The 57,671-nt window shown below is 60.2% G+C and carries 53 protein-coding genes (2 of these 53 running past the window's edge); 11 read left to right on the top strand and 42 right to left on the bottom strand.

The features are described 5' to 3' along the window. The 3 genes in view from ACP7E0_RS18245 to ACP7E0_RS18235 are tightly spaced (at most 11 nt apart) and all read right to left on the bottom strand, a layout consistent with a single transcriptional unit that may run on beyond the window. On the bottom strand, positions 1-501 hold the beginning of the coding sequence (locus tag ACP7E0_RS18245; protein WP_426126597.1) for a sarcosine oxidase subunit alpha family protein. It extends 2,457 nt beyond the left edge of the window; the window shows 501 of its 2,958 coding nt (coding positions 1-501); the start codon lies at positions 499-501; its stop codon lies beyond the left edge, outside the window. After that, positions 498-776: a sarcosine oxidase subunit delta gene (locus tag ACP7E0_RS18240; RefSeq protein WP_426126595.1), complete on the bottom strand. Its 279-nt coding sequence runs from the start codon at positions 774-776 to the stop codon at positions 498-500. Before ACP7E0_RS18240 ends, ACP7E0_RS18245 begins: the two co-directional genes overlap by 4 nt. A gap of 11 nt (positions 777-787) precedes the next feature. Continuing rightward, the gene (locus ACP7E0_RS18235) at positions 788-2,038 is read right to left on the bottom strand and encodes a sarcosine oxidase subunit beta family protein (protein WP_426126594.1); all 1,251 of its coding nucleotides are present in this window, start codon (positions 2,036-2,038) and stop codon (positions 788-790) included. Between the two features lie 295 nt (positions 2,039-2,333). On the opposite strand from ACP7E0_RS18235, the gene cysQ reads away from it, so the two are divergent. From cysQ to ACP7E0_RS18220, 3 genes are all read left to right on the top strand, one after another. Then, entirely contained in the window at positions 2,334-3,110 is a 777-nt protein-coding gene (gene cysQ / locus ACP7E0_RS18230; protein WP_426126688.1) for a 3'(2'),5'-bisphosphate nucleotidase CysQ, read from the top strand. A gap of 65 nt (positions 3,111-3,175) precedes the next feature. Next, positions 3,176-5,107: a glycosyl transferase gene (locus tag ACP7E0_RS18225; RefSeq protein ID WP_426126592.1), complete on the top strand. Its 1,932-nt coding sequence runs from the start codon at positions 3,176-3,178 to the stop codon at positions 5,105-5,107. Positions 5,108-5,265: 158 nt separating this feature from the next. Continuing rightward, complete coding sequence (locus ACP7E0_RS18220) at positions 5,266-6,297, top strand: DUF2793 domain-containing protein (protein ID WP_426126590.1); 1,032 nt, start codon at positions 5,266-5,268, stop codon at positions 6,295-6,297. A 242-nt stretch (positions 6,298-6,539) separates the two neighbouring features. On the opposite strand, the gene ACP7E0_RS18215 is transcribed toward ACP7E0_RS18220, so the two are convergent. From ACP7E0_RS18215 to ACP7E0_RS18195, 5 genes are all read right to left on the bottom strand, one after another. Then, entirely contained in the window at positions 6,540-9,644 is a 3,105-nt protein-coding gene (locus ACP7E0_RS18215; RefSeq protein WP_426126588.1) for an efflux RND transporter permease subunit, read from the bottom strand. Further along, entirely contained in the window at positions 9,641-10,720 is a 1,080-nt protein-coding gene (locus tag ACP7E0_RS18210; protein ID WP_426126586.1) for an efflux RND transporter periplasmic adaptor subunit, read from the bottom strand. Before ACP7E0_RS18210 ends, ACP7E0_RS18215 begins: the two co-directional genes overlap by 4 nt. After that, the gene (locus ACP7E0_RS18205) at positions 10,717-11,814 is read right to left on the bottom strand and encodes an efflux RND transporter periplasmic adaptor subunit (protein WP_426126585.1); all 1,098 of its coding nucleotides are present in this window, start codon (positions 11,812-11,814) and stop codon (positions 10,717-10,719) included. Before ACP7E0_RS18205 ends, ACP7E0_RS18210 begins: the two co-directional genes overlap by 4 nt. 254 nt (positions 11,815-12,068) lie before the next feature. Next, on the bottom strand, positions 12,069-12,452 hold the full coding sequence (locus ACP7E0_RS18200) for a response regulator (RefSeq protein WP_426126583.1): 384 nt from the start codon (positions 12,450-12,452) through the stop codon (positions 12,069-12,071). A gap of 135 nt (positions 12,453-12,587) precedes the next feature. Next, entirely contained in the window at positions 12,588-13,343 is a 756-nt protein-coding gene (locus ACP7E0_RS18195; RefSeq protein WP_426126581.1) for a Crp/Fnr family transcriptional regulator, read from the bottom strand. Positions 13,344-13,535: 192 nt separating this feature from the next. Here ACP7E0_RS18195 and ACP7E0_RS18190 point away from each other — a divergent pair, with 192 nt between their 5' ends. Both ACP7E0_RS18190 and ACP7E0_RS18185 read left to right on the top strand, forming a co-directional pair. Further along, entirely contained in the window at positions 13,536-14,402 is an 867-nt protein-coding gene (locus ACP7E0_RS18190; RefSeq protein ID WP_426126580.1) for an SDR family NAD(P)-dependent oxidoreductase, read from the top strand. Positions 14,403-14,522: 120 nt separating this feature from the next. Next, positions 14,523-16,079: a VOC family protein gene (locus ACP7E0_RS18185; protein ID WP_426126578.1), complete on the top strand. Its 1,557-nt coding sequence runs from the start codon at positions 14,523-14,525 to the stop codon at positions 16,077-16,079. Between the two features lie 280 nt (positions 16,080-16,359). Here ACP7E0_RS18185 and ACP7E0_RS18180 read toward each other — a convergent pair whose 3' ends face one another. From ACP7E0_RS18180 to speB, 12 genes are all read right to left on the bottom strand, one after another. Next, the gene (locus ACP7E0_RS18180; protein ID WP_426126576.1) at positions 16,360-16,917 is read right to left on the bottom strand and encodes an NADPH-dependent FMN reductase; all 558 of its coding nucleotides are present in this window, start codon (positions 16,915-16,917) and stop codon (positions 16,360-16,362) included. A gap of 100 nt (positions 16,918-17,017) precedes the next feature. Continuing rightward, a complete protein-coding gene (locus tag ACP7E0_RS18175; RefSeq protein WP_426126574.1) occupies positions 17,018-17,971 on the bottom strand; it encodes a ring-cleaving dioxygenase in 954 nt (317 codons plus the stop codon). Positions 17,972-18,076: 105 nt separating this feature from the next. Further along, positions 18,077-18,580, bottom strand: coding sequence for a DUF3833 family protein (locus tag ACP7E0_RS18170; protein WP_426126572.1), 504 nt, complete (start codon positions 18,578-18,580; stop codon positions 18,077-18,079). A gap of 93 nt (positions 18,581-18,673) precedes the next feature. Then, complete coding sequence (locus ACP7E0_RS18165; RefSeq protein WP_426126571.1) at positions 18,674-19,456, bottom strand: carbon-nitrogen hydrolase family protein; 783 nt, start codon at positions 19,454-19,456, stop codon at positions 18,674-18,676. Then, positions 19,453-20,253 (bottom strand): ABC transporter permease, encoded by an 801-nt coding sequence (locus tag ACP7E0_RS18160; RefSeq protein WP_426126569.1) that lies wholly within the window; start codon positions 20,251-20,253, stop codon positions 19,453-19,455. Before ACP7E0_RS18160 ends, ACP7E0_RS18165 begins: the two co-directional genes overlap by 4 nt. After that, on the bottom strand, positions 20,250-21,104 hold the full coding sequence (locus ACP7E0_RS18155; RefSeq protein WP_426126568.1) for an ABC transporter permease: 855 nt from the start codon (positions 21,102-21,104) through the stop codon (positions 20,250-20,252). The genes ACP7E0_RS18160 and ACP7E0_RS18155 overlap by 4 nt, the downstream gene beginning before the upstream one ends. Further along, positions 21,101-22,138, bottom strand: coding sequence for an ABC transporter ATP-binding protein (locus ACP7E0_RS18150; protein ID WP_426126567.1), 1,038 nt, complete (start codon positions 22,136-22,138; stop codon positions 21,101-21,103). Before ACP7E0_RS18150 ends, ACP7E0_RS18155 begins: the two co-directional genes overlap by 4 nt. Positions 22,139-22,342: 204 nt before the next feature. After that, entirely contained in the window at positions 22,343-23,431 is a 1,089-nt protein-coding gene (locus ACP7E0_RS18145) for an ABC transporter substrate-binding protein (RefSeq protein WP_426126565.1), read from the bottom strand. A gap of 93 nt (positions 23,432-23,524) precedes the next feature. Beyond that, the gene (locus ACP7E0_RS18140) at positions 23,525-24,172 is read right to left on the bottom strand and encodes an amino acid ABC transporter permease (RefSeq protein ID WP_426126564.1); all 648 of its coding nucleotides are present in this window, start codon (positions 24,170-24,172) and stop codon (positions 23,525-23,527) included. Continuing rightward, positions 24,169-24,837, bottom strand: a complete 669-nt coding sequence (locus tag ACP7E0_RS18135) for an amino acid ABC transporter permease (protein ID WP_426126563.1) — start codon at positions 24,835-24,837, stop codon at positions 24,169-24,171. Before ACP7E0_RS18135 ends, ACP7E0_RS18140 begins: the two co-directional genes overlap by 4 nt. 4 nt (positions 24,838-24,841) lie before the next feature. Next, positions 24,842-25,648, bottom strand: a complete 807-nt coding sequence (locus ACP7E0_RS18130; protein WP_426126561.1) for a transporter substrate-binding domain-containing protein — start codon at positions 25,646-25,648, stop codon at positions 24,842-24,844. 219 nt (positions 25,649-25,867) lie between these two features. Continuing rightward, positions 25,868-26,929, bottom strand: coding sequence for an agmatinase (speB, locus tag ACP7E0_RS18125; protein WP_426126559.1), 1,062 nt, complete (start codon positions 26,927-26,929; stop codon positions 25,868-25,870). Between the two features lie 256 nt (positions 26,930-27,185). Here speB and ACP7E0_RS18120 point away from each other — a divergent pair, with 256 nt between their 5' ends. After that, on the top strand, positions 27,186-28,232 hold the full coding sequence (locus tag ACP7E0_RS18120) for a LysR substrate-binding domain-containing protein (RefSeq protein WP_426126557.1): 1,047 nt from the start codon (positions 27,186-27,188) through the stop codon (positions 28,230-28,232). Positions 28,233-28,281: 49 nt separating this feature from the next. Next, positions 28,282-29,460 carry an aminotransferase gene (locus ACP7E0_RS18115; RefSeq protein WP_426126555.1) on the top strand — a complete coding sequence of 393 codons (1,179 nt, stop codon included), beginning with the start codon at positions 28,282-28,284 and terminating at the stop codon, positions 29,458-29,460. Positions 29,461-29,472: 12 nt separating this feature from the next. Here ACP7E0_RS18115 and ACP7E0_RS18110 read toward each other — a convergent pair whose 3' ends face one another. From ACP7E0_RS18110 to ACP7E0_RS18080, 7 genes are all read right to left on the bottom strand, one after another. Then, positions 29,473-30,378, bottom strand: coding sequence for a DMT family transporter (locus ACP7E0_RS18110; RefSeq protein ID WP_426126553.1), 906 nt, complete (start codon positions 30,376-30,378; stop codon positions 29,473-29,475). Positions 30,379-30,725: 347 nt separating this feature from the next. After that, on the bottom strand, positions 30,726-32,159 hold the full coding sequence (locus tag ACP7E0_RS18105; protein ID WP_426126551.1) for an aldehyde dehydrogenase family protein: 1,434 nt from the start codon (positions 32,157-32,159) through the stop codon (positions 30,726-30,728). A gap of 17 nt (positions 32,160-32,176) precedes the next feature. After that, a complete protein-coding gene (locus ACP7E0_RS18100) occupies positions 32,177-32,911 on the bottom strand; it encodes an MBL fold metallo-hydrolase (RefSeq protein WP_426126549.1) in 735 nt (244 codons plus the stop codon). 144 nt (positions 32,912-33,055) lie between these two features. Beyond that, positions 33,056-34,147 (bottom strand): ABC transporter ATP-binding protein, encoded by a 1,092-nt coding sequence (locus ACP7E0_RS18095; protein ID WP_426126547.1) that lies wholly within the window; start codon positions 34,145-34,147, stop codon positions 33,056-33,058. Then, positions 34,144-34,932, bottom strand: a complete 789-nt coding sequence (locus tag ACP7E0_RS18090; RefSeq protein WP_426126545.1) for an ABC transporter permease — start codon at positions 34,930-34,932, stop codon at positions 34,144-34,146. The genes ACP7E0_RS18095 and ACP7E0_RS18090 overlap by 4 nt, the downstream gene beginning before the upstream one ends. Position 34,933: 1 nt before the next feature. After that, a complete protein-coding gene (locus ACP7E0_RS18085; protein WP_426126543.1) occupies positions 34,934-35,797 on the bottom strand; it encodes an ABC transporter permease in 864 nt (287 codons plus the stop codon). A 266-nt stretch (positions 35,798-36,063) separates the two neighbouring features. Further along, on the bottom strand, positions 36,064-37,158 hold the full coding sequence (locus ACP7E0_RS18080) for a polyamine ABC transporter substrate-binding protein (protein WP_426126541.1): 1,095 nt from the start codon (positions 37,156-37,158) through the stop codon (positions 36,064-36,066). 116 nt (positions 37,159-37,274) lie between these two features. Between ACP7E0_RS18080 and ACP7E0_RS18075 the strand changes: the two genes are divergently transcribed. Both ACP7E0_RS18075 and ACP7E0_RS18070 read left to right on the top strand, forming a co-directional pair. Then, positions 37,275-37,901, top strand: a complete 627-nt coding sequence (locus ACP7E0_RS18075) for a TetR/AcrR family transcriptional regulator (RefSeq protein ID WP_426126539.1) — start codon at positions 37,275-37,277, stop codon at positions 37,899-37,901. Between the two features lie 18 nt (positions 37,902-37,919). Continuing rightward, positions 37,920-38,309, top strand: coding sequence for a YybH family protein (locus ACP7E0_RS18070; RefSeq protein ID WP_426126537.1), 390 nt, complete (start codon positions 37,920-37,922; stop codon positions 38,307-38,309). A gap of 64 nt (positions 38,310-38,373) precedes the next feature. Here the strand turns inward: ACP7E0_RS18070 and ACP7E0_RS18065 are convergent, their stop codons facing one another. Further along, positions 38,374-38,523 (bottom strand): hypothetical protein, encoded by a 150-nt coding sequence (locus ACP7E0_RS18065; protein ID WP_426126535.1) that lies wholly within the window; start codon positions 38,521-38,523, stop codon positions 38,374-38,376. Between the two features lie 173 nt (positions 38,524-38,696). Next, complete coding sequence (locus tag ACP7E0_RS18060) at positions 38,697-39,614, bottom strand: transglutaminase-like domain-containing protein (protein ID WP_426126533.1); 918 nt, start codon at positions 39,612-39,614, stop codon at positions 38,697-38,699. A gap of 395 nt (positions 39,615-40,009) precedes the next feature. Here ACP7E0_RS18060 and ACP7E0_RS18055 point away from each other — a divergent pair, with 395 nt between their 5' ends. Then, positions 40,010-41,926 carry a sensor histidine kinase gene (locus tag ACP7E0_RS18055; RefSeq protein ID WP_426126531.1) on the top strand — a complete coding sequence of 639 codons (1,917 nt, stop codon included), beginning with the start codon at positions 40,010-40,012 and terminating at the stop codon, positions 41,924-41,926. A 19-nt stretch (positions 41,927-41,945) separates the two neighbouring features. On the opposite strand, the gene ACP7E0_RS18050 is transcribed toward ACP7E0_RS18055, so the two are convergent. From ACP7E0_RS18050 to ACP7E0_RS18005, 10 genes are all read right to left on the bottom strand, one after another. Beyond that, complete coding sequence (locus ACP7E0_RS18050; protein ID WP_426126529.1) at positions 41,946-42,344, bottom strand: response regulator; 399 nt, start codon at positions 42,342-42,344, stop codon at positions 41,946-41,948. Between the two features lie 336 nt (positions 42,345-42,680). After that, positions 42,681-43,949, bottom strand: a complete 1,269-nt coding sequence (locus ACP7E0_RS18045) for a glycerate kinase type-2 family protein (RefSeq protein WP_426126527.1) — start codon at positions 43,947-43,949, stop codon at positions 42,681-42,683. Positions 43,950-43,955: 6 nt separating this feature from the next. After that, positions 43,956-44,270 (bottom strand): Dabb family protein, encoded by a 315-nt coding sequence (locus ACP7E0_RS18040; RefSeq protein WP_426126525.1) that lies wholly within the window; start codon positions 44,268-44,270, stop codon positions 43,956-43,958. Positions 44,271-44,279: 9 nt separating this feature from the next. Further along, the gene (locus ACP7E0_RS18035) at positions 44,280-45,935 is read right to left on the bottom strand and encodes a GMC family oxidoreductase (RefSeq protein ID WP_426126524.1); all 1,656 of its coding nucleotides are present in this window, start codon (positions 45,933-45,935) and stop codon (positions 44,280-44,282) included. A gap of 148 nt (positions 45,936-46,083) precedes the next feature. Next, complete coding sequence (locus ACP7E0_RS18030) at positions 46,084-46,857, bottom strand: 3-ketoacyl-ACP reductase (RefSeq protein WP_426126523.1); 774 nt, start codon at positions 46,855-46,857, stop codon at positions 46,084-46,086. Next, the gene (locus tag ACP7E0_RS18025; protein ID WP_426126521.1) at positions 46,854-48,362 is read right to left on the bottom strand and encodes a GMC oxidoreductase; all 1,509 of its coding nucleotides are present in this window, start codon (positions 48,360-48,362) and stop codon (positions 46,854-46,856) included. Before ACP7E0_RS18025 ends, ACP7E0_RS18030 begins: the two co-directional genes overlap by 4 nt. A gap of 8 nt (positions 48,363-48,370) precedes the next feature. Next, complete coding sequence (locus ACP7E0_RS18020; protein ID WP_426126519.1) at positions 48,371-49,483, bottom strand: ABC transporter ATP-binding protein; 1,113 nt, start codon at positions 49,481-49,483, stop codon at positions 48,371-48,373. A gap of 5 nt (positions 49,484-49,488) precedes the next feature. After that, positions 49,489-50,433 (bottom strand): carbohydrate ABC transporter permease, encoded by a 945-nt coding sequence (locus tag ACP7E0_RS18015; protein WP_426126518.1) that lies wholly within the window; start codon positions 50,431-50,433, stop codon positions 49,489-49,491. Beyond that, positions 50,430-51,383, bottom strand: coding sequence for a carbohydrate ABC transporter permease (locus tag ACP7E0_RS18010; protein WP_426126516.1), 954 nt, complete (start codon positions 51,381-51,383; stop codon positions 50,430-50,432). The genes ACP7E0_RS18015 and ACP7E0_RS18010 overlap by 4 nt, the downstream gene beginning before the upstream one ends. 87 nt (positions 51,384-51,470) lie before the next feature. After that, positions 51,471-52,733: an ABC transporter substrate-binding protein gene (locus ACP7E0_RS18005; protein ID WP_426126514.1), complete on the bottom strand. Its 1,263-nt coding sequence runs from the start codon at positions 52,731-52,733 to the stop codon at positions 51,471-51,473. A 333-nt stretch (positions 52,734-53,066) separates the two neighbouring features. Here ACP7E0_RS18005 and ACP7E0_RS18000 point away from each other — a divergent pair, with 333 nt between their 5' ends. After that, entirely contained in the window at positions 53,067-54,113 is a 1,047-nt protein-coding gene (locus ACP7E0_RS18000; protein WP_426126512.1) for a LacI family transcriptional regulator, read from the top strand. A 285-nt stretch (positions 54,114-54,398) separates the two neighbouring features. On the opposite strand, the gene ACP7E0_RS17995 is transcribed toward ACP7E0_RS18000, so the two are convergent. The 3 genes in view from ACP7E0_RS17995 to ACP7E0_RS17985 are tightly spaced (each overlapping or abutting the next) and all read right to left on the bottom strand, a layout consistent with a single transcriptional unit that may run on beyond the window. Next, the gene (locus ACP7E0_RS17995; protein WP_426126511.1) at positions 54,399-55,910 is read right to left on the bottom strand and encodes an aldehyde dehydrogenase family protein; all 1,512 of its coding nucleotides are present in this window, start codon (positions 55,908-55,910) and stop codon (positions 54,399-54,401) included. Then, positions 55,910-56,689, bottom strand: coding sequence for an enoyl-CoA hydratase/isomerase family protein (locus ACP7E0_RS17990; protein ID WP_426126510.1), 780 nt, complete (start codon positions 56,687-56,689; stop codon positions 55,910-55,912). Before ACP7E0_RS17990 ends, ACP7E0_RS17995 begins: the two co-directional genes overlap by 1 nt. Next, positions 56,682-57,671 carry the 3' portion of an acyl CoA:acetate/3-ketoacid CoA transferase gene (locus tag ACP7E0_RS17985; protein ID WP_426126508.1) on the bottom strand. 624 nt of this gene lie beyond the right edge of the window, so only the last 990 of its 1,614 coding nucleotides appear in the window; its start codon lies off the right edge, out of view; it ends in the stop codon at positions 56,682-56,684. Before ACP7E0_RS17985 ends, ACP7E0_RS17990 begins: the two co-directional genes overlap by 8 nt.

Genomic DNA, 57,671 nt, shown 5'->3' with positions numbered 1-57,671 from the left:
CGCCCAGCATTTTTCATAGGATTGCGGATCTCTCTCCAGGACCGCGCGCCCAAGCCCTGCCGCCTTGCGGATGATCGGCTCGTAAACCTTCTCCCAGAAGGCCGCCGGCCACATGAACGTCTTGTAGTAGAAACCGGCACCGAGGAACGGCGACAACACGCCGTTTATCGCGCCAAAATCATGTTTCAGCGACGGAAAACGGTTCTGGCTGCGGGCATCGAGCCCGGAATAGAGTTCGGCGACAGTCGCCTTGGTGTTCGGGTCGCTGCTGGCGCCGTTGCCGATGGTCACCAACGCATTCGGCTCCGAAGGTCCGGCTGTGACGATGCCGCGCGGCCGGTGATATTTGAAGCTGCGGCCGACCAGAAGCTGATCACTGGCAAGCAGCGCAGAGGCGAGTGTATCACCGGCAATTCCCGTCAGATTCCGGCCATCGAACCGGAAATCGAGCGGCGCGTTGCGATCGACCAGACCGCCGGAGACGAGGCGATGGGCTGTCATCGGCCAGCCTCCCGCGCATCAGACGCCGCATCCGTGACGGAAAACACCTCGTGGGTGAATGTATCGCGCTCGACCACCAGCCAGCGCCTACAGCCGGCCACGTGCTGCCAGTGTTCGCGGTAGCGTCCGCGCGGGTTGCTGCGGATATGGACGTATTCGTGCCAGGCTTCGTCCGAGGCTTCCGGATCGGGGCGGACCAGCGACGCGTCGCCACGGATCGAAAACTCTTCCTTCGGCCGGATGCCGCAATGCGGGCAGTGAATGAGGCTCACCATACTTTCAGGTCTCAATGCAGGTTGGGCTGGGGGCCAGCGCCTTGTTCGTCGATGGGATAGCCGCGCTCGAAGCGGTCGAGGCGCAGGAAACGGGCGACCGGGTGGGTTTCGTTCTTTGCGATCAGATGCGCAAAACAAAAGCCGGAGGCCGGCGTTGCCTTGAAGCCGCCGTAGCACCAGCCGCAGTTCAGGTAGAGATTGTCGATCGGTGTGTGGCTGATGATCGGCGAGCCGTCCATGCTCATGTCCATCACCCCGCCCCAGGAGCGCAGCACGCGCACGCGCGACAGGCCGGGGATCATCGTCACGCCCTCTTCCATGACATGCTCGACCGTCGCCAGATTGCCGCGCTGGGCATAGGAATTATAGCCGTCGATCTCGGCCCCGAAGACCAGGCCGCCCTTGTCCGACTGGGAGATGTAAAAATGCCCTGCGCCATAGGTGATGACATGATCGATGGCCGGCTTCAGCCCCTCGGTGACGAAGGCCTGCAGCACATGGCTTTCGATCGGCAGCTTCAGGTCCGCCATCTGCCCGACGCGCGAGGTATTGCCGGCCGCCGCAAGCCCAAGCTTGCCGCAGCCGATGGAACCCCTGGATGTCTCGACGCCGGTCACCACGCCGTTTTCGCGGCGAATGCCGGTGACCTCGCAGTTCTGGATGAGATCGACGCTAAGACGGTCGGCGGCGCGGGCATAGCCCCAGGCGACGGCATCGTGACGCGCCGTGCCGCCGCGCTTCTGCAACAGACCGCCCATGATCGGAAACCGGGCATGATCGAAATTGAGAAAGGGCAGCATCTTCTTCAAGGCGGCGCGATCCAGCAGCTCGGCCGGAACGCCCTCCATCCACATGGCGTTGCCGCGCCGAATATAGGCGTCGCGCTGACCATCATTATGGTAGAGATTGATGATACCGCGCTGCGAGAGCATGGCATTGTAGTTGAGTTCCTGCTCCATGCCTTCCCAGAGCTTCATCGAAAACTCGTAAAACGGCTCGTTGCCGGGCAGCATGTAGTTGGAGCGCACGATGGTGGTGTTGCGGCCGACATTGCCGGAGCCGAGATAGCCCTTTTCCAGCACCGCGATGTTCTTCAGGCCGAATTCCTTGGCGAGATAATAGGCCGTCGCCAGCCCATGTCCGCCACCGCCGACGATGATCACATCGTAGAAAGGCTTGGGCTCCGGCTGACGCCAGGCCGGCTTCCAGTTGACGTTGCCCGTCAGCGCTTGTCTGACGATGGAAAATGCCGAATACCGCATGCCAGTCCCAACTCATCCTAACCATGTTGCAACGCACATTTGCATATGCCGGGGCGAGCGCAAAGACTACCCTGGCAAAGACCGGCCAAATGCGCCGCGCTGTCGCACCTCTATCCGAACAGAACATGGGAAACAGTACCAAATGCAGCACAGTCGAGAAAATTTCACGCGCGAATCTTGAAAAGACCGGTAAGGGATGCGGATGTATAATGCTCGTTCCGGATGTTGGAATTCAACGTCTGAGGGGAATCTGGAGACCACGGTCGTGGACGGCAGGAAGGCGCAGGAAGCACAGATGCTCGACATTCTGGAAGCGGCGGCGGTGGCGGCGGGGAAAGCGATCCTCGACGTCTATCATGCCGGACCGGAAGTCAGCTACAAGGCCGACTGTTCCCCCGTTACCGATGCCGACGAGAGCGCCGAAAAGATCATTCTCGACATTCTGGCCGTCGCATTTCCTGATATCCCCGTGGTCGCTGAAGAAGCCGTCGCCGCCGGCCATATCCCCGATATCGAGGGCCAGTCATTCTTCCTTGTCGATCCGCTCGATGGTACCAAGGAATTTGTCGGCCGCAACGACGACTTCACCGTCAATATCGCGCTGATCGAAAAGGGCGAGCCGGTCGTCGGCGTCGTCTACGCACCGGCAATCGGCATTCTCTATGCCGCCACCCGCAACAAGGCAAAGAAATCCGTGGTTTCCGGCCAGCACGATATCGGCCCGCCAACCATAATTGGCTGCCGCAGCCGTGGCGACCGCTTGGTGGCACTGGCCAGCCGCTCGCACAACAGCCAGGAAACCATGGCCTATCTCGCCGAACACGGCATCACCGATTACGAATCGATCGGTTCTTCCCTGAAATTCTGCCTTCTCGCCGAGGGTCTCGCCGATATCTATCCGCGTCTGAGCCGGACAATGGAATGGGATACCGCAGCAGGTGACGCGGTTCTGCGCGCAGCCGGCGGCGAGACCTTGACCATGGATGGCAATCCGCTCGTCTACGGCAAACGCAACCAGATGTCCGACGTCGATTTCGCCAATCCCTTTTTCGTCTCGCGCGGCAAGGACTGACCGTCAGCCCCGCTCCGGTTTTGGCTGATAGAACCCCGTCCATAACGATGGGCGATGGGGTTCTTATGAGTGGCAATCTGGTTCAGGCGCGCGCGGCATATGCCGGCGGCGATTACAATCTTGCTCTCACCCATCTCAACCACCTCCTGACGGCTGAAGGCGGCGCCGACGAGGCGGTCATCTGCTTGCTTGGGCAAACACTGGCAAAGCTTGGCATGGGCACTGAGGCCGCCGAGTTCTTCCAGCATGCCGCAGGCCTGGGCAGCGCCGATAGCTTTTCCCATTTTTGCCGCGCGGCCCGGCTTTACGCTGACAATGGCCGCGATGACGATGCGCTGATCTGCAGCATGCGTGCCCATCAGATCCAGCCGGAAGACCCGGACAACCTTTTTCTACTGATCAAACTGCTGCAGCGCTCCCGCGACACCGCTGTGGTCGAACAACTGAAATACCAGCTGATCGCCAGCGAAAAGTCCGAGCATCTGGAATTGGCGCTTGAGCTCGTCGGTGCCAACCGCTGGGATGTCCGTTCGCTGATCCTGTTGCGCAAGCTCCGCAAGCTGCATCCGAAGAACATGGTTTATCGCAATGCGGTGGTGAGTCTCGCCCGCGAATTTTGCGATTATGATGTCCTGGACGAGGAGGACAGCCTGATCTCGCCCGCCAAGTGGCAAGGCCGGTCCGAATGGGTGGCGCAGGAAACGCCCCACGACATCATTCACTGGTGCGACAACGAATCCTTCAACCGGCTGGCACGCAACTCCGAAACAATCGGACCACTCAGCCCCACGGTCACCGCCCAACGCCACGCCAGAAAGCACGTCTGGGGCGAAAAGATCAGGATCGGTTATCTCTCGGCTGATTTCTTCGACGCGCACGCAACCATGCGCCTGCTCGGCAACGTCCTGATAGGGCACGATCCAGAACGCTTCGATGTTACCCTCTTTTGCCATACGCCGCCGAGGCTGACGGCAAGCCCAGCAGCAAACGCAGCCCGGCAGCACTGGGGCAGGATTGTTGATCTCAATGGTCTGACGGACGCGCAAGCCGCCGCCAAAATCCGCGACCGCAACATCGATATCCTCATCGATCTAAAAGGACATACCGCGCATTCCCGCGTGACGATCCTCAATCACGGCGCAGCACCCGTTCAGGCGACATGGCTTGGCTTCCCCGGCAGTGTCGTCGATATCGATCTCGACTATGTGATCGGCGATGCCATCGTCATACCGGACAGTTCCAAACCGTTCTATCGCGAGAAATTCTGCCGCCTGCCGGAAAGCTATCAGCCAAACGATCCCGAAACACGCGCCCTGCCCTTGCCAGTGAACCGAGCCGATTTGGGCCTTCCGGAAAAGGCTTTCGTCTTTGCGTCCTTCAATGCGGCCGCCAAGATCAGCCGCAGGACGATTGCATTGTGGGCGCGCATTCTCGTCCAGACACCGAACGCCGTATTGTGGTTGATGTGCACAAGCCAAGCCATGCAGATCAACGTCTCTCGCCGTTTCGAACAGCTGGGTGTCGCCCCGGACAGACTGGTCTTTACGGCCGCCGCGGCCTACACCGACCATATAGCGCGGCTTCAGGCCGCCGATCTGGCACTCGACACCTTCCCCTGCAACGGCCATACGACCACCTCGGACAAGCTGTGGGCGGGGCTGCCGGTTGTCACGGTCAAAGGCCGCAACTTCGCGTCGCGGGTTTCCGAAAGCCTGCTGCGCGCTGCGGAACTTGAGGAGCTGGCGGCCGATAATGATGACAATTTCGTCGCACTCGCGGTGCAGCTTGCCACTGATTCGCAGCGCCTTGCAGCAATAAGGCAGGCTCTCGATGGCAATCGTTTCCAAGCGCCACTGTTCGATTCCGAGCGCTTCTGCCGTCATCTCGAAACCGCCTACGAAATGATGGCCCAGCGCGCCAAAAGCGGAAAACGGCCGGATCATTTTGACGTCCCGGCGCTGCCTTCGCGGACGGAACCGTTCCGATCCAGGACATGACCGGATGCGCGAGGATATACGATCCTGTTGGCGCCCGGGAATAAACGGGCATCAACCGCATCGATTTCCCTTTTGAAACAACGGCACAGTACCGTCCGCGTCCCCTGTGCTTCATCAGCGGCTACCCTTCTCCTCACCCGCAAAGGAGAACGGACCCGATGAGCGAAACAACCGCCAACCTGGAACTGCCCTACATCCTGCCGTCGCAGGCGCAAAAGCATGTCACTCACAATGAAGCCCTGCAGCGCCTCGACGCACTGACCCAATTAACGATCACCGCTTCGCTCTCGACCCCGCCGTCCGATCCGCAGGAAGGAACGTGTTTCAATGTCACGGCGTCCCCGGTCGCCGCCTGGGTGGGAGAGAGCGGCAAGCTTGCCTTCCGCCAGGACGGTGACTGGATCTTCATCACGCCCAAGGACGGCTGGCGCGGCTGGTTTGCGGCCGAGGACCGCTTGAAAGTTCACAACGGCAGCGACTGGGCCGTCTTCGATGCGATCGGCACGCCGGCGTTTCTGGGTATCAATACCACCGCCGACAGTACCAACCGGCTCGCTGTCGCCGCAGCTGCCACCTTGCTGACCCATAATGGCAACGGACATCAGATCAAGGTCAACAAGGCAGCGGCGACCGACACGGCAAGCCTGCTGTTCCAGACAGGCTGGTCCGGCCGTGCCGAAATGGGGCTCACCGGATCGGATGAATTTGCCATCAAGGTCAGTGCCGATGGCGCTACTTGGAAATCAGCGCTGAGTATCACCGGACAGGGAGAGGTCAGCATGCCGCAGCGGCCATTGGTGCGCGCGACGCGCGGCGGTGGTGTAGTGACACCGGCCTCCGGCTCGCAAACCGGCTTTTCCACCTTGAGCGTCAACCAGGGCGGTTTCACGCTGGGCGTTGTCGTTGCAGGCGGTGGCAGCCGCCTGATCGTGCCGGTCGCAGGCCCCTATCTCATCTGCCTTGGCGTCGAAGCCAATCCGGCTGGCGCTTTTTCCGTCACCGTCAAGGTCAATGGCACGACGGTCGTTACCAGCATCAACGACAACGACGCTGCCTCTGCATCCTATAGCAATTGTGCCATCGGCATGGTGATCCTCAACGCCAACGACTGGCTCGTGCTGGAGCACACCGGAACCACGCCGCTCGATTTCAATTATGACAAGACGGAGCTGACGGTGGTGATGCTGTAGGACGCGGGAGGAACAGAACCTCAGATGATCTCCATCCACGGCAAGGCCTTTCTCCTCCGTCATCCTCGCCCCCGTGGCGGGGATGCAATCACCGCGCGTCCGCGCGGTGAGAGAACTATTTTCACGGAACCAAGAGTCTTTGCCGCCGCAGACGCGGCGCTGCTGGATCCCCACCACAAGGGTGAGGATGACGGAGTTCAATATGTGCCAAACGCCAACTCCATCATCCAATGGTGACAATCCTAAACCGGCACAGCGTCATCCGTGGTCGCGACCGCCGATCCTTCGAGCGTGACTTCCTCCGTCGTTTCCGGCGGCTTGATGCGGAACCAGGCGAGGTAGAGCGCCGGCAGGAAGAGCAGCGTCAAGACGGTACCGACGATGATGCCGCCCATCATCGCATAGGCCATCGGTCCCCAGAAGATTTCCCGCGCAATCGGGATCAAAGCCAGGCTGGCTGCAGCAGCCGTCAGCATGATCGGCCGCATCCGGTGTTCGGTCGCCTCCTGCACCGCCTGCCACGGCGCTATACCTTCGGTGCGCAGATGTTCGATCTGCACCACCAGGATCACCGAGTTTCTAATGAGAATGCCGATCAGCGCCAAAATGCCGAGAATAGCGACAAAACCCATCGGCGAATTACTGGATAGCAGCGCCGCCACCACCCCGATCAACGCCAGTGGCGCCACGGCAAAGACGAGGAACAGTCGCGAAAAACTCTGCAGCTGGATCATCAGGATCGTCGCCATCACAAACAGCATCAGCGGTACAACGGCGGCGATCGGCGCCTGGCTCTTGCCACTTTCCTCGACGCTGCCACCGACCTCGATCTTGTATCCGGGCGGCAGTTTTTCGGCAAAAGCGTTCACGTCCTTGGATAGTTGCGCAACGATCGTCGCCGGCTGTGTCGCATCGCGAATGCCGGCCTTGACGGTCAGCGTCGGCAAGCGTGACCGGCGCCAGACGACCGGCTGTTCCATTTCGTAGCGGAAGCTTGCGACGGCAGCGAGCGGCACGGAATTGCCGTTGGTCCCCGGCAGCTGCAAGTCCCGCAACAGCTCGATCGACTGCCGCTCGGACGCCTTGGCGCGGGCAACAACATTGATCAGGTAGATATCGTCGCGAACCTGGGTCACGGTCGTTCCACCGACGATGCCGTTGAGCGCCGACGCGATATCCTGCGAGGTGACGCCAAGCTGGCGGGCCTTGTCCTGCAAGACATCAACCTTGATGACGCGGGCCGGTTCATTCCAGTCGTAGACGACATCGCCAAGCAGCGGGTTGCGCCCGAGAACACTACCGAATTCAAGCGCATGCTCGCGCACCTTGCCGATATCCGGTCCGCTCACGCGGTACTGCACCGGCCGTCCGACCGGCGGGCCGATGTCGAGCAGCTTCACATAGGCATCGGTGCCGACGAAGGTTTCCTTCAGATATTTCTGCAGATCGGCCCGCAGCTTGTCGCGGACTTCCAAGCTCTTGGTGACGATGATTGTCTGGCCGAAGGAGGTATCCGGCGGCTGGACATCGAACGAGAGAACGAAGCGTACCGCACCCTGCCCGACATAGGTCGACCAGCGCTCGACATCGGGATTGCCGACAAGCTTGTCCTGCTCGAATTTCGCCATCTGCGCGTCGGTATCGGTAATCGAGGCGTTTGGCGGCAGAGACCAGTCGACGATCAGCTCGAGCCGGTCAGACGACGGGAAGAATTGCTGCTGGACACGGGTCATGCCGAACAGCGAGATGGCAAAAACCACCACCGTCAAGGCGATCGTCGTCCATTTCCAGCGCATACACCAGCCGAGCACACGGGAAAACATCCGCGCAACCCGGCCTTTCTGGTCATGGTGCTGCTTCATCGTCTTGGGAAGGATGGTCACGCCGAGCAGCGGCGCAAACACCACCGCGACGATCCAGGAGACCACCAGCGAGACGGCGATGACGACAAAGAGCGTGAAGGTGAATTCGCCGGCGGCGCTGTTGTTGAGACCGACGGGAATGAAGCTGGCGACGGTGACCAGCGTGCCTGTCAGCATCGGAAACGCCGTGGACGTATAGACATAGGTTGCCGCCTTGCGCAGCGAATCGCCCGCTTCCAGCCGCGCTACCATCATCTCAACGGCGATCATCGCATCATCGACGAGAAGTCCCAGCGCGATGATCAGTGCCCCCAGCGAAATCCGCTGCAGCGATATGCCGAAATAGGACATCACGACGAAGGTGATGGCGAGCGTCAGCGGGATCGACAGGGCAACCACAAGCCCCGCCCGCACGCCGAGGCTGACGAAGCTGACGAGAAGAACGATGATGACGGCCTCTGCTAGGCCACGGGTAAAGCCGGAGACCGCTTCCTCGACGATCAGCGGCTGATCGGAGACCAGATGAACGCCGACGCCCACCGGCAGTTCCGCTTCCACCTGGCTGATCTTTTTCTCGACATGATCGCCGAACTCCAGAAGATTGGCGCCCTGCTTCATGCCGATGGCAAGGCCGATCGCCGCCTGGCCGTTGTAGCGGAACAAAGCCGACGGCGGGTCGGTGTAACCCCGGGTGATGGTCGCGATGTCGGTGAGGCGGAAGAAGCGGTTGTTGACCTGCAGATTGACTGCCCTCAGGCTGTCTTCCGACGAAAACTGGCCGTTGACGCGAACGCTGACCCGCTCGCCCTCCGCCTGCACGACGCCCGAAGGTGCGATCGCGTTCTGTGCCTGCAGCGTGGCGATCACATCGTTCTGGTTGATACCGAGCGCGGCCAGCTGGCGCGTCGAGAATTCGAGATAGATCACCTCGTCCTGCGCCCCGACAATATCGACCTTGCCCATATTCGGAACCGTCAGGATTTCGCGCCGCGCGGTCTCGACATAGTCGCGCAATTGCCGCTGGGTCAGCCCATCGGCGGTAAACGCATAGATATTGCCGAACACGTCGCCGAAGCGGTCGTTAAAGGATGGCCCGACGACGCCGGACGGAAATTGACCTCTGATATCATCGATCATATTGCGGACGGTCACCCAGATCGACGCGACATCCCGCGCCTTCGTCGTATCCTTGAGATTAACGAAGACCAGCGTTTGGCCGGGCGTCGTGATGCTGCGCGTGTAGTCGAGCGATTCCAGTTCCTCGAGCTTGCGCTCGATCCGCTCAGTCACCTGGCGGGTGGTCTCCTCGACCGAGGCGCCCGGCCATTGCGCCGAAATCGTCATGGTCTTGATGGTAAAGGACGGATCCTCCTCGCGGCCGAGGCTTAAATAGGAGAAGAACCCAAGCAGGCCGAAGACAATCATGAAATACCAGACCATCGATGCGTGATCGAGCGCCCAGTCTGACAGGTTGAATTTCTTCATGACTGCGCCTCGTCTTCAACTTTGATCTTCTGGCCGTCCTCGAGGCTATGAACACCGGCCGTCACCACCCGAATACCGGCCTCGATGCCGGACGTGATGACGACCCCGTTGCCTGCCTGCGGCCCGGTGACCACTTCGCGGGTCTTGACCGTCCCGCCGCTCTCATCGACCACCCAGACATAGGATTTGCCGTCACGCATAAGGATAGCGGTTGCTGGCAGCACCAGCTGCTCGACAATGGCTTCGTTTAGGGTGGCGGTGATCGTGGTGCCGAGCCGGAAAGCTGCCGGTGGATTTTCAAGCGCGATCTTGACGCGGCGCGTTCGCGTTGCCGGATCCGCTGCCGGTGCAACCTCGCGGACCATGCCGCTGACGATGATGGCCGGGTCGATCTGCAGGGAAACCAGAAACGGCGTCCCCACCGGCAAAAGCGCGTTGCCGTCCGGAACGTCCACGACGGCATCCCGGGCATCCGGCCGGGCAACCGTCACGACGGTGGCACCGGCTGCGACCACCTGCCCGACTTCGGCACCAGTCTGTGTGACCACACCGTCGAATGCCGCTTTGACCTGCGCATAGGAAAGCTGCTCTTCGGCCTTCGACAGGGCCGCACGCGACTGGACGACCGACGCCTCTGCCGCAGCACTCGCCTGTTCGGTACTTTCCACCGACGCCTGCGTTTCGGTGCCGATCTTGAACAACGCTTTGGTGCGCCGTTCGACCGATACCGTATTGGCAAGCGTCGCTTCCGCATTCGCCAGATCGGCCCGGGCCGATCCGACGGCCAGTTCGAGCGATGTCGGATCGAGTGCCGCCAATAGCTGGCCTTGTGTCACCGTATCGCCGGTATCGACATCGCGGGCCACCAGCAGGCCAGTGACACGCGGCCCGAAATTGGTCTGGACCTTCGGCTGCACCGTGCCGGCGAAACTGGGCGCGGGCAGGCGCTGGGGAACCACAATTTGCGACAGCACCGGGCGGATTACCGGTTCGCCCTGCTCTTCCTTTTTCTGGCACCCCGTAAGGATCAGCAGCATGATTGGTGCGGACAGCAGCCCCAGCAAAATCCGGTTCATTGCGCCTGCTCCTTGATGACATCGACCGACTGGCCGGGGCGCAGCATCTTGGCGCCCTCAACCACAACAGTCTCGCCCTTGGCAATCCCTTCGGAAATAAGCACGCGGCCCGTCTCGTAAGACGCCACCTTGACGGGCTTGCGACTGACCGTGCTGTCTTTGCCGTCCACCACCCAGACCGCCGGCTGTCCGTCCAGCGAAGAGAGCGATGTCCAGGGCAGGATGATCAGCTTTGCCGGCGTCGAGCTGGCAAAACCGGTGACCGGTGCGCCGAGCGTCATGCGATCGGGCGTTGTGTCCATGGCGATCTTGACGCGCACGGTTCCGGTCGTGGTATCGATCGTCGGCGAGACCTCGCTGATCGCTCCCTCCGTCTTGACCGAGGGATCGCTGACCAGCGCCAGCTGGATTTTCGGCTCGGCCGGTTTCTCGAAAAGCAGCGATTCGTAAACATCGAAGATCGCGTCGCGAGGTCCATCGCGTGCGACGGAAAACATGGTTTGTGCTGCTTGAACCACCTGGCCCGTCTCGGCATTGCGCACGGTGACGATACCATCGGCATCAGCCTTCAGTTCCGTATAGGAGAGCGCGTCACGGGACGTGCCGAGCAGCGCCTTGGAGGAATCGAGCGATCCCTGAGCTGTCTGCAAAGCGGTTTGTGCCTGATCGAAAGCTTCTTGCGTCGTGGAATTCTTCGCCAGCAGAGACTTCTGCCGCTCGAAGGCGGAGGAAGCCTGCCTGACCTGCGCCTCCGCTGCCCGCACTGCCGCCTCGGCCGCCTCGACATCAGCCTTCTGTTCGCTGGGATCGATGCGTGCCAGAACCTCGCCGGCTTTCACATGCGAACCGACATCCGCCAGCCATTCCGTTATCTGGCCGCTGACGCGAAATGAAAGATTGGTCTGGACATGGGCGACGACCTCACCGGTCAGCGTCACGGTCTGCCGGTGATCGACGAATTCGGCGCTCTGCGTCCGGACAGCCACTTTTGCCGTTTCCGGAGGCTTCGTTTCACCCTCGCAGGACGTCAGGGCCAAGGCTGCGAACGATACCAGCCACCACCGGGACCGACGGAGTTTTCGTTTTTCACTCATCTGCGCCCGCTCATTCCGATATTCAAGCCGAACCATTTATTATGGCCCCTCAATATACGCGACCCACATCAATGACAAGCGGATGAGATCGACGGAAATCTTTCGTTACAAGATGAGCAACCGTGCCCCTCACCGCGTTTACGGTAATTGAAGCTATGCGGATTTTTTACATAAGCATAGCGAAAACCGCGGGTTGAGCGGCGCGAAGCTCACTGGAACCGGAATGCCGGAAATCGCCGCATATCGGAAAGAGTTTAAGGCCGGCAGGCCAATGCCGTGGCCAGAAGGCTGGCCATCGAGCTTTCGTTGAAAGGCTTGGTGATGCGCGATATGTCGCGCAACGCGACCGGAAAGACGAAGTCGTCGCCATAACCGCTGACAAAGCCGAAAGCCACGCCGCGCTCGATCAGCAGAGCGGCGAAGTCGAAACTCGTTTGAGAACCCAGATTGACGTCGAGAAAGGCAAAATCGAAGGACTGTTCCCTAATCAGAACCTGAGCCTCCGCGACGTTGCAGGCAATCTCGACATGGCCGATGCCGATTGATTTCAGAATATCCTCGGCTTCAAGGGCGATGATGAAATTGTCTTCCAGCACCAGCACGCGCTTGATCGACACTGGAATTTCCGTGAGCGTCACCGATTGGGGTCCTGTCTGCAAATCATCCCGCACTATTGGAGCGCGGTCTTGAAACCGACAAATATTGCATGAAACGGAGGCTGGCATTTAAATAAGACACGTCCCGGCGCGATTAACCCGCTACGCAGCACCGCCTCAGATGAAAGGACGGTGCTGTTCGGGATATCCTTCCCAGCCGGAAATCTTCATCAGTCCTTCGTCATCCAGGATATCGCAGCCGCGATCGGCCCAGCGGATGAGCTTACGCTCACCGAGTTTTTTCAAGGTCTTGTTGGTGTGAACGATGGACAGCCCGAGCGTATCGGCCACGTGCTGCTGCGTGATCGGAATGGAGACACGTTCGCCCTTAAAGAGATTGCTTGCCTTGGCGCGCTGATAGAGGAAGGCCAAGAGATAGGCCGCCCGCTCAAGCGCCGAGCGGCGGCCGATACTCAAGAGGTTTTCATCCAGAATGCGTTCTTCCTGCGCGGCAATCCAGGTGAGATCATAGCCAAGGTCGGGATAATTCCGGTAGAGCGTACCGAGTTTGTCGCGTTCGAAAACGCATAGGGTGATGGGCGATAGCGCTTCGACCGAATGCTGCATTTCGCCCATCAGGCTGCCCTGGAGACCTATGAGATCCCCCGGCATCATGTAATTGAGGATCTGCCGGCGGCCATCATCGAGCATCTTGTAGCGAAAGCCCCATCCCGACAGCACGGTGAACAGATGCGCGCTGTGCGATCCCTCCACCAGGATCGTCGTGCCCGCATCGACGGCCAGTTCGCCGGTCTTGAAGTTGGAAACGAACTCCAGTTCGTCCGGCTTGAACTCGCGGAAATGCGGGAGCGCCCGCAAAGGACATTGTTCGCATGGCGTTTGTCGGTTGCTCCGGGTTTTAGGCGCGGCCATTCGGGTCCTCTGTGCATGATTCGGGGCAGGAAATCAGAGCGTTGATTTCTCGAGAAATTACAGCCTCGTCGTGTTCCGGCAAGGGGCGTTTTTAAGGCAGCGGTAGACTTATCCGCATCGCGCGCCTAGTTTTCCTCTCAAGCTCGGGCCGACAAGCCCGGTCATCAGCGCATGAACGAGACGGAAGAGCAAATGAATCATCCAGCCTTCGCCAATTACCATGTCGCCGTCGTGACCGGAGCAGCATCCGGGATCGGACTTGCCGCCGCCAGGCGCTTTGCCGGACTGGGCATGAATGTCGTGCTCGCTGATTTACCGGGTGACCGCCTGGACAAGGCCGCCCGGGAAACGGCAGCCATTTCCCCGCATGGCCCCGACAGCGTCATTGCGATCGCAACGGACGTATCGAGCACCGATTCTCTCAAGGCTTTGCAAATCGGGGCAATCGCACGCTTCAGCCGGGTGCATGTGTTGATGAACAATGCCGGCATCCAGCCCGGCAGTGCGATTTTCGGCCCGCAGGATGCGTGGGAAAAAGTCTTTGCGGTCAATCTCTGGGGTGTCATCAACGGTTCGCGTATCTTTGCGCCCGCGATGATTGCCCACGGCCAGACCGGCCTGATCATCAATACCGGTTCCAAGCAGGGTATCACCACCCCGCCCGGCGATCCCGCCTACAATGTCGCAAAGGCCGGCGTCAAAGCCTTTACCGAAGCGCTGCAGCACGAGTTGCGCAATACGCCCGACGGCAACATCACCGCCCATCTGCTGATCCCCGGCTTCGTCTATACCGGGCTGACCGCAAACGGCCGCACCGAAAAGCCGGATGCCGCCTGGACCGCGCAGGAGACGGTCGATTTCATGATGCGAAGCCTTGAAGACGGCGATTTCTACATTCTTTGCCCGGACAATGACGTTGCGCGTCCGATTGATGAAAAGCGCATCCTCTGGGCCGCCGGTGATATCATCGAAAACCGTCCGCCACTATCGCGCTGGCATCCGGACTACGCCGATGCATTCAAGGCATTCCTTGCAAAGGATAGACCGGACATCAGCTGAGAGCGGCTGCGACGGGTGACCGTTGGAGCATTTACACGGTGGACAATCTGTTCACGCAGAAGCGCTGGCGCAGCACTCTGTTTGCTGCTTCTGTGCAGTCAAAGCAATGGATTTGAAGACATGACAAACGGCATCCACCACATCACCCTGATCACCCGCAAAGTGCAGCCGAATGTCGATTTCTATGCCGGCTTTCTCGGTCTGCGGCTCGTCAAGCGGACGGCGGGTTTCGAGGATGCGGCACAGCTGCATCTGTTCTACGGTGATGACGCAGGCTCACCTGGATCGCTGGTCTCGTTCCTGGTTTGGGAAGACGGCGCACCCGGTCGCGTCGGCCACGGCCAGCCGAGCGAGATCGCCTTTGCCATTGCGCCTGAAAGCATCGGCTTCTGGCTCACCCGGGCGCTTCGGTACAATGTGACGGCGACCGGCCCGAAGCATGAATTCGGCGAGCCGGTCATCCGGCTGAAGGATCCGGACGGCGTCATCGTCAAGCTTGTCGGCAGCGACGCCGTGACCTCCCCTGCCCTCCATGCCACCACCGACATTCCGCAGAAAGATGCGATCCGGCGGCTGCGCGGCGCAACGATCCTGACGGCGACGCCCGACGGTACGGCCGCTTTCGTCACCCGGCATTTTGGCTATGCCGAGGCTGACAGGACGGATGCGATCCGGCGCCTTGTCTCGCAGTCCGGCGATATCATCGACGTCCGCGATGCCGGCGGCTTCTGGACGGCGGCGCCCGGTACCGGCACCATCGACCATATTGCCTTCCGCGCCGCGAGCGAAGCGGCGGTCAAGGATCTGCGCATGCAGCTCGAGGCGGAAGACGCCGGTCAGATCAATGCCCATGACCGAAAGTATTTCTATTCGCTCTATGTCCGCGAGCCGGGCGGAACGCTGTTCGAATTCGCCACCGATGCGCCCGGCATGACGGTGGACGAGAGCCCGGAAACCCTGGGAACGAAGCTGTTCGTGCCCGATCATTTCGGCGGCAATCTGCAGGACAATCTCGTCATGCTGCCGCAATTCGGACTGCCTGGCGAGGAGCGCTTCACGGAGCGCGACCTGCCGTTCGTACACCGCCTGCACCAGGCGGATAATCCCGATGGCACAACATTGGTGCTTCTGCACGGCAGCGGCGCCAACGAAACCAGTCTCCTTCCGCTCGGCCGCCAGATCGCGCCGAATGCGCTGCTGCTCAGCCTCAGAGGCCGCAGCACCGAGGAAGGTCACCCGCGGTTCTTCCGCAGGATCACGCCCGTTACCTTCGACCAGAAGGATATTGCCTCGGAAGTGGAAGCCTTCGTCGCGATGATCGACGGGGCTGTTTCGGCCTACGGCCTTGACCGCGACAAGATGATTTTCGTCGGCTATTCCAACGGCGCCAACATGCTGGTCGCCACTATGCTGCGTCATCCCGGACTAATCCGCAAGGCTGCCCTGCTGCGGATGATGAACCCTCTGGAGACGGTGCCAGAAGCGGATCTTTCCGGCACCGAAATCCTTTTGGTGACGGGAAAGACCGACGGCTATTCCCGCTATGCCATGCCGCTGGAAGGCGTGTTGCGCGACGCTGGCGCAACAATTGAGACCGTCACCCTGAATGCCGGCCACGAGATTGGCCCTATGGACGCAGACGCGGTCCGCGATTGGCTGAAAACGGGCGGGGACTGACCTCTCCGTAAAGACGGTGACGAACCTTGAAACGATTATCTGGCGAGAGCGACACCCCACTCTCCGTCATCCTCGCCCTTGTGGCGGGGATCCCGCGACCCGACGTCCGTCGGGTCAAAAGACCATTTCAGTTCAAGGACTTGAACTGGCTGGATGCCCGCCACAAGCGCGAGCATGACGGAGGAAATTGGGTACTTAAAAACGATCAGCAGAGAGTACATCTGCAAAGACTACGGTTTGTCAGCCTTCAGCGGAGGCTGACGCCCCCCCCCGCAAAACCTTACTTGGATCTTTCCGCAACATAGCCGGCAAAGGCCTCGACAAACCCTTTCAGCCTTGCCTTGGCCTCTTCATCGATCAGATGCCCCTCGTTGTCGAACAGCGATCCCGCCTTCGGCAGCATCAGACGCTTGCCCGACCAGAGGTCGGCGCCGAGCGTGCGCAGGACGGAAAGCCAGGCGTTCTGGCTGAGCAGGGTGCCGAACGGTCCCGGCGACGTCCCGGCAATGGCAAAGGCGCGTCCGGCAAACACGTTCGGCGCGCCGGTCATTGACGAGCTGACCCAATCGATGGCGTTCTTGAAAACGCCCGGCATCGAATTGTTGTATTCCGGCGTAAACAGGATGACCCCATCGGCGGCGGCAATCTGGTCCTTCAGCAGCTGCACGGCCTCCGGCACGCCTTCGCGCTCGACATCGGCATTATAGAGCGGAATGCCCTCGATGGTGCCCGACGTGAACGTCACGCCTTCAGGCGCAAACGTCATGGCTGTTTTCAAAAGAGCGGTATTGAACGAGGCCTTTCGCAGGCTTCCGGAAATGCCGATCAGTTTTGTCATGCGGGAGAATCCTTCCATACTTTGCCGGAAGCATGCTTCGAAATGCAGAAAAGTACAGACAAAAAAGCCGGGAGTTGTGCTCCCGGCTTGATTTCAATGGTCAGATCAGCGGCTTCAGCCGTGCCTCGATCTGGACGCGCTTGTGCTCCAGGAACGGCGGCAGCGACAGGCCTTCGCCCAAAGTTTCCATCGGCTCGTCTACGGCAAAGCCGGGACCGTCGGTGGCGATTTCGAACAGGATGCCGTTCGGCTCGCGGAAATAGAGCGAGCGGAAGTAAAACCGCTCGACCTCGCCGCTCGAAGGCAGCCTGAAGCCCTCCAGCCGTTCGGTCCATGCGTGCAACGCAGCTTCATCCGGAGCGCGGAACGCGACGTGATGAACGGCCCCAGCACCCTGACGGGCTGCCGGCAGGCCGGGCTGAACCGCAACATGCAGTTCGGCGTCCGGACCACCCTCACCCATCGAGAACACATGCACCTCGCCATTGCCATCCGGCGACGGGTACTGGCGCTGCTTGGTCATGTTCATCACCTGCTCCAGCACCAGTTGCGTATTGGTGATGTCCGGAACGCTCATGGTGATCGGACCAAGCCCCTTGATCTGGTGTTCGGCCGGAACGGGGCTGCGATCCCATGGATGCGACGGTACAAGTCCACCGTCGTCGATCAGCCGGAAACGCTGGCCTTCGCCGTCTTCGAAATCAAGCGACAAACGGCCGTCGATCTCGATGACGTCGCCGGACGCAATGCTCAATTCGCCGAAACGGGCCTTCCACCATTCGATGCTTTCCGGGCTGCCGACGCGAAGCCCGGTGCGAGAAACGCTATGGGTCCCGCGGCTCTCGCGGTTAACCGGCCAGTCGAAAAACGTCAAGTCCGTGCCCGGCGTTGCCTCGCCGTCGGCATAGAACAGGTGATAGGCGGTGGTATCGTCCTGGTTCACGGTCTTCTTGACCAGCCGCATGCCGAGGACCTGCGTGTAGAAACGCAGGTTTTCCTTGGCGTTGGCGGTGATCGCAGTGAGGTGGTGAATTCCTGTCAGTTGCAAGCTCATGGCTGCCTCCATTCGTGACTATCTGAAGCGAATATCGGCTGCGTCACGCGTTTAATAAAGAGGCCCGATGCGGACAGAATGTTCACTAAAAGTGAACGATGATCCCTACCGCTTGAAATCCACTTTCACCCGCGCGACCGGGAAGACATATTTCCACACAGTCGCCATATTCGTGATGCTGCGGCCATCTTCGGCAAGAACCATCTTGTCGACGAAACGGACGATGTTCTTACCTGGGCCGGCATCGAGATCGACGAGATAGGTGAAGCGCGCCGTGTTGCCATCGACACGCAGCGTCGTCGTGCCGACGACATCTTCGCGCGTTCCCGAATATGTGGCCGGGCCGGTTCGCACGAAGCGCCAGGTCTTGCGGTCCCGTTCGCCATCGGAATAGACGAAATCCTCGCGCACGGTCAGCGTATCGCCCCGCACCCGGCCGGTCAAAACCACGTCGAACTGCCGTTTGACGCCGTTGACAGCGGAAAACGATCCCGTTGCCGTGGACTTGCCGCGAAAAAACCGCTCCATCATCGTGTCCTGCCCGAATGCCGGCATGGCCGAAAACAGGGCCAACGGAACAACAAGCACTGCCAGAAACCGTTTCATCATTCTCTCCTTGCGTTTGGAGAGATACGCTTTGGCAGGCCGGATGGTTTCCACAGCTAGCGTCAAAGCAACGGGTTCACCGCATCGTGATAGCGTTTAGGCGGAAACGTGCATGTCCGTCAGGTAGGTGTTCTCGCTTCTGGAAACCTTGAAGTCGGCCGGGTTGATGGTAACGACCATCAATGCTTCGTCGTGGGGAAGCGCATTCGCCAGAAGACTCCCGTCGGGCGCGGCAATCCGCGACGACCCGGCAAAGGTAAACCGCTCGTCGGCGCCGCAATGATTGATATAGGCGACGAACACCTGGTTTTCGAAGGCGCGCGTCTGGATCATGTGATCGGCAATGAAGGTTCCGGAATAGCCGGCCGGCAGCGCCGTCGGCACCAGAACTGCATCCACACCCGCAAGCGCCAGGCGCCGGACATTTTCCGGAAATTCGACATCGTAGCAGATCAGCATGCCGCATTTGACACCGCGATGATCGAACACGATGGTGCCCGGTTCTGGAGTCGAAAACAGCCCCCGCTCGTAATCACCGTAAAGATTGGACTTGCGGTAAATTACGGGCGCAGCAGAACCATCCACATAAACGGCGCTGTTGAAAACAGTGCCCTCTGCCTTCTCAGCGAAACCCGCGATGATCGCAATGCCAAGTTCAGTCGAGATCGCCTGCAACTGCCCAACCAGTGGCCCATCTCCCGGCTCTGCCAGTTGGCGGATGATATCCCCCGCGCCATAGCCGGTCAGCCCGAGTTCCGGCGTGATCAAAAGGCTTGCGCCCTTGGCCTGCGCGTCCCGCGCCGCCTGTTCGATGCGGGCGAGATTGGCGGGGGTATCGCCGCTTTCCGATTTCATCTGCAGGGCTGCAAGCGTGATCATGTGTCGTCCGATGACATGGCGCCGAGCAGTTTCGGCAGATCGCCGAACCGCGCAACAAGGGAAAAGATGACCGCCGCCGTTGCGACGAACAGAATGGTAACCGACGCCATGGTCGGCGTGTAGCCGTAGCGCAGCGCGTTGAAGATCTTGATCGGCAGCGTTTCCATGGTGAAGCCGACCGTCATGTAGGCAACGATATATTCGTTGAGCGACAGCACGAAGGCAAACGCATAACCCGAGACGATATAGGGCAGGATCAGCGGCAGGACGACGGTGCGAAAGATCGTCCGGTCATCGGCGCCCATCGTTGCCGCCGCCTCGACCAGCGAACGGTCGATCGCGGTAAAGCCGAGCGATAGCGTCACCAGCGGCAGCGTCACGAAGAAGATCGCGTGGCTGACGACGGCGGTCCACGGCTGGCCGTAAAAACCGGTCGTTGCCCAGAAGGTCAGCAAACCAAGTGCGGTGATGACCGGCGGCAGCGTGAAGGGGGCGATACCGAGAAGCTGGAAGATGTTGGCCCATGGCGCAATCCGCCGCCACAGGAACCAGGCGAGCGGCAAGGCAATGGCAACGGCCAATGCGGCAGACAGGATGGCCAGTGTCAGCGAGGCAAGCAGCGCGTTGCGCCATTCCGGGTTGAGGAAGATCTCGCCGTACCAAGAGAGCGAAAAACCCTTCGGCGGAAAAGCCAGCGTCTGTTTGGCATTCACCGAGACGCCGGCAACGACGATCATCGGTGCCGCCAGGAACAGGCCGATCAGGAAGAAGTAGACTTTGCTCAGCGTACTGGTCATGCCGTTTCTCCCTTGCGTCCGGCAAGAACGGTCAGAGCCACCAGCCCGAGCGTCACCAGCACGAGGAACACCGCCATTGCGGCGGCAAATGGCATATTCGACTGGTAGATCGCTTGGTCGGTGATCAGCACCGACAACGTCCAGTGCTGCGGCCGGCCGAGCAGTTGCGGCAAGAGGTAGGAGCCGAGCGCGAAGATGAACACCATAATCAGCGTCGCGGTAATGGTATTGCGCAGAGCGGGAATGACGACCGTGAAGAACGCCTTGATCGGCGACGCGCCAAGCGTGCGCGCTGCTTCCGTCAGCGTTGGATCAAGCCGTACAAGCGCCGGGTAAAGCACCAGAACCGTATAGGGAAAGGCTTGGTAGACCATGCCGGTCAGCACGGCGCCAAAACTCGGCAGCAGCGCCTTGGCTTCGCTCATGATGCCCGCCATCACCAGAAGATTGGTGATCCCGGCAGTACGCGAAAACAGCGTCGACCAGGCAAAGCCGATGATGACTTCTGACAGCGACAGAACCGAGAGCAGCGCAACCAGCCAGATGATCTGCACTTTTCGCGTCATGCGGTTGAGCAGATACGTGAAGGGAACGGCGAGCACGACGCAGCAGATCGCCACCGTCACCGCCAGCATCAGAGAAAAGCCCAGCACATTGGCGAAGAACAGGCTGAGGAACCGCTGGTAGTTGGCGAGCTCAAACGCAGGCACATAGAACCCGCCCTGCTGGCGCTGGAAGAACGAAACGGCAATCATCGTCGCGAACGGCACGACGAAGAAGACGATGAGCATCATCGCCGGAAAGACCAGCGGGCCGTAATCGCCGAGTTTTTGCGGGGCTTCGCGTCTCATTTGGCCAGTACCACGCAGACGTCTGGCAAAAGCACCACGCCGACCGGCTGGCCGACGGTGATGTCGGGCCGGGCGCGCGGCGTCGAGACCGCAACGATCTGACGGCCGGCAATATCGACAAAGGTTTCGATCGTGCCGCCGAGATCGCGCACGAAGGTGACGGTGCCGGACAGCGCGCCGTTGCCAGGGGCCGTCAGGTGTACGTCCTCCGGCCGAATCGACAGCGTCGCCTTGCGGGTGTCGGCACCAAGGGACACGCCGGAAACCGGCTGGCCAAGCACTGTGACCCGGCCGGTGCTGTCGGCTTCGGCCTCGAGAAGATTGGTCGAGCCGATGAAGTCGGCCACGAATGTATCGGCCGGGCGGCGATAAATTTCGATTGGCGATGCAGCCTGGCGGATTTCGCCGCCCTTCATGACAACGACGGTATCGGCCATGGTCATCGCCTCGCGCTGGTCATGGGTTACGACGATGGTGGTGATGCCGAGCTGCTGCTGCAATTGGCGCAACTCCACCTGCATCGCCTCGCGCAGCTTGGCGTCCAGCGCAGACAGCGGCTCGTCGAGCAGGAACAGCTTCGGCGAGATCGCTAATGCCCGGGCAATCGCCACGCGCTGGCGCTGGCCGCCGGACAGTTTCGAGACCGGCCGGTCGGCATAACCGCCAAGATGGATCATCGATAGAAGTTCATCGACGCGCTTCTTCTGGTCTTCCTTCGGCGCGCCACGAATGCGCAAGGGATAGGCGATATTCTCGCCGACAGTCAGATGCGGGAACAGCGCCAATGACTGGAACACCATGCCGAGATTACGCTTGTGGGTCGGAACATGGGTGATGTCTTCGCCGTCAAGCTGGATCGAGCCCCCGGTCGGCAGGTCGAGGCCGGCGATCATCCGCAAAAGCGTGGTCTTGCCGCAACCGGATGGTCCCAGCATGCAGACGAACGTGCCATGCGGCACCGTCAGCTCGACATTGTTGACCGCGGTGAAAGTCCCGAATTCCTTCGTGACATTGTTGAGGACGAGGCCTGACATTGTATTCCTGTCTTTTCGCATCATGCGGAAATCGTATCTTCAGTCACCGCGCAGGACACAAGAAGGTCGTGGCGGCCTTTACCTCCCCCTTGAGGGGGGGAGGTCGCAGCGCAGCTGCGGGTGGGGGTGATCCCTTGTTTGGCGCAAAAATCACCCCACCCCGGCACTACGCGCCGACCCTCCCCCTCAAGGGGAGGGTGAAAATCAACCGACGATCAGTTCGGTCCATTTCTGGTTCAGCCAATCCGACTTCGTCTGGTAGAGATCGTAGCGCGGAATGATCGGCTCGATATCGGACGACACGGCGGCGAATTCCGCATCCGTCAAATCCGTCAACTCGCGCTTGACCGTCGGCGACGTGCCGACCTTGCGCGACAGGATTGCCTGGATCGACGGCTGGCTCATATAGTTGATGAACTGATGGGCCTCATCGACCTTGGTCGAAGCACGCGACAGCGCCCAGCAACCACTATCCTGAATGCCGCCTTCCTTCGGGAAGGTCGAGCGGACGGGGTTGCCGTCGGCAGCGGCCAGACCGGTGACGTCATGGTAATACTGGCCCATCGGGATTTCGCCCGACTTCAGCGCCTGCTCGAACTGGGCTTCGTCGCGATACCACAGGCGGACATTCGGCTTGACTTCAGCCAGCTTGTCGAAGGCCTTCTGGACGCCCTCTTCCGTGTCCAGCGCATTGGTGCCGCCGAAGAAAGTCTTTGCCGTCACTTCGAGCAGGAAGGAGTTGGAGACCAGCGCCAGCAGACCAAGCTTGTCGGCATTTGCCGGATCCCAGAATGCCTGCCAGGAGGTCGGGGCTTCCTTATAGACGTCGGTATTGGTGACCAGCGTGATGTACCAGGAGACGGCACCGATACCGGCAACGCGGCCGTCCGGATATTTGTTGACGAAACGATCGATGAGGTTGGAGCCGTTCGGGATCTTGGACATGTCGAGCGGCGCCCAGAGGTCGGTTGCCTGCCCCTTCAGCATCGCCACCTGCGACATCATCGAGACGTCGGCCGGCGCCTGGCCTGCTTTGGCGGCCTGATCGAGCTGCACCAGCCAGGCTTCGCCGGTCGGCTCGGCAATCGCTTCGACGGCGATGCCGGTCGCCTTGGTGAAATCCGGAAAGATGTTCTTGTCGAACGAATCCTTGAAATAACCGCCGTAGACGCCGACCTTCAGCGACTTTTCCTGCGCGCGCAGGATCGACGGCATGGCCAGCATGGATGCACCGGCAAGGCCCGCACCAAGCACGGCGCGCCGGCCGATATTCTGTTTGAGAAAGTCTGTCATCGTGGTTCTCCTGTTTATGCCGGTGCCGCGTTTATGGCTCCCGGTCTGTTCCCAAGTTTTAGTCCGGCTTGCAAGCCCTGGACTACGGATTGATCAGTGTTTTAGCGCGCGAAGCTCCAGCATCTTGGCGTAACGCGTCAGCGGAAAACACAATGCGAAATAGATCAGCGCAACGAAGCCATAGACCTTGAACGGTTCGAAGGTTGCATTGTTGATCGCATTCGAGGTTCTGACCAGTTCCTCAAATCCGATGATCGATGTCAAGGCTGTGCTCTTGATCAGCTGCACCAGAAACCCGACCGTCGGCGCCCGCGTCATCGCAAAGGCCTGCGGCAGGATGATCAGCCGCAATTGCTTGAGGTAATGCAAGCCCAGACTGCTGCCGGCATCCCATTGCCCAAGCGGCACGGCCTGTACGCCGCCACGCCAGATTTCCGCCAGAAAGGCGCTTGCGCAGAGCGTCAAGCCCAGAACGGCGGCCGTCCAGGGTTCGATGCGCAGGCCAAGCAGCGGCAGGCCGAAGAACAAAAGGAACAGCTGCATCAAAAGCGGCGTGCCCTGAAACAGGCCGATGTAATATTCGGCAAACCGCTGCACCCAGCGCCGCTTGGAAATGCGCATGAACAGGATCAGCAGGCCGACGATCGTGCCGCCGGCAAAGGCGACGGCGGACAACAGAATGGTCCAGCGCGCCGCCAGAAGCAGATTGCGGATGATGTCCCAGAGCGTAAATTCGATCACGACACGCCTCCGGACAGGAAACGGTTGCCACTGGCGACAAGCAGCCGGCGCAGGCCGATGCTCATGGCGAGATAGACGAGCGTGACGATGAAATAGGTCTCGAAGGCACGGAACGTCCGGGCCTGCAGGAGATCGGCCTCATAGGTCAGCTCGCGCACGGCAATCTGCGAGACGACGGCCGATTCCAGCATCATGATGACGATCTGGCTGGTCAGCGCCGGGAAAATCACCTTCAAGGCTTGCGGCAGCACGATCTTGATAAACACCTGGCGTGGCCGCAGGCCAAGCGCAAGAGCTGCTTCTTTCTGTCCCTTCGGCACCGCATCGAGACCAGCACCGACGATCTCCGTCGTATAGGCAGTCATGTTCAGGGTCATCGCCAGGATGGCGGCAACGACGGGATCCAAACGGATGCCGAGGCTCGGCAATCCGAAATAGATGAAGAACAACTGCACCAGAAACGGCGTGTTGCGAATGAGCTCGACATAGCCGGCGATGGCACGGCGCAGCCACGCATGGCGGCTGCGCCGCCCGGCGGCACCCAGAACGCTGAGCACGATGCCGGCAACAGCCGACACCGCGATCAGGAACACCGTCATGGCTGCACCGCTGGCGATCAGCGAGACTGCGTCGCTCAGCCAGCCGAAATCGAGCACATAGCCCAAAGAATCAATCCTTCAGGTTTTCAGGATTGAGCGGCACCTTCAGCCACGCTTCCGAGCTTGCATTCAGCTTGCCGTCGGCCAGCATCTTGGCAACGGCGTCGTTGATCGCCGCCTTCAGCCGGTCTTCGCCCTTGTTCAGCGCCAGATGCGACGGCGAGGTGAGGAGCTGGAACTTCTGTTCCGGCTTCAGGGCTTCCTGACGGGCGAGAACCTGCGCGCCGACGTCGTTGCCGACGACCATCAGTTCGGTCTGGCCGGAGATGAAGGCCTGGATGACCGAGTTATAGTTGTCGAAACGCTTGATATCGGCATCCTTGGGGGCTGCCTCCGTCAGCGACGTATCTTCAAGCGTGCCACGGTTGACGGCGATGCTTTTGCCCGCGAGGTCTTCCTTGCCCTTCACTTCCATGGCGGCCGGGCCGATCACGGCAATATAATAGGGCGCGTAGGCAGCGGCAAAATCGATGACTTCGGCGCGTTCCTTGCTGAAGCCGACGCTGACCAGCATATCGACGCGCTTTTCGGTCAGATACGGGATACGGTTCTGGCCGGTGACCGGCACCGGAACCAGCTTCACCTTCAGGCTATCGGCAATGTATTGCGCGACGTCGATGTCATAGCCCTTAAGGCTCATGTCGGCGCTGGCGGAGGAGAAGGGCGGGAAATCGGCAAAGACGCCGACATTCAGCACGCCAGCCTTGGTGATGTCATCGATGGCATCGGCATTGGCGACAGATGCGAAACCGAGAACGGCACCGCTGAGCATGAGGGCGGCGGTAAAGGCCGATTTCAGGTTTGAAAGCTTGGTCATTTTATTCCCCTTTGTGATTTTGTTTATGGCAGGCACGGAAATCGGATTGGGCTTTTTGCCCCTCACCCTAGCCCTCTCCCCGTAAACGGGGAGAGGGGACGATCGAATTTGCCGCTATCTCCCCAAAACTGCCGGGAGGAACGGAACTTGCCGCAAGTCCCTTCTCCCCGCCTGCGGGGAGAAGGTGCCCGACAGGGCGGATGAGGGGGCAGCGCCGCCCTAATCCCGCGTGCCATTGACGAACGGGCTGAACACCATGAGGCTGAGGATCTCGAACAGGACCTGCGAGCCGACATGCGCCGTGTTGGTGGTCGAATCATACTGTGGCGCCACCTCGACGACATCGCCGCCGACCAGGTTCAGGCCCTTCAAACCACGGATCAGTTCCAGCACTTCGCGGGTGGTGAGACCGCCGATTTCCGGCGTTCCGGTGCCCGGCGCAAAGCTCGGGTCGACGCTGTCAATGTCGAAGGACAGATAGGTCGGACCATCACCGACAATCTTTTTGGCCTTTTCGATGATCGCCGGAATGCCCATGCCGGTGACTTCCTCGGCATGGATCACGGTCATGCCGGACTCGTAGGAGAACTCCCAAAGATATTCCGAGGAGCCGCGAATGCCGATCTGGATCGTGCGGGTCGGATCGAGCACGCCGTCGAGCACCGCGTTGCGGAACGGGCCGCCGTGGTGGAACTTGGTGAGATCATAGGCGCCGCCGGTATCGCAATGGGCGTCGATATGGATCATGCCGACCGGCCGCTTCTTGCCGACGGCCTTGAGGATCGGATGGCTGATCGAGTGGTCGCCGCCGACCGACAACGGAACCACGCCAGCATCGACGATCTGGTTGATGCGCTTTTCGATATCGTCATGGCTGAGTTCCAGCCGGTAGCGGCTCTGGAACGGCACGTCACCAATATCGGCGACGCGTAGATCATGCACCGGAGCGCAACCGAGCACGTGGTTGTAGGGGCCGATACGCTCGATGGTGCGCATGGCGCGTGGCCCGAATCGTGACCCTGGACGGTTGGTGACGCCCAGATCCATTGGTATGCCGACGATGGCGACCTGCAGATTGCCGAAATCCGGCTCATTGGCATCGACAGGCACATAAGGCGCCATCAGGAATGTCGGAACACCGGAATAAGGGGCAAGGCGCGTGCCGTTCTTGGAGAAGATCTTGTCGGCAACCTTGCGGAAGGTCGGGTCGAACATCTCGCCGCCATGGGCTTCGCCGTACTTCGCCTTCAGTTCGTTGAGCTTGCTGTCATCCCACGCCATATCCGCTTGACCTCATGTTGGGCCTGGAAGACGTGCGATTTGGGATGGTTGTCGAGCGTAAAGTGAGATGCTCTTGCCGCCAAAAGCCGGAAAACCGCCCCTGTTTGCCAGAGATGCGTACCGGATGCATGTTCCCCAGGCTTTTGCCTTTGTTGATCCTATTAGCAAACAAATTGATTGGAAAATCAATTGACATTGTTATAGCGTTTGATGTGAGAAAAACTAACATCGCTGTTGACGTCATGGAGCGCATTGCTTGTCCAGCCGCCTGCCCCCGCTGAACCCCTTGCGCGCCTTCGAGGCGACCGCCCGGCGCGGTTCGGTTTCGGCTGCAGCCCGCGAGCTGAATGTCACGCATGGGGCCATCAGCCATCAGATAAGAGCGCTGGAACTCTCCTTCAACGCCGCCCTGTTCGAGCGTGGCGGCAAGCGGCTGAAACTGACCTCGCAGGGTGCCCTGCTTCTGCCCGCCGTCACCCATGCCTTCGAAGGCATTGCCGCCGCCACCGCCGCGATGACAAGGCCGACCACCAGCGGCGAGCTGCGTATCGTCTGTGTGCCCGCACTTCTGTCCTTCTGGATGATCCCGCGCCTGCATCAGTTCACCGAGCAGTTTCCCGACGTGCAGCTGACGCTGATCGCCTCCAACGATGCGGCCAACCTGTTTTCCGGCGATGTCGATATCTGCCTGCTCTATGGTGACGGCAACTGGCCGGATTGCTGGGCGCGGTTGTGGAGCCGGCTTGAACTGTTTCCGGTCGTCAGCCCGACCCTCCTCAATATGCGGCCGCTACGTTCGCTGCGCGACCTGCGTGACCATGTCATTCTGCATGGCGATGACGGGCGCGAGTGGAACACCTGGCTTGCCGCCGCCGACGGCATCGGCATCCAGCGTGGCCGCCAGCATTTCATGAGCGACGCCCGGCTTTCAACGGAAGCAGCCCTGCACAATCAGGGCGTGGCGCTCGGCGATACGATCACCGCCGGCAGCCTGATCGCCAAAGGCGAACTGATTGCGCCGTTCGATCTGACAGTTCCGGCCAACGATGCCTTCTACGTCGCCTGCCGCAACGAGGTCCGTGCGGCACCGATCGTCAAGGTCTTCATCGACTGGCTGTTTTCAGCCCTTGAAAACGACCCCATGCCGGAGCTACAGACCTCGGCACGCACCATCATCCGCGCCCGTACCCACAAGGTCAGCGCGCCTGAACGCCTACCCGCCAAGGACGGCTTCCAGCCCGTCTCCTCTCCCGCCCGCACCAGGCGTCCGGAGCCGGCGCCGAAACGCAGAACCAAATCTTAGAACCACCAATCGCAAGAACCAATACGTCTTTGAACCACAGGACAAGCCGATGCCGCATTTCAATCCGCTGATCGCCAAGCTCTCGCCGCCGCCAGTGCCTTCCGTCCTCGCCTGGGCCAAGGCCTATGACGGATCGCGCGGACCGCTGATCGATCTCAGCCAGGCCGTGCCCGGCTATCCCGCCCATCCGGATATGCTGCAATGGCTGGGCGAGGCAGCCGCCTCCTCCGCCTTCACCGGCTATGGCGCGATCGAAGGCGAAGAGGTTTTGCGCACCGCCTATGCGGAGCATGTCTCCGGCCTCTACAGCGCCTCGGTCAACGCCGGCAACATCCACGTCACGTCCGGCTGCAACCAGGCCTTCATCTGCACGGTCATGGCGATTGCCGGTGCGGGCGATACGGTGCTGATGACCAATCCTTTCTATTTCAACCAGCAGACGACGCTCGCGATGCTCGGCATCGGCATCGAGCTGGTGCCCTGCGATGCAGGCAGCGGTTTTCTGCCGGATGTCGATGCGATTGCCGCAGCGCTGAAGCCCGGCATCCGCGCTTTGGCGCTGGTCACGCCCAACAATCCGACCGGCTCCGTCTATCCGCCCGCGCTGCTGCGCCGGATCTACGATCTCTGCCGCGCCAACGGTACCTGGCTGATTCTCGACGAGACCTATCGCGACTTCCTGCCCGAAGGCAGCGGCGCGCCGCACGACCTCCTGTCCATCGAAGGGTGGCAGGACAGTCTCGTCTGCCTCTACAGCTTCTCCAAATCCTTCTGCATTCCCGGCCATCGGCTTGGCGCCATCACGGCGGGACCGGCCGTGGTCGAGCAGGTCGCCAAGATCATGGACAACCTGCAGATCTGCGCGCCGCGCTCGGCCCAGGCCGCCGTTGCCAAGGCTATTCCGGCGCTTGGCGAATGGAGAGCCGGCAACCGCGCCGAGATCGCCACCCGCGCCGATGCGCTAAAACAGGTCATGAGCAACCTGAAGGGCTGGAAACTGCAGGCGATCGGCGCCTATTTCGCCTATATCCGCCACCCCTATCCGGATATTCGCTCGGAATTCGTCGCCGAAAAGCTGGCGAAGATTGCCGGTATCGTCTGCCTGCCGGGCGATTATTTCGGCGAGGGACAGGAAGGTTATTTGCGCTTCGCCTTCGCCAATGCCGATGCACCGACGATCCTGAAGCTCGAGGAACGGCTGTCGGGCTTCAATCTGCCGGGTATCTGAGCAGCTGGAACATCAGCCTCGGCGGGCGATCAGGATACCGGCGAGCACGATCACCCCGCCGATGGCCTGCATCAGCCCGACCGGTTCGTTGAGCAGTAGCCACGCAAGGATCGCCGCCACCACCGGCTGCAGCAGTAGCGTCAGCGACGAAAACGCCGGCGGCAGGAAGGCCAGCGCATAGATGATCAGCCCCTGCCCGCCGGCATGGCTGATGAAGGCAAGCCCGAATAGGATAGCCCAGCCGAACAGAGCGGTGGGCATAAAGCTCGCCTCGAAGAAGAAGGCGATCGGGAGCATGCAGATTGCAGCCGATCCCGTGCTCCAGATCATGATGCGGTTTGTGGAAAAGCGGCTGCGCAGGCGCCCGATCGACAGGATATAGCCGGCATAGAAGACAGCCGCGAGTGCCGCCGTCGCATCTCCCGCCAGTTGGCCGTCGCCCAGCGCCATTGGCCCCCCCTTCAGGATCACCACGCCTGCGAGCGCTGTCGCCAGACCCGTGATGAACACGCCGCTGACGCGGGCGCGAAACAAAAGCCATGAGCCGAGCGTCACAAAGATCGGCGCAAGGTTGGCAAGCAGCGTCGCGTTGGCAACCGAGGTCATGTGCAGCGCCAGATGCCAGGCGGCGAGATCGACGGCAAGAAAGATACCGGGCAACACAAGCAGGCCGTAATCGGTCCATCCGGCCGGGCGCTGATCGGTCACGGTATGTCCAGCCGTTTTCGACCAGATGAGCAGCGGCAAAAGCGCCAGTGCTACGCGCCAGAACGCCGTTGCCATCGGCCCGACTTCCGACAACCGCACGAAGATGGGAGACCCACCGATCGCAGCACCACCGATCAGCAGCGCAATCAGCGCAAGACGATTGGCGGAGGAGGACGCCGATGACGTTGAGGGGAGCGCGGTATCTGACACGAATGCTATCCAATACGAAGGGGCGCAGCAATGGTATGCCGCGATAACGCATCGAAGGTATCAGAACGATTCGCGGGGAAACATCAACTTCCGAGCATGGAATGATCAGAAACGGTGAACTGATGCCCAAAGATGCGGCCGTTCGATGCACTTCAATCACGGCCTCGCCAAGCCCTCGTCTCGCTCATGAAGCAACATTCCGGTGCGATCGGTCGAGCGTTTTTTAGGCAAGCTCAACGGTTGAGAGACAACGCTACCAATGTCAGAAAGATCCGTTGAATTATCTTGCCGCCGTCAAACATCCGGCGGCAAGAATTTCGATTTATCCGGCGTACTTAAGGCCGATCTCAGGCCCCATCCGGCCGGTGAACCGTCTTCACCTCGAGGAAATCCTCAAGCCCGAACATGCCGCCTTCGCGGCCGTTGCCGGATTGCTTGTAGCCGCCGAACGGGCTGCCGTAGCGATGTGGACCACCATTGATATGAACCATGCCGGCGCGAAGACGCGAGGCCACGCGTTCGGCCCGCTTGGGATCACCGGTCTGGACGTAAGCAGCAAGACCGTAGTTGGTGTCGTTGGCGATCTCGATCGCTTCCTCTTCCGTCTCGAACGGCATGATGGCGAGGACCGGGCCAAACACCTCTTCGCGGGCGATGCGCATCGTATTGTTAACATCGGCAAAGATCGTCGGCTTGACGAAATAGCCGGTCTCGAAGCCTTCCGGCTTGCCGGCACCGCCGACGAGAACGCGTGCGCCCTCGGCAATACCCGCCTCGATAAGCGCCTGCACCCGGCCGAACTGCACGTCGCTGACCAGCGGCCCGATATGGCTGCCTTCCTCGGCCGGATTGCCGACCCTGGCCTCTTTACCCACCCGCGTGGCTATCTCGACGGCCTTGTCATAGACCGACTTCTGCACCAGCAGACGTGTCGGCGCATCGCAGGACTGGCCGGAATTGTTGAAGCATTCCAGCACGCTGCCGGCAACGCGATCTTCAAGGTCGGCATCTTCGAAGACGATGTTCGGCGACTTGCCACCCAGTTCGAGCGTCACCCGCTTGACCGTTTCGGCCGCGTCCTTGCTGACGGCGATGCCGGCGCGGGTCGAGCCCGTGAACGACATCATGTCGACGTCCTTGTGCTTGGAAAGAGCGGCACCGACATTCAGGCCGTCGGCATTGACGAGGTTGAACGTGCCGGCCGGAAAGCCTGCCTCATGCACCATTTCCGCATAGAGCATCGCGTTCAGCGGCGTGAATTCGGAGGGCTTCAGCACACAGGTCGAGCCGGTTGCAAGTGCGGGAACAACCTTCAGCGCGATCTGGTTGATCGGCCAGTTCCAGGGTGTGATCAGGCCGCAGACGCCGACCGGTTCGCGCAGCATGACGTCGCCGTTTGGCAGCACTTCGCGGGTGTGCAGGCGCTTCAGCGCATCGATGAAACCCTGGAGATGGCCAACACCGACATCGGCCTGCTGTTCGCGGCTCATCGACAGCGGTGCGCCGAGCTCGAGCGTGATGGTCTGCGCCATTTCCTCATAGCGGCGCTTGTAGATGGCAAGCAGCTTTTCCAGAAGTGCCAGACGCTCTTCCGTCGTGGTGCGGCTATAAGTGACAAATGCCTTCTTGGCGGCGGCAACGGCGCGGTCGATATCGCCGGCACTGCCCATGGAAATCACCGCGACCGGCTTTTCCGTCGCCGGGTTCAGGACCTCGAGATCGTTGGCCACGAGCGGAGCGACCCATTCGCCGTTGATATAGAACTTGCGTTTGTCGAGCATGCTTCTTGTCCTTCCCGTCAGATCGTCTTCTGTTTTTCGTTGAGCCAATCGGTGATCAATTGGCGGTAGCGTTCACCGCTGAAGCTCGGAAAATGACCGCCATGCACGATGCGGGCGGGAATTTTCAACAGCCGCTCCATGGAGGAGAGATAGTCTTCGGCATCGGAATGATAGGTATCCTCGATCAGTGGGCCGTCATAGAGGATATCGCCGGAGAACAGAATTTCCGTCGCCTTCTCGTAAAGCGCAATACCCCCTGGGGAGTGGCCGGGTGTATGGATGACCTCGAACACCCGGTCTCCGAGATCGATCACGTCGCCGTCTTCGAGAATGCGCGTCGCCGGAGCCTTCTTCACCGCATAGCATTTCGAGCAATAGGGTTCTGGCGGCAGAGCGTCGAAGATATCGTCGGTGACATAGGGATCGGCAAGCGTGTTTTCCCGCGTCGGATTGGCCAGCAGGTCGGCCTCGGCCGAATGCACGGCGCGGCACTCGAACTCATGGTGACAGCCGACATGATCGAAATGCGTATGGCTGGCGACGGCGATCAGATCCCGCCCGGTGACCAACGGCACATAGTCCTTGAGCGACACGACACCCATGCCGCTATCGACCAGCATGTCGCGATCCCGGCCCCGCACATGCCAGATATTGCAGCGGTAGAACTCCTGGATGAAGGGTTCGGAAATGGCCGTGACGTCGTCATCGAGACGTCTCACCTGATACCATTTGTCCGCACTGATCCGTTGCATTGCCAAAATCCGTTTGAGACGTCGCAGCGATTGCCGCGGCCGCAGTAAACTCCCTCCCCTTCTGGGGAGGGTGGGAGGGGTTTCCTTTTAAAGAAAGAACCCCTCCCCTCCGCTTCGCTCCGACCCTCCCCACAAGGGGGAGGGTTAGGTGCCCTTGGGCAAGGCTACGATATCGGCAAGACTGACCGCAAGGGGGACGATCTGGCCGTCCGCCACCGCCGTCGATTGCGGCATATGCGCCACGATGGAAAGATCCGGAGCATTCGCCGGTTTCAGATGGCAGCGGTAATGCGTGCCGAAAAAGGCGCTGCCGGTAATCTTGGCCTCGCCAAGCGAGACGACCGGACCGTCAGTCTCCCCCGCCCGGCGGAAATGTTCCGGGCGGATGCAGAGCATCACGGTTTGTCCCGTTGCCGGTGCCGAAGCCGTAAAGCTTGTGATCGGCAGCGTCATCGCACCAACCGCCGTTTCGACCAAAGCCGCCGTCGCATCCACGCTTTTGACCGTGCCCGGAATGAAATTGACCTCGCCCATGAACCCGGCGGAATAGACCGAGCGCGGCCGCATGTAGATATCGGCGGGCGGCCCGAAATCCTCGATCCGGCCCTGGTTCATGACAACGATCCGGTCGGCGATCGCCATCGCCTCTTCCTGATCGTGGGTCACGTGCACGAAGGTGGTGCCGACCCGCTTCTGGATCGCTTTCAACTCGTCCTGCATCTGGCGGCGCAGTTTCAGATCGAGCGCGCCCAGCGGCTCATCGAGCAGCAGCACGTCGGGATCGACGGCAAGCGCCCGGGCAAGGGCGACGCGCTGGCGCTGGCCTCCGGAAAGTTCGTGCGGCTTCTTGTCCGCCGATGTTTTCAGCCCGACGAGATCCAGGAATCCGACCGCCTTTTCGTCGCGCTCCGCCTTAGCTATGCCGCGCATCCTGAGCCCAAAGCCGACATTGTCGCGCAGCTTCATATGCGGAAACAGCGCGTAATCCTGAAACATCGTCGTCGTCGGGCGTTTTGCCGGCGGTACACCGGTCATGTCCTTGCCTGCGATCGTCACCTTACCCTTGGTCGGCGACTGAAAGCCGCCGAGGATGGAGAGCAACGTGGTCTTGCCGCAGCCGGACGGCCCAAGCAGCACGATGAACTCGCCGGCCTTGATATCGAGCGAGACATCGTTGAGCGCCGTGAACGCGCCAAACGTCTTGGTGGCGTTGTGAACCGAAACCGCAGCGGTCATGATTTTTTCGTCCTTCCGAACAGGGTCAGTTCCAGCACCGCCAGCACCGCGACGGAAACGAGGAAGACCAGCGAGCCGATGGCATTGGTTTTCGGGTTGAGGCCGGAGCGCAAAAGGCTCCAGATTTCAACCGGCAGCGTCACGTCGAAGCGCGACAGCAGGAACGCGATGATGAACTCGTCCCAGCTGAACGTGACCGACAGGAAAAAGGCAGCCAGGATCGACGGCAGCAGCATCGGCGCGGTCACCAGCACCATCACCTTGAAATCAGTGGCGCCAAGATCACGCGCGGCGCGCTCGATATTGATGTGATGATCGCCCATCGAGGAATAGATGATGGCAAAGCAGAGCGGCAGGTTGATCACCACATGGCCGATGCCGACGGTCCAGAGCGACAGGCGGATGCCGAACGTATTGAGCACAGTCAAAAGCCCAAGCGCGATGATCAGATAGCTGACCGTCATCGGCGCAATCAGCAGGCCGCGCTGCAGCGCCGAGCCCGGCAGCTTGTGGCGGGCCAGTGCGTAGGCTGCGAGGAACCCGAGCAGGCAGGCAATCACCGACGAAACGATCGCCACGATAAAGGAATTGGCCAGCGCCGCCATCAGCTTGCGGTCGGCAAAGACCGCCTCGTACCATTGCAGTGAAAAGCCGTTGAACGGCGGCACCGGCAGGCGGCCGTCCTGGAACGAGAACAGCACCAGCACCGCGACCGGTAAAAAGATGAAGCCGTAGATCAGACCGGCATAGGCGAAGGAGGCGATCCTGGTCAGCGTATCACGCATATCATGCCCTCTCGATCTTCAGCCAGCGAGCGCAGAGCACATAGGCAAGCGTCACCGCCAGCATCAGGATGATCGACAGCGCCGCCGCCATCGGAAAATCGGCCCGGCGGCCGAGCTGCAGCATGATGATCTGCGGCAAGACCAGTTCGTTGTTGCCACCGAGGATTTGAGGCGTGACGTAATCGCCGATGCAGAGCACGAAGGTCAAAAAGGCGCCGGTCATGATCCCGGGCAGCGTCAAAGGCAGGATGACATGCCAGAAGGTCTGCAGCGCATTCGCGCCGAGATCGGCCGCCGCACGTCGGTAGTTGGGCGAGAGCTGGATCAAGTTGGCATAGATCGTCAGCGTCAACAGCATGACGAAGAAATGCACGAAGCCAATGACGGTGGCCGTCCGGTTGCTGGCAATTTCCAGCGGTTCGCTGATCAGGCCGAGCGTCATCAGAGTTTGATTTATCACCCCGTTCTGCGACAGCACCAGCAGCCAGGAATAGGAGCGCACCACATAAGACGTCCAGAACGGCAGCACCGCCATGATCAGCGCCAGCCGTTGAAACCGTTTGGGTACCCGCTCGGCGATGATCCAGGCGAGCGGGTAGGCGAGAAGTACCGACAGCACCGTGACGATCAGGGTGATTTCCAGCGAATTCACCAGTCCCTGGAACAGTGAATCCTTGGCAAAGAAGGCAATGTAATTGTCGAGGTTCCAGGCCCGGACGATCTGGCCGCTCTGCCGCGACCACAGGCTCATCGCCGCCATGAACAGGAACGGCACGACGAAGAAGGCAATCGTCCAGAGCAGCGCCGGGGCAACAAAACCCCAGGCCTTGCGGCGTTCGGTGTCTTCGAGGGTCAGGATGGACATAAACTGCTCCGAAATTGCCCCTCACCCTTGGCCCTGTCTCCGCAAGCAGGGAAAGGGAACGACCGAGGTTGCCGCTTGGTGCGCCTGCCCGTCAAAACGGGGAGACGGTGCCTGAAGGGCGGATGAGGGTGCGTCTTGCTTGCTCGGTCGGGCTCCCTCCCCCTTGTGGGGAGGGTTGGGGAGGGGTTCTTCTTCTAAAAAATAAAGAACCCCTCCCCTCCGCTTCGATCCGACCCTCCCCACAAGGGGGAGGGTAAAACCAGAGCCTATTGCTGCATCATGTCCGTCCAGGCGTCCTGCATCTTCTGGTCAAGCTCGGCGCTCGGGATCGGATAGAGCTGGGTCTTCTTCAGATATTCCGCCTGATCGTTCCAGCGCAGTGCTGCCTTCTGCGCATCCGTCAGGTGTTCGCCGGCCTTCCTATTGGCAGGCATCGCCCAGTAGCACGACGAGGTCGCAAGCCGCGCCTGCCCTTCCGGGCTGACGATATACTGGACGAATTTCAGCGCCAGCTCCTGCTTCTTCGAGGCCTTCATGACGCCGATCGATTGGGCCCAGCGCACGGCACCCTGATCCGGCACGGTCCAGTCAAGATTGGGCTTTTCACCTGACAATGCCGCCGTGATCCACTCGCCGCCGCCGACAAGAATATCAACTTCGCCGGTCGCCAGCGCCGTCTGCGAGGAAACGACATCGCTCACCTGCTTGGAGGCATTCTTCATCTCCGACAGCTTTTCGGCAATGGCCGGCATGTCCGCGTCGGAAAGCTCGGCGGTCTTCTTGCCAAGGCCAAGGGCGACGAGGCCGATCATCGGCAGATAGTAGTCGTAGAGGGCGATCCGGCCCTTGTACTTGTCGGACCAGATGATCGACAGATCCTTCATATCGGCCGGATCGACTTTGGTCTTGTCGTAGGAAATCGTGTTGTAGCCGAACTTTTCGGTGACGGCATAAGTCTTGCCGTCCTTCATATTGTTGGCTTCCATCCGCACTTCCGGAAAGATATGGGCGGTCGGCAGCTTGTCGGCGGGAATTTCGGCGAGAAGATCAAGACCGACCGCACGCTGCACATCGACGCCGTCGATGACGAGCACATCCCAATCACCCGGCTGCGATTGCTCGAGGATCGACAGGGCGGCACCGGTGCCCTCGTAATCCTTCAAATTGACCTTGACGTCATTGGCCTTCTCGAACGGCTCGACCAGCGCCGGATCTGTGTGGTCACACCAGACCAGCGCGTTCAGTTCCTCGGTCGCAAAAGCCGGCGCTGGCGCGCTGACGGTAGAAACTGCGGCAAGCGAGATCGCCGCTGCGGAAGAGAAAAATCGACGCGCGAAAGCGCCATTCACGGAAATGATCATCGCGTTGCCCTCTGGTTTACAGCGCTCATTGCGGCGCCTTCACAAAAAGATTGAATGAGTTCAATTTTTAAGTCAATGTCATTTTTGAGGGCATTCAAAAAAAGGAAAAAGGCGGCATGACCGGGCTTCGTGCAAGACAGAAAGCCGACAGGAATCGGCGCATCCTGCAGGCAGCGACGGAGCTTTTCCGGGAAGTCGGTTATGACAGCGCCCGCATCGAAGATATTGCCGAGCGCGCGGAAGTCTCTGTTGGTACTTTCTACAATTACTACCAGAACAAGGGCGACATCCTAGTCGCTGCCGTGTCCATGGAAGTCGAGGAAGTGCTTGCCGCCGGTAAAGTGATCGTCGATAACCCGCCGGATACGGTCGGTGAGGCGCTGAAAGTGCTGATCGGTCAATATTATGACCATTCCCTCGTCTATCTCAGCAAGGAAATGTGGCGCACCGCGATGGCGATCTCGATCCAGCAGCCGGAAAGCCCGTTCAGCCGGCGCTATACCGAACTCGATGGCCGTCTCTGCGACCAGGTCTCGACCCTAATCGCCAAACTGCAGCTGCGCGGTGGCGTCATGCCGGGCATCGATGCGGTCGGTGCGGGGCAGATGTTCTTCAACAATCTCAACATGATGTTCATCGAATTCGTCAAGGACGAGGCGATGACGCTGGATACGCTGAAGGACATCGTCGGCCGGCAGAACCGGCCACTGGCAACGCTGGTCAGCGGCCCGAAATTACAATAACAAACAGGATGTTCAGGGATGGAACACACAACGAATGCGGTCTTCGCAGCCGCCAACAGCCTCGTCGACGCCTTTTCCAGACATGACCGCGAGCGATATTTCTCGGCCTTTTCGAAGGACGCGACCTTCATCTTCCACAATCTCGATCGCCCGTTGAGAAACCGCGAGGCTTACGAAGCGGAATGGGCGCTCTGGGAACGCGACGGCTTCAAGGTTCTGTCGTGCAACTCCAGCGATCGCAACATCCAAATGCTAGGCAGTGTGGCGATCTTCACCCATAGCGTCGAAACTCAGGCGGAATTCGGCGGAAAAACCATCACCAGTCAGGAACGCGAGACAATCGTTTTCGAAAGACAAGAGGATGGCACTTGGCTCGCCGTCCACGAGCATTTATCGCGGGCATCCTAAAAAACCAAAGCCCCTGCATCCAAAGGGATTAGGGGCTCGATGGAATATACGTCGTTTGTAAAGCTCAGATCGCGCCGCAGACCATCGCTGTAACAAACAGGAAGGCGGCGGCCAATGCGGTGGCCTGCACGGCGAGTGTCCAGGAAAAATGCGGTACCGGATAAGCTCCATAGCTCACCGGGCTCTTCTGCATGACTGGTTTCGAACCTTGCATTCTGTCCTCCACTTGAGTTGTTGCAGATATCCTGCCGCGGTTCCGGCAATGTCCTGTGCTTTTCTCCGATATTTTCTATCAAGTTTATAGATATTATTTTCTGCTTTTTGCACCCAACGGGAAAAAACCAACCTTCCGGACTATTCGCTATCGGGTGTAACGCCGCCGACCGTTCAATGTTCCCGCTCATGCTCTCTCTGCTGGACAAGCCGGGACCAGCGCTCGCTGAACCACGGCGTCACAAGCGAGACATCCGCCCGGCTATGCGGCTTGGTCAGCGCCCCATCCGCCTCAGTGGAGGTCCATACCTTGAAGGTCGTCAATTCATGCTTGCCGAATGTCTGGATCAGCGGAATATCGGCAGCATCGCGGCCTCGGGCGACGGCGATGCGGCCGATACGGGGAATGTTGTGACGGGCATCGAACGTGTACCAGCGGTCATCCAGAAACACTTCGAACCAGGCATTGAAATCCATCGGCGCCGGATTGTCGGTCACACCGATATCGCCCATGTAACCGTTGACGTAGCGCGCAGGCATATTCATGCAGCGGCAGAGCGTCACCGCAAGGTGGGCGTAGTCGCGGCAAACCCCTGCCCTTTCCTCATGCGCTTCCATCGCGGTGCGCAACGTCGCGGTATAACCATAACTGAAGGTCAGGCGTTGATGCACATAATCGCATATCGCCTGAACGCGGCCCCAGCCCGGCTCGATCTCGCCGAACAGGCGCCAGGCAAGCGCACCGAAACGGTCAGTTTCGCAGTAACGGCTGGCCGACAGGTAAGGCAGGCATTCCGGCGGCAGTTTTTCGACCGGCACGGCCTGAGCGCCGCGGTTCACGGGATCTGGCCGCCCGCTATCCTTGATCACGGCATCATAGGTGAGGCGCAAGCCGCCTGCAGGAACAACCATCCGCATGCAGACATTGCCGAAGGGGTCGGTGACCTCTCCCATTTTCACCACCGGATCAGAAATCGGCCCCCGCTCGCTGACGATATCGTGCCGTCTTGCACGATCCACGGACAGAAAGGTCATCATCGGGGTCGGCTGACTGCAACTGATGCCTATCTCGTAACCCAACCGAATGAACATGTGCTACCTCCACCACGCGGCAAGAACGGACATCCTGCGGATTTGTTCCTGTTTCATGTCGGTAAAAAATGACCGGACGAGCTCTGACACTGGGCACGTTGCCGTCAGACCTGACGCATACAAGAACAGTCAATTCGGCGGACGGATGCAGCGGCGAACGGTTGGACAGGTGGCCACGCCATGGTCCCGATCTCGCGCCCGAATTACGCGCGCTAGACCCGGATACTAGGCCAACTTGTACAATCCGGCAACATCGTTGCATGCGGCTGCACATCATATGCACCGCTCGCTGGGGCAGCCTGCGAAAGAAATAACAGCGCATCGGATGACTTCCGGCAACCCCTCTCTATATCTGCCTTCTCGTCGAGCCCGCCCGTCATAGCATTTGAGAGCGTATGGATAGTCAGTCGCCTTTGTTTCCCCTCGCCGGGGGAAAGATTCCCGCCAAACTCGCCGCCAGCGAAATGCTGAGCCGTTTCAATCGAACCGATTGGACGACGACGAACCTTGGTGCAGCGCAAGCCTGGCCCGCCGCGCTGAAAGCAGCCTGCCGGATGATGCTCGCGTCGCCTATCCCGATGGCGTTGCTAGCCGGGCGCGAGGGCATCATGCTCTACAATGACGCCTATATCGCCATCGCCGGGGGGCGGCACCCGGATTGTTTTGGCGCTTCGGTCCTGTCCGCCTGGCCGGAAGTTGCAGAGTTCAACGCCGACGTCATTGACCGCGTGTTTGGAGGGGAAAGCCTCTCCTATGAAGACCAGAATTTTACCTTTAACCGCAACGGCATCGCTGAAACCGTCTGGCTCGATCTCGACTACAGCCCCATCCTGGATGACGACGGCAGCGTCGTCGCCGTGCTCGCCCTTGTCGTCGAAACCACCAAGGGGGTGATGGCCGAACAAGAGCTTGCCCAAAGCCGCGAACAGCTTTCGCTGGCGCTCGGCAGTTCCGCCATCGTCGGCACCTGGGACTGGCATGTTCCGGAGGATCTGGTCTATTCCGACGAAAAGTTCGCGCGGCTCTACGGGGTCGATCCGCAGGTTGCCAGCCATGGCACGCCCATCGCGAATTTTGTCAGAACGATCCATCCAGACGATGTTCAATCGGTTGGTAGCGGCATGCAGAGCGCGATGGAAACGGGCAGCCGCTTTTCCAAGGAATACCGCCTTGTTCAAGAGGATGGCAGCATAAAATGGGTCCTTGCCGAAGGACAGCCTTTGATCGATCACAACGGGCAGTGCATCCGCTTCCCTGGTGTGTCCGTCGATATTACCGCGCAAAAGGAAGCCGTCGAAGCCCATGCCCGCTCGGAAATAGGGTTCCGCACCCTCGCCAACGCCATGCCGCAAATGGTTTGGTCGACCTTACCGGACGGATTCCACGACTATTACAATGCCCGGTGGTACGAATTCACCGGTGTTCCGGAGGGATCGACAGACGGCGAGGGTTGGAATGACATGTTCCACGAGGAGGATCGGGAACGCGCTTGGGCGGTATGGCGCCATTCGCTGCAGACAGGAGACGCCTATCAGGTTGAGTATCGCCTGCGCCATCATAGCGGCGTCTATCGGTGGGTGCTGGGACGCGCATTACCCATTCGCGATAATAACGGCGAAATCATCCGCTGGTACGGCACCTGCACCGACATCCACGATGCCAAGATGGTTCAGGCCGAGCGCGAGATCGTTGCCCATGAACTCAGCCACCGGATCAAGAATATATTCTCCGTGCTCAGCGGCATCATCAGTCTATCCGCCCGCTCGGCTCCCGAATCCCGAAACTTTGCCGATCTGCTGCGCAAGCGCATTGAAGCGATGGGACGCGCCCATGATTTCGTGCGCCCGCACAGCAGGACCTCGAGACCGGTCGATCTCGAAACCAGCATCTTCGGCCTCTCGCAGCGGCTGCTTGAACCCTATGGCCTGGAGGAGATGGACAATCGCATCGTCTTCGCCGGCGACGACACCGTCATTGGCGACAGCGCCGCGACGCCACTGGCGCTGCTACTGCACGAACTGGCGACGAATTCGGCCAAATATGGCGCGTTTTCGCACCCCAACGGCCGCCTGACCATTGCCGGTCATCACGATCAGGAAAACTACGTGCTGGAATGGAAGGAAAGCGGCAACCCGGCAATCGTCCACCAGCCAGAGCAGGAAGGGTTCGGGTCGCGGCTGATGAAGATCAGTGTCGAAGGCCAGCTCGGTGGGCAATTCCAGCGGAAGTGGGATGAGGACGGAGTCCGCGTGCGTGTATCGGTACCGCTGGCGTCGATCCGGCGCAGCAGCAAGCTGGCGGCGCGGCCGTAATGCCACGCTTTATGGGTAATTACTGAAAGACCCGCAAACGCGGCGGGACATCGGCAGCAAGCGAATTGCGCTTGGCGACGGCATAGCTGACGACCTGACGAAGCTCGTCTTCACCGACGGGTTTTGAAATCACACCGACTGTTCCCGGAACGCCATCAGCGAGCTGGGATGGATTGGCGGTCATGAACAGAACTGTGACGCCATGCTGTTCGGCCAGCGTGCGGCCGATTTCCGTCCCCGTCGGTCCATCACGAAGATTGAGGTCGACCAGGGCTATATCGGCGAAAGGCGCAAGATTGAACGCCGACGCCTTGTCAGCAGCGATACCAATCGGACTATGCCCAAGTTCGGCAACCAGATATTCGATTTCGGTCGCAACGAAGATTTCGTCTTCGACCACCAGGATTTTACAGCTCATTCCAACACTCTCATCCATCATGTGCGTTTTGCGGAGTAGGGAATATCATCTGCTTTGCCCCTGGTCCGCGCGGCTTGTCCGGCGGGCCGGACAGTCGAAGAAATATGGGACATTTTCGTCAACCAACCAGCCCCATGATCGTTCGTGAAGGACAAATAGTACTGAACGCGCGGCGTCTGCCGAAGTTAGGAATATCAACCCTTCGAAGCCAGCCAACGCCCCCCTGCCCCGATTGTTCCAGTCCATATGCATAATATCTGCAATATCCACAGTTTACCTGCCTAACGGGGGCGGCAGATTTGGCCGGATCGCCGGGGAAACCGTTTTAGCGGTGCTCTAAAAAACCAGTATCGCCCGCAAATCGTTGACATTGGTGCCCGTCGGACCCGGCACGAACAAATCGCCGCTGGCATGGAACGCGCTCCAGGCATCGTGGCGGGCGAGATGATCGCGGGGATCAGCGCCGGCCGCCCGCATGCGGCTTGCGGTGGAACCATCGGCAAAGGCACCGGCATTGTCCTCTGACCCATCGATGCCGTCAGTATCGGCTGCCAGCGCGTGAATGCCCTCGACACCATCGATATCCAGCGAGAACGAGAGCAGGAACTCACTGTTGCGGCCTCCCTTGCCATAGGTATCGCCCGAAATCGTCACCGTCGTCTCACCGCCAGAGAGAATGACGACGGGCTTCGAGAAGGGACGATTGCGTAGCGCGGTTTCCCGGGCGATCGCCGCGTGCATCCGGCCGATATCGCGGGCTTCCCCTTCGATCGCATCCGACAGGATAACCGCCTCGACCCCCAGTGTCCGCGCTTTTGCTGCCGCAACCTCAAGCGAGACGCTGGCCGATGCAATGATGTGGTGCTGCTGGCTTGCGAACGCAGGATGATCCGGCTTTGGCGCGGCCGAATGCTCCGATGCAAGGTGGCGCATGACGGCCTCGGGCAATGTCATTCCATATCGGCTGGCGATCGCAAGAGCATCCGCAGGCGTGGAGAGATCGGGAATAGTCGGACCGGAGGCAACGAAGGCCGGATTGTCGCCAGGGACATCGGAGACGATCAGGCTGACGACACGTGCCGGTGCGGCAGTGAAACCCAACCGGCCACCCTTGATGCGCGAGACATGCTTGCGCACTACGTTCATCGCAGAAATCGGCGCACCGGAGGAAAGCAGCGCTTTGTTGACGGCGATTTCATCCATGAGCGTTAGCCCTTGCGGGGGCGCCGGCAAGAGGGAAGACCCGCCACCGGATATCAACGCCACCACCAGATCGTCCGGCGTCAACCCTTCGACCAGCCGCAGCAACTCTGCCGATCCCGCGAGCCCGGCCTCGTCCGGCACCGGATGCGCCGACTGCAGAACGCGGATCCGCTCGCACGCCGCTATCGGGCCATGCCGCGCCACCACGGCACCTTCCAAAGGCCCATCCCACAGGCTTTCGAACGCCGCCGCCATCTGGCTTGCCGCCTTGCCCGCGCCGACGACGATCGTCCGGCCTTTGGGCCTCTCCGGCAGATGAGCACGGATCGCCGCCAATGGATCGGCAGCTTTTACAGCGGCGTCAAACAGGCTCGTCAGAAAGGCGCGCGGTTCAGCTATCATTAAAAATCAGCCCGAAATCTCGAAATCATAGACGAAGACCCCGTCGATGCCGCCTTCGGTCGCTGCAACGATCCGGCCACCGGCCTTTTCATGCGCGGGGTGAATGAGATAGGCATCGCGCGCCGCCACATCGGCGAAATCGATGATGAAGCTACTGTTGTAGCCCTTGCCAAGACCCTCCGGGCTGACATTGGCACCGGCGGTGAAGGTAAGATAACCGGGAACCAGCCCCTGCAGCGCGGCGATATCTGCCAGGATGGATTGGCGCTCGGTATCGGCGACGGTTGACTGGAAGCGGATGAAAACACAATGGCGGATCATGGCAGGTTCCTATCGGATATCGGCGCGCGCCCGCGGCCGCTGGTCGTTGCGCTCATGGCTGAAGATGGTGGCCGGCAAGGGTTGCCGCTCGCGGATAATGTCCGAGCCCTTTTCACCCATCATGATCGTCGGTCCATTGGTATTGCAAGAGGGAACACGCGGCATGACGGAACTGTCGCAGACGCGCAGGCCCTGCATTCCGTGCACCCTCAGATCAAGCCCGACGACGGCATCAGCGCCGGTGCCCATCTTGCAGGTCCCGACCGGATGATGATCGGTCTTGGCATTGGCGCAACCATACTCGAACAGTTCGGCATCGGTCATCACCTTCGGCCCCGGCAAACGCTCGGCCATGATATAGGGTTTTAGCGCCGCTTGGCTTAAGATTTCGCGGGCGATCTTCAAGCCTTCCAGCGACATCTTGCGATCATGCGGATCGCTCCAGTAATTCGGATCGATCAAGGGTGCCGCCGCAGGATCAGCAGACAAGAGCCGGACAGTGCCGCGCGAGCGCGGATGCAGGTAAGCGGAATTCAGCGTTACCCCGGCGTTCTTTAGCTTCTCCACACCGGCCTCAATGCCGGAGCCCAAACCAAGATGGAACTGGATATCGGGCGAACGCGCATTCGGATCGGCATACCAAAAGCCGCCGGTCTCAAACAGCGATGAGGCGACCGGGCCGGAGCGGAACAGCACATATTGCAGCCCCGCCCAAAGGGTGCGGTGAAGCTTTGCCACACCGTCATAGGTATGGTCGCCGGTGCATTCGGAAATGACGAACAGATCGAGATGGTCCTGAAGATTGCTACCGACACCGGGCAGGTCATGTTTCACCGCAACGCCGACGGAGCGCAGATGGTCGGCCGGGCCGATGCCCGATTGCTGCAGCAGTTTCGGCGAACCGATGGCACCCGAGGAGACTAGAACCTCGCGCTCGGCCCGGATGATTTCCAGTCCCTTTGCGGTCGCGACTTCGACGCCGACGGCGCGCGTTCCTTCGAGCACGATCCGCGTCACCCGCGCGCCAAGCCGCACCGTCAGGTTTTTGCGATCCCGGATCGGATTGAGATAGGCAAGCGACGCCGACGAGCGGCGGCGGTTGCGCTGGGTCAGCTGATAAAAGCCGACGCCCGCTTGCTGCTTACCGTTGAAATCGTGATTGTAGGGAATGCCAAGCTCTTGGCCCGCGCGGATATAGGCATCGCAGATCGGCAGCCCCGACACCGGCATCGAAACACCGAGCGGCCCACCATAGGAATGATAATCGTCGGCGAAACGCTGGTTGTCTTCCGAGCGTTTGAAATAGGGCAGCACATTGCGGTAATCCCAGCCGGTGCAGCCGTCTTCGCTGGCCCAGAGATCGTAATCCGCCGCATTGCCACGCGTGTAAAGCTGCGCATTGATCGACGAACCGCCGCCAATCACCTTGGCCTGCGTATAACGCAGCACCCGGTTCTTCATGTGCTTCTGCGGAACGGTCTCCCAGCCCCAGCTGGCGACGCCCTTGGTCATCTTGGCAAAACCGGCCGGCATATGGAACAGCGGATTCCAGTCGCTGCCACCAGCCTCGAGCAGCAGCACCTTGACATCGGCGTCTTCGGTCAGGCGATTGGCAAGCACGCAACCGGCCGGTCCGGCACCTGTGATGATATAATCGTAGGTCATGTCGTCGTCCTTAAAAATCTATCTTCACCCTCCCCTTGAGGGGGAGGGTCGGAGCAACGCTCCGGGGTGGGGTGACCTGTAGCGGTCCCATTGGATCACCCCCACCCGCGCGTTCCGCGCGACCTCCCCCTCAAGGGGGAGGTAAAATTCACAACCGCCCGATCGACAGCCCACCATCGGCATTGATCACTGTGCCGGTGGCAAAACCGAAACTGCCGTTTGCCAATGCCGCGACCATGCGGCCGATATCGTCCGCCTCGCCCCAGCGTTTCATCGGCACCAGCCCGCCGTCGATCAACGCATCGTATTTGGCAGAAACGCCTGCCGTCATGTCGGAGCGGATAATACCGGGCCGCACTTCAAACACCGAGATACCGGTATCCGCGAGCCGTAGCGCCAGCCCTTGCGAAAAGGCGGCGAGCCCGGCCTTGCTCATGCAGTAGTCCAGCCGCTCTGGCGAACTCATCGTCGCCGAAACAGAGGTGATATTGATCACCGAACGAGGCCCGCTGGCACCACCTGCCAGCATGGACTTCACCACTGCCTGCGTGAAAAACACCGTGCCACGCAGATTGGTACCGATGATCGTGTCGAAATTTTCCGGTGTCAGATCGAGGAAATCGCCGCGCACCACCGATGCCATGCCCGCATTGTTGACGAGGCAATCAACCCTGCCGAACTCAGCCAGAACCACATCGACCGTTGCCTGATGGCCGGAAAGGTCGGAAAGATCCGCTTTCAGGAAGATTGCCTTGGCGCCGAGCGCCGCCAGATTTTCCAGCACGCCCGAGACCTGATCGGCATCGCCGATACCGGTGATGGCAATATCGAAACCGTCTTTTGCCAGCGCCCGGGCAATGCCCAGCCCGATGCCGCGGCGGCCGCCGGTGACGATGGCAACGGGGCGCTTGGGATCGCTCATGCCGCCAGATCCTTCGACACGATATGATCGGCAACACGCAGAGCCTGCGCCGCGACCGTCAGAGCCGGATTGACCGCAGCCGAAGTGGGCAGGCAGCTGGCATCGACGACGAAGAGGTTCTGGTGATCGAATGAACGGCAGTAGATATCAAGCGGCGCCGAAGCCGGATCGTTGCCCATGCGCACTGTGCCGCACTGATGCGACGGGGTGCGTTTATCAAAGGGCCGCGACAGCACGATCGGGAAACCTGCGCCCCTGAGCGCCTGCTTCAACTTCTTCACAAGCATCAGATGCGCGTCCCAGTTTGTCCGCACCCATTGCAGCACGATGCGCTCGCCATCGACCATGATCCGGCTTTCCGGATGCGGAATGTCTTCGCTCATCGCATAGAAATCGATCGCATGCGCCGACACTTGGTTGAGCAGCCATTCCGGCATGGAGGGAATGTTCGCCTTCAGGATCGGCCCGGAGATCCGGCCGAGAAGCTGGACATTGCCGAGCGGCGGCCCGCCCTCGCCGTCCGAAAGGTAATAGTCGTTGAAGCCGAAGGTCTTCTGGTAGATCGAGGTGTTCTTGAAGAATGGCGAGATTGCCAGGACGGCGCTCGAATTGTGGTTCATGAAATTGCGGCCGACCTGGTCCGAGCTGTTGGCCAGCCCCTTCGGGTGCAGGGCATTGGCGGAGCGCAGGAGCAGGACGGACGACTGGACGGCACCGGCAGACAGGATGACGAGTTTCGGCGATATCGTCTGCTCGGTACCATCCTTGATATAGCGCACCGTTTCGATGCGCTTGCCGTCCACGGCCGTTTCAAGCCGCGTCACCCGCGATCCGGTCTGAAGCCGCACGTTTGAGTGCTGCAACGCCACCGTCAGCGCCGCCGTCTCGGCATCCATCTTGCCGTCGAAACTGTTGGGATGCGCATCCCAAGGGGTCTTTGCTTTCGCCAGCCACTTGTCGATATCGATGCCCAACGGCAGCGAATAGGGATGCAGGCCATTGCGCTTCAGCTTGCCGCGCACCGACGAGATCGGAGCCTCGTCCGGCACCGGCGGAAAAGCGTAGTCTTGCGAATGTGCAGGCTCGGTCGGGTCCTGCCCGAGAACGCCGCGCACCTGATAAAGCTGTTCGGCACGGCTGTACCACGGCTCAAGCTCTTCATAGGCAAATGGCCAGGCTGGCGAGACACCTTCCAGATGCGCCATCTCGGCAAAATCCTCGCGGCGATAACGCACCAGCACCGCGCCGAAGAATTTCGAATTGCCCCCGACATTGTAGTAGTTGCCGGGATTGAAGCCCTTGCCGTCCGTTTCGTACCAGAGTTCCTTCGGCCGGAAATGACCGCGCTGGAAGATCGCCCGCTGGTCGCGATTTTCCAGCCGGTCCTCGATATGGCCGCCGGCCTCGAGAATGAGGATATCCGCGCCGGATCCGGCAAGCGCGGAAGCGATCGTCGCTCCGCCGATGCCGGAGCCGATGATGACGATATCGGGCTGCTTTACCATGACGAGGATCAGCCGATGCGCTGCTGGCTTTGCGGATCGAAGAACACCGCCTTGTCCAGATTAAACGCAAGCCGGGCGGTCTGGCCGGGCGCGATGCGAGCGTCGGCACGCAGGCGAGCCACCACTTCCTTGCCGCCAAGCTTGGTGACCGCAAATGTATCGGAACCAGCCGGTTCAACGACGTCGATCAGGCAATCGCCTTCAAACAGGGATTTCGCATTGCGATCAGCACCATCCGGATCGGTCAGAGCTTCCGGACGGATGCCGAAAATTACCTGCTTGCCGGAATAGGCGGCAAGACCACCGATCTGCGGCACCGGCACGCGCAGCGGTTGGGCTTCTGGCCGCAGCAGCGAAACATGCAGATCGTTGCCGCCGCCTTCGATCGTCGCGGTCAGAAGGTTCATCGCCGGCGAGCCCATGAAATCCGCCACGAACAGGTTCTTCGGATTGTTGTAGATCTCGGCGGGGGTGCCAAACTGCTGCACTTCGCCATCGCGCATGACGGCGATCTTGGTGGCGAGCGTCATCGCCTCGATCTGATCATGGGTAACGTAGACGATGGATGTGCCGGTTGCCTGGTGCAACCGCTTGATCTCGATGCGCATATCGACGCGCAGCTTGGCATCGAGGTTGGACAGCGGTTCGTCGAACAGGAACAGCTTTGGATCGCGCACCAGGGCGCGGCCCATGGCGACGCGCTGGCGCTGGCCGCCGGAAAGCTGGCTTGGCTTGCGGTCGAGCAGATGAGTGATCTGCAGCACCTTGGCGACCTTGTCGATCGCCTGTTTGCGTTCCTCAACCGGCACGCCGCGCATCTCCATGCCAAAGGAAATGTTCCCGGCAACGGTCATGTTGGGATAGAGCGCATAGGATTGGAACACCATGGCGATATCGCGCTTGGACGGATGCAGGTCGTCTATCGCCCGTCCATCGACGCGGATCGAACCTTCGGTGATCGATTCAAGCCCGGCAATGGTGTTGAGCAGCGTGGACTTGCCGCAGCCCGAGGGGCCGACCAGAACCAGGAAGCCGCCCTTCTCCAGTTCAAGGTCGATGCCCTTGAGGATTTCCAGAGAGCCGAAACGCTTTTTCAGACCGGATATTTCGAGGAAAGCCATGGGTATTATCCTTTGACGGCGCCCGCCATCAGTCCGCGTACGAAATAGCGGCCGGCGAGAATGTAAACCAGAAGCGTGGGCATGGCGGCGATCATCGCGGCTGCCATGTTGACGTTGTATTCGACCACCCCGGTGGAGGTGTTGACGACGTTGTTCAAAGCCACCGTCATCGGCATGGATTCACCGGTTCCGGCATAGGCCGAGGCAAACAGGAAGTCGTTCCAGATATTGGTGAACTGGTAGATCACGGTGACGACGATGATTGGCAGCGAATTCGGCAGCATGATCCGCCGGAAAATCTGGAAAAAGCCGGCACCATCGACCTGTGCGGCCTTCACCAGTTCGGTCGGGAAAGCCTCGTAAAAATTGCGGAAGAACAGTGTCGTGAAGCCGAGACCATAGATGACGTGGACCAGCACCAGATTGACCGTCGGATTGCCGAACCCGAAGCGGAAACCGGTCGCGTTTTGCAACGTGATGCCGAAGCGCCCGAGGCTGCCGAGAATGGTCGCCATCGGCAGAAGCACGGACTGGAAGGGAATGAAGCAGGCAAACAGCATCATACCGAAGACCAGCGTATGGCCGCGAAACCGCCATTTGGTCAGAACGTAACCGTTCAACGCACCAAGGATGGTCGAGATCAGGACAGCCGGAATGACCATCTTCAGCGAATTCCAGAAATAACCTTTGATGCCCGCACAGGTGAGACCGACGCAGGTCTCGCCCCAAGCTTTTACCCATGGTTCGAAGGTCGGAGCGCGCGGCAGGGCGAGCATGTTGCCGTTCTGGATCTCGTCCATCGTCTTGAAGGATGTGACCAGCATGACGAACAGCGGCATGAGGTAAACGATGGCGAAGAAGGCCAGCAGTCCATAGATGACGATGCGGTTGAACATCCGTGCGCCATTGCTGCGGCGTGCCGCCGTACCCGAGGAGACGATCGCGCTCATCGTGATTTCTCCCGCAGTTCGGAATAGAGATAGGGAACGATGATTGCCGAGATCGTCATCAGCATGATGATGGCGCTGGCCGAGCCAACGGCCATTTCGTTGCGCTTGAACGTGTATTCGTACATGAAATTGGACGGCAGCCAGGCAGAACCTCCGGGGCCGCCGGATGTCAGCGCCACGACAAGGTCATAAGACTTGATCGCCATATGGGCGAGCACGATGAAGGCGGAGAGGAAGACCGGACGCAGCAGCGGAATGATGATGCGGCGATAGAGCTGCACCGTCGTCGCGCCATCGATCTGGGCTGCCTTCATGATCTCGCCGTCGATACCGCGCAGACCGGCCAGGAACATCGCCATGACGAAGCCGGAAGCCTGCCAGACACCGGCGATGACCACCGTGTAGATGACGAAATCCTTGTTCTTGATCCAGTCGAAGTGAAAGCTGGTCCAGCCCCATTGATGCAGGGTCTGCTCGAGGCCGAGCCCCGGATCGAGGAACCATTTCCAGGCGACGCCGGTGACGATGAAGGACAGCGCCATCGGATAGAGATAGATCGGCCGCAGCAGGCCCTCGCCGCGGATCTTCTGATCAAGCAGGATGGCCAGAAACAGGCCGAGGCCGAGGCAGATGCCGATATAGAGAAAACCGAAAATGCCCATATTGGTGATCGACGTGTACCAGCTTGATGGCGGGTCGCTCTCGAAGGTCCAGCGCCACAGCCTTTGATAGGCGCGCGCACCGGTGATCGCATACGAGGGAAACGTCTTGGAATTGGTAAAGGACAGATAGCCCGTCCAGATGATGAAGCCGTAGACGAAGACCAGCGTGATGACGAAGCTTGGCGCCAGCACGATCTTCGGCAGCGCATCCTGCAGTCGCGAGCGCACGGAGGTCCGCGTCGAGCGCTCCGGCGTCAGGCTGATTTCGGGGGTAGTCACAGTACTCATGGAAATCGTCCCCTCCCAGGGCCGTCATCGGCGTTCGTATCGGAGCCCTCCCCCGCCTTGCCGGGAGAGGTCCTGTTCAGTTGGAGATCAACGTGCGTCGTCGATCGCCTTGACGAGTTCCGTCACGGCTTCGTCGGAGGTCTTGATCTGGCCGTGCACGAACTTGGACACGACGTCCTTGTAGGCATTGGCAATCGCCGGAGGTGCACCGTAACCCTGGGCCAGCGAACCGAACAGCGTGCCGCCGTCGTTGGCTGCCTTCAGGTCGGCGATGCCTTTCTTGCCGCAAGCGTCGAAATCCGTATCCGGAACGTCTGTCCGTGCCGGAACCGAACCCTTGACGACGTTGAACGCCGACTGGAAACTCTTCGACAGCGTTGCAGTCGCAAGTGCGACCTGGGCGGCCTTCTGGTCGTCCGGAACGTTGAACATGCCGAACATATCGGAGTTATAGATCACGCTGCCGTCGGTGCCGGGGAAGCGGTAGCACAGGAAGTCCGTATCCGGGACTTTCTTGGCGGCAACGAATTCACCCTTTGCCCAGTCGCCCATGACCTGCACGAGCGCATCGCCCTTGATGACCATGGCGGTTGCCAGGTTCCAGTCGCGGCCCGAGAAGTTCGGATCGACATATTTGATGATCGTTGCGAGGTTATCGAACGACTTCTTCATCGTGTCGGACTTCAGCGATTCTTCGTCGAGATCGTTGAAGGCCTTCTTGTAGAACTCAGCGCCGCCCGTGGAGAGCACGATCGAGTCGAACATCGTGGCTTCCTGCCAGTTCTGGCCACCCAGTGCGAGCGGGATCACACCGGCAGCCTTGGCCTTGTCGAGCAGGGCAACCAGGTCTTCGAACGTCTTTGGCTCGGTACCGCCGATCTTGTCCATCACCGACTTGTTGATCCACAACCAGTTGACCGAGTGGACGTTGACCGGAGCGGCAACCCACTTGCCGTCATAGACGGAGAACTTCTGCAGCGCTGCCGGAACCGACTTGTCCCAGCCTTCCTTGACAGCAGTTGCGGTGAGGTCGCCCATCACGCCGGCAGCCGCATAGTCGAGAACGGTATAGCCGAGCATCTGCGACGCTGTCGGATAGGTGCCGGCGGCAACCATCGCCTTCAGCGCGGTCATGGCAGCATCGCCGCCACCGCCGGCGACCGGCACGTCCTTCCAGGCAAAGCCTTCCTTGGAAAGATCGCCCTTAAGAACGTTCAGAGCAGCAGCTTCGCCGCCCGACGTCCACCAATGAAGCATCTGAACTTCCTTGACATCCTCGGCTTGGGCAGCAAGCCCGCAGCCCGCCACCATCAAAGCTGCCATTGCCGTCATCGTCATAAACTTGCGCATCGTAATCCTCCCGGTTGCAAGTCATCTTGGCGGAATCTCCTCCCGCCGTTGAGTGCCGTCCCGCTCTCAAAAACGGGGTAGCAATATATCTGCGGCACACGCCGCCGGTTAATTTAAAACGTTATAAATTTCCTCAAGTCAAGCGGGCGTATCCGATTTGGGTGTTCGAAAGAGAACACATTGAATTTGCTATTTTATAAGCATAATTTTCATGCTGCATCGCAGCAATAATCAGAAGTCAAACTGAATTTATAACGTTTGCATAGCGCGCATTGCGCATCGGTTTGTCCCGCGTTACAAAGCGGTTTGTGCACGCGTAAAGAAAGACTATCATTGGCAGACGCTCCCAAATCCTTGACGCCGGACCAAACGGCTGCCCGGCATGTCCGGCCGACCCTGCGCACCATCGCCGATCTCACCGGATTTGCGGTCACTACCGTATCGCGCGCGCTTAGCAACGCCCCGCAGATTTCGGCCGAAACCCGGCGCCGGGTGCATGAGGTAGCAGCCGAGATCGGCTACCTGCCCGACCGGGCGGCACAACGCCTGAAGACCGGCCGCACCAATGTCATCAGCGTGCTTCTCGATCCGCACGAGGAAATCCTCGGCTACGGCACTTCGCTGATGCTGGGGCTTGCCAAGGCGCTGACCGACACGCCCTATCACATCATCGTCACGCCGAATTTCATGAACGACAGCAATCTCGATGCCGTGCGCCACATTGTCCGCAACAGCATGGCCGACGGGCTGATCTTCTCGCGCACCGAACCGTTCGATCCGCGCGTGCGCTTCCTGATCGAGAACGACTTTCCGTTCGTCTGTCACGGGAGAACGGAGCTCTCCACCCCGCACCCATATGTCGACTACGACAACTTTTCCTTCGCCTACGAGGCGACCAAACGGCTGATCGTGCGCGGCCGCCATAAGCCGATGATCATCTTGCCGCCCAAGCGCATGACCTTTTCCCAGCACCTGCTGCACGGCTTCATGACCGCTGTTCGCGAGGCCGGCGTCGCCTACGAAATCCCCGACGAGATCCATCTCGACAGTCCCATCGACCATATTCGCGACTTCATCAGCCGGCGCGCGGGCGAGCCCGACGCTCCGGATGGCTTCACCTGCGGCGGCGAGGTCTCGGCGCTGGCAACCATTACCGGCATGAGCGACCACGGCCTGACGCTCGGCGTCGAATATGACATCGTCGCCAAGCAGACTTCGAAACTGCTGGTCAACATTCAGCCCAAAGTCGAGACGATCTACGAGGACCTGACCGATACCGGAGAGCAGATGGGCCACGTACTTTTGGCGCGGATCGCAGGTAAGGAAACGACCAATATGCAGGTTCTGCTGAAACCAGCGGTCAATTTTCCGGCGGTGTGAGGCGGCACGACGCGTTTTCGACGCAGATGCAGGTTCTGTTTGCACCAAGCGCTTACCCCGACCTCCGTCATCCCTGTGCTTGTCACAGGGATTCAGCGCGCCCAAGTCCTTGGGCGCAAGAGGCGGCCTACCGATAGAGAAGTCATTCACGGCGCGGACGCGCCGTGGCTGGATCCCCGCCACAAGGGCGAGGATGACGGAAGAAGGATTGGCGCCCTTCTTCAAACCATTCAAATTCAATCTCATCACGCCCTCCTTCCCTAAATCGCCTCGGTTCAAGCCGCCTTACGAACGCGGCATCCACCAGCCGGTGCGGCCGCCGATATGCATGTTAAGCGTCTTGGTCTCGGTATAATCCTCGACCGCATGGCGGCCGAGTTCGCGGCCGAGGCCGGACTGACGGTAGCCGCCGAACGGCAGTTCCGACGCGCTGTCCATGAAGGTGTTCATCCAGACCGTTCCGGCCCGCACCTTGCGGCCAACGGTCAGGCAGGTATCGAAATCGCGGCTCCAGACGCCGGCCGACAGGCCGTAATCGATGGAGTTGGCAATTCGGATCGCCTCGTCAGTGGTCTCGAAGGTCAATACGGACAGGACCGGCCCAAAAACCTCTTCGCGTGCCACGGCCATGTCGGGCGTGACAGCAGACAGAATGGTCGGCGACATGAACTGGCCGGAGCCGAGATCGAGTGCCGCGCCGCCATGCGAGACCGTCGCACCATTGCCGGACGCGGCCGAGACGTAGCCGACAATCTTTTCCAGATGCTGCGGCGTGATGATCGCGCCGACCTGGGTTTCCGGATCGAGCGGATCGCCTACCTTGACCTTGGCCGACATCGCGGCAATGCGGGCAATCACGTCCTGCGCGATATCCTTATGGACGATCAGCCGCGAACCGGCATTGCAGCATTCTCCGGCATTGAAATAGGCGCCGAACACCGCCGCATCGATGAAATCATCGAGATTGGCATCCGGGAAGACGATCTGCGGGTTCTTGCCGCCGAGCTCCAGCGACACTTTCTTCAGCGTCTGCGCCGCATTGGTCATGGTCAGCTTACCGATACCGGTCGAGCCGGTGAAGGAGACCATGTCGACATCCGGATGCGAGGTCATGATCGCGCCGACATCCGGGCCGGTGCCGGTGATGATGTTGACGACGCCCACCGGCACACCGGCCGCTTCGAGGATTTCGCCTAGAACCAGCGTCGATCCGGAGGTGAGTTCCGACGGCTTGACCACCGTCGTGCAACCGGCAGCGAGCGCGAACGGCAGCTTCTGGCTGACGATCAGGAACGGGAAATTCCAGGGCGTGATGATCGAGACGACACCGATTGCTTCGCGCAGCACGACGCCGAGCGTGCCATCGCCAAGCGTATTGTAGCTTTCGCCGTGCAGGTCGCGGGCAAGGGCCGCAGCATAGCGCCAGATATCGGCGGCACCGCCAAGTTCGCCCTTGGCCTGGCTGATCGGCTTACCACTCTCGATGCAGTCGAGATAGGCCAGTTCATCGGCACGCGCCGCGATCATGTCGGCGGCCCGGAGCATCACAAGCGAACGCTCCGACGCCGTCATCCGCGGCCAGGGGCCATCGTCAAACGCCTTGCGTGCAGCGGCGATCGCCCGTTCGGCATCGGCTTTCGTCGCGGCCTGATAGCGGCTGACGGTAACGCCATGGCCGGGAGCCACGCGCTCTAGCGTCCTGCCCTCGGCTGCATTTCCCCATTTGCCGTCGATCAGCATCTGGAATTCGCGCACCTTTGTGTCAGTCAAAGCCTTGGGCTTCACCAAAACCGTCATTACCATTCTCCCTTGAATTCCGCGGGGCGTTTGCCGGTAAAAGCCGCAACACCCTCTTTCATGTCGCCAGTCTTGGCGGCCAGGATCGAGCCCAGCGCCTCCACGGCGGTCCCATTGTCTTCGCCGTTGGCAGACGCAATCATCAGCTTGCAGATTTCCAGCGCCGCCGGGCCGCGCTTGGCGATGCGGCCCGCATAATCCTTCGCTGCGTCCAGCACCGTTCCGGTCGCCACCACTGCATCGACCAACCCAAACGTGCGTGCCTCTTCGGCAGAAAACATCTCGCCGCCCAGCACCATGCGCCGCACGATCTGTGCACCAAACCGCCTGACCAGACGCTGGGTACCAGACCAGCCCGGCACCATGCCAAGGCTTGTTTCCGGCAGGCCGATCTTCACCTGGGTTTCGGCGATGCGGATATCCACTGCTGCCGCCAGTTCCAGCCCGCCGCCGAGCGTGTGGCCGTTGATCGCGGCAATCACCGGCATGCGCAGGGTTGCCAGCCGCTCGAACACCCGGTGTCCGAAGCGCACCCATTGATGGCCAAACTCGTTTGGGGCCATCGCCCCCCAAGCCTTGATATCGCCACCGGCGGAAAAGGCCTTGCCCTCGCCGGTTAGAATAACAACGCGCACACTGGCATCGGCCTCGAGCGTATCGCAGGCCGCCGAAAGCGCCTTGAGCATGTCGATATCGAAAGCATTCAGCTTGTCCGGCCGCGCAACCGTGAGCGTGGCAATCGCGCCGTCGATATCGATCTTGATCCGTTCATCAGCCATGTGCCACCGCTCCCAGCGTACGGATCGGCTTTTGCGGCAGCGTCAGGCCGATCGGCGTTTCATGGAACAGCGCCGCATCCATGACCTTCAACTTATCGGAAACGATCAGAGGGAATTCCGACTGGTCGAGAATATGCGTCTGCAGATCGACACCCGGCGCGATCTCGGTCAGCATGATGCCATCAGGCGTCAGCTTCATTACGCAGCGCTCGGTGACATAGGTAATGTCCTGCCCCTGTTCGACCGCCCGGCGGCCGGAGAAGGTGACGTGCTCGACCTCGTTGACCAGTTTCTTCAGCTTGCCCTCTTTCTCGATCACCAGCTTGCTATCGGCCATCGAAAGTTTCGCCCCGGCATTGAACATGCCGGAAAAGACGATCTTCTTTGCCCGCGCGGTGATATCGACGAACCCACCCGCTCCCGCGGTCACATGCGGCCGGAAGGAAAGCTTCGAGACGTTGACCGAGCCGGACTTGTCGATCTCGAGGAAGGACAGAAGCGAGGCATCGAAACCGGCGCCCTGGAAATAGGTGAACTGATAGGGCGACGGCATGAAGGCGTCGGCATTCGAGGCGCAACCGAAGGCGAAATCGAGCAGCGGAACGCCGCCGACAGCGCCCTGCTCGATCACCCAGGTGACCGAGCCGTGCAGGCCTTCTTCAAGCAGGATACGCGGCACATTGGCCGAGATACCGAAGCCGAGATTGACGCAAGAGCCGCCCTGAAGCTCCTGTGCGACGCGCCGGGCAATGACCTTTTGGATATTGAATTCGGGCACGCGAAAGCTCTCGAGCGGCCGGAATATTTCGCCTGATATCGCCGGATCGTAGTCCGTCAGCGTAGTCTGCTTCTGGTCGGGGTCGACCACAACATAATCGACCAGCATGCCGGGCACGCGCACATCATGCGGCTTCATCGAACCCGACTTGGTGATGCGCTTGACCTGAGCAATGACGATGCCGCCATTGTTTCGGGCAGCCAG

Source organism: Pararhizobium sp. PWRC1-1 (assembly GCF_049897905.1).
GTDB lineage: Bacteria > Pseudomonadota > Alphaproteobacteria > Rhizobiales > Rhizobiaceae > Pararhizobium.
This window is presented reverse-complemented; position numbering and strand designations above follow the sequence as displayed.

Bases quoted from the DNA above. Each gene is read 5' to 3' on its own strand.
- ACP7E0_RS18165 (WP_426126571.1), bottom strand. From the start codon at position 19,456: ATGATCACGCTTGCAGCCCTGCAGATGAAATCGGAAAGCGGCGATACC.
- ACP7E0_RS18215 (WP_426126588.1), bottom strand. From the start codon at position 9,644: ATGAAGAAATTCAACCTGTCAGACTGGGCGCTCGATCACGCATCGATG.
- ACP7E0_RS18065 (WP_426126535.1), bottom strand. From the start codon at position 38,523: ATGCAAGGTTCGAAACCAGTCATGCAGAAGAGCCCGGTGAGCTATGGA.
- ACP7E0_RS18020 (WP_426126519.1), bottom strand. From the start codon at position 49,483: ATGGCTTTCCTCGAAATATCCGGTCTGAAAAAGCGTTTCGGCTCTCTG.
- ACP7E0_RS18005 (WP_426126514.1), bottom strand. From the start codon at position 52,733: ATGCGCAAGTTTATGACGATGACGGCAATGGCAGCTTTGATGGTGGCG.
- ACP7E0_RS18205 (WP_426126585.1), bottom strand. From the start codon at position 11,814: ATGAGTGAAAAACGAAAACTCCGTCGGTCCCGGTGGTGGCTGGTATCG.
- ACP7E0_RS18045 (WP_426126527.1), bottom strand. From the start codon at position 43,949: ATGATAGCTGAACCGCGCGCCTTTCTGACGAGCCTGTTTGACGCCGCT.
- ACP7E0_RS18145 (WP_426126565.1), bottom strand. From the start codon at position 23,431: ATGACAGACTTTCTCAAACAGAATATCGGCCGGCGCGCCGTGCTTGGT.
- ACP7E0_RS18175 (WP_426126574.1), bottom strand. From the start codon at position 17,971: ATGAGCTTGCAACTGACAGGAATTCACCACCTCACTGCGATCACCGCC.
- ACP7E0_RS18025 (WP_426126521.1), bottom strand. From the start codon at position 48,362: ATGGTAAAGCAGCCCGATATCGTCATCATCGGCTCCGGCATCGGCGGA.
- speB (WP_426126559.1), bottom strand. From the start codon at position 26,929: ATGGCGTGGGATGACAGCAAGCTCAACGAACTGAAGGCGAAGTACGGC.
- ACP7E0_RS18105 (WP_426126551.1), bottom strand. From the start codon at position 32,159: ATGCTCGACAAACGCAAGTTCTATATCAACGGCGAATGGGTCGCTCCG.
- ACP7E0_RS18240 (WP_426126595.1), bottom strand. From the start codon at position 776: ATGGTGAGCCTCATTCACTGCCCGCATTGCGGCATCCGGCCGAAGGAA.
- ACP7E0_RS18010 (WP_426126516.1), bottom strand. From the start codon at position 51,383: ATGAGTACTGTGACTACCCCCGAAATCAGCCTGACGCCGGAGCGCTCG.
- ACP7E0_RS18095 (WP_426126547.1), bottom strand. From the start codon at position 34,147: ATGACCGCTGCGGTTTCGGTTCACAACGCCACCAAGACGTTTGGCGCG.
- ACP7E0_RS18015 (WP_426126518.1), bottom strand. From the start codon at position 50,433: ATGAGCGCGATCGTCTCCTCGGGTACGGCGGCACGCCGCAGCAATGGC.
- ACP7E0_RS18100 (WP_426126549.1), bottom strand. From the start codon at position 32,911: ATGCAACGGATCAGTGCGGACAAATGGTATCAGGTGAGACGTCTCGAT.
- ACP7E0_RS18170 (WP_426126572.1), bottom strand. From the start codon at position 18,580: ATGATGAAACGGTTTCTGGCAGTGCTTGTTGTTCCGTTGGCCCTGTTT.
- ACP7E0_RS18035 (WP_426126524.1), bottom strand. From the start codon at position 45,935: ATGACCTACGATTATATCATCACAGGTGCCGGACCGGCCGGTTGCGTG.
- ACP7E0_RS18070 (WP_426126537.1), top strand. From the start codon at position 37,920: ATGGAACACACAACGAATGCGGTCTTCGCAGCCGCCAACAGCCTCGTC.
- ACP7E0_RS18180 (WP_426126576.1), bottom strand. From the start codon at position 16,917: ATGACAAAACTGATCGGCATTTCCGGAAGCCTGCGAAAGGCCTCGTTC.
- ACP7E0_RS18150 (WP_426126567.1), bottom strand. From the start codon at position 22,138: ATGTCAGGCCTCGTCCTCAACAATGTCACGAAGGAATTCGGGACTTTC.
- ACP7E0_RS17990 (WP_426126510.1), bottom strand. From the start codon at position 56,689: ATGGCTGATGAACGGATCAAGATCGATATCGACGGCGCGATTGCCACG.
- ACP7E0_RS17995 (WP_426126511.1), bottom strand. From the start codon at position 55,910: ATGACGGTTTTGGTGAAGCCCAAGGCTTTGACTGACACAAAGGTGCGC.
- ACP7E0_RS18220 (WP_426126590.1), top strand. From the start codon at position 5,266: ATGAGCGAAACAACCGCCAACCTGGAACTGCCCTACATCCTGCCGTCG.
- ACP7E0_RS18040 (WP_426126525.1), bottom strand. From the start codon at position 44,270: ATGATCCGCCATTGTGTTTTCATCCGCTTCCAGTCAACCGTCGCCGAT.
- ACP7E0_RS18115 (WP_426126555.1), top strand. From the start codon at position 28,282: ATGCCGCATTTCAATCCGCTGATCGCCAAGCTCTCGCCGCCGCCAGTG.
- ACP7E0_RS18190 (WP_426126580.1), top strand. From the start codon at position 13,536: ATGAATCATCCAGCCTTCGCCAATTACCATGTCGCCGTCGTGACCGGA.
- ACP7E0_RS18185 (WP_426126578.1), top strand. From the start codon at position 14,523: ATGACAAACGGCATCCACCACATCACCCTGATCACCCGCAAAGTGCAG.
- ACP7E0_RS18235 (WP_426126594.1), bottom strand. From the start codon at position 2,038: ATGCGGTATTCGGCATTTTCCATCGTCAGACAAGCGCTGACGGGCAAC.
- ACP7E0_RS18085 (WP_426126543.1), bottom strand. From the start codon at position 35,797: ATGTCCATCCTGACCCTCGAAGACACCGAACGCCGCAAGGCCTGGGGT.
- ACP7E0_RS18055 (WP_426126531.1), top strand. From the start codon at position 40,010: ATGGATAGTCAGTCGCCTTTGTTTCCCCTCGCCGGGGGAAAGATTCCC.
- ACP7E0_RS18210 (WP_426126586.1), bottom strand. From the start codon at position 10,720: ATGAACCGGATTTTGCTGGGGCTGCTGTCCGCACCAATCATGCTGCTG.
- ACP7E0_RS18160 (WP_426126569.1), bottom strand. From the start codon at position 20,253: ATGACCAGTACGCTGAGCAAAGTCTACTTCTTCCTGATCGGCCTGTTC.
- ACP7E0_RS18225 (WP_426126592.1), top strand. From the start codon at position 3,176: ATGAGTGGCAATCTGGTTCAGGCGCGCGCGGCATATGCCGGCGGCGAT.
- ACP7E0_RS18080 (WP_426126541.1), bottom strand. From the start codon at position 37,158: ATGATCATTTCCGTGAATGGCGCTTTCGCGCGTCGATTTTTCTCTTCC.
- ACP7E0_RS18130 (WP_426126561.1), bottom strand. From the start codon at position 25,648: ATGACCAAGCTTTCAAACCTGAAATCGGCCTTTACCGCCGCCCTCATG.
- ACP7E0_RS18060 (WP_426126533.1), bottom strand. From the start codon at position 39,614: ATGTTCATTCGGTTGGGTTACGAGATAGGCATCAGTTGCAGTCAGCCG.
- ACP7E0_RS18050 (WP_426126529.1), bottom strand. From the start codon at position 42,344: ATGAGCTGTAAAATCCTGGTGGTCGAAGACGAAATCTTCGTTGCGACC.
- ACP7E0_RS18155 (WP_426126568.1), bottom strand. From the start codon at position 21,104: ATGAGACGCGAAGCCCCGCAAAAACTCGGCGATTACGGCCCGCTGGTC.
- ACP7E0_RS18030 (WP_426126523.1), bottom strand. From the start codon at position 46,857: ATGAGCGATCCCAAGCGCCCCGTTGCCATCGTCACCGGCGGCCGCCGC.
- ACP7E0_RS18090 (WP_426126545.1), bottom strand. From the start codon at position 34,932: ATGCGTGATACGCTGACCAGGATCGCCTCCTTCGCCTATGCCGGTCTG.
- ACP7E0_RS18075 (WP_426126539.1), top strand. From the start codon at position 37,275: ATGACCGGGCTTCGTGCAAGACAGAAAGCCGACAGGAATCGGCGCATC.
- ACP7E0_RS18195 (WP_426126581.1), bottom strand. From the start codon at position 13,343: ATGGCCGCGCCTAAAACCCGGAGCAACCGACAAACGCCATGCGAACAA.
- cysQ (WP_426126688.1), top strand. From the start codon at position 2,334: ATGCTCGACATTCTGGAAGCGGCGGCGGTGGCGGCGGGGAAAGCGATC.